At 72.8% G+C, this 57,671-nt stretch carries 46 protein-coding genes and 1 pseudogene (2 of these 47 running past the window's edge); 26 read left to right on the top strand and 21 right to left on the bottom strand.

The window, feature by feature from the left end:
- Positions 1-420: the 5' portion of an SAV_915 family protein gene (locus tag ACZ37P_RS12895; protein ID WP_467346417.1), read on the bottom strand. 84 nt of this gene lie to the left of the window's left edge; only the first 420 of its 504 coding nucleotides appear in the window; it begins with the start codon at positions 418-420; its stop codon lies beyond the left edge, outside the window.
- A 221-nt stretch (positions 421-641) separates the two neighbouring features.
- On the opposite strand from ACZ37P_RS12895, the gene ACZ37P_RS12890 reads away from it, so the two are divergent.
- A complete protein-coding gene (locus ACZ37P_RS12890; RefSeq protein ID WP_391049429.1) occupies positions 642-1,226 on the top strand; it encodes a putative glycolipid-binding domain-containing protein in 585 nt (194 codons plus the stop codon).
- 30 nt (positions 1,227-1,256) lie between these two features.
- Here ACZ37P_RS12890 and ACZ37P_RS12885 read toward each other — a convergent pair whose 3' ends face one another.
- From ACZ37P_RS12885 to ACZ37P_RS12870, 4 genes are all read right to left on the bottom strand, one after another.
- Entirely contained in the window at positions 1,257-2,498 is a 1,242-nt protein-coding gene (locus tag ACZ37P_RS12885) for an MFS transporter (RefSeq protein ID WP_467346415.1), read from the bottom strand.
- A 351-nt stretch (positions 2,499-2,849) separates the two neighbouring features.
- The gene (locus tag ACZ37P_RS12880) at positions 2,850-4,388 is read right to left on the bottom strand and encodes a DHA2 family efflux MFS transporter permease subunit (protein ID WP_467346413.1); all 1,539 of its coding nucleotides are present in this window, start codon (positions 4,386-4,388) and stop codon (positions 2,850-2,852) included.
- Positions 4,389-4,644: 256 nt separating this feature from the next.
- Positions 4,645-5,292 (bottom strand): LysE family translocator, encoded by a 648-nt coding sequence (locus ACZ37P_RS12875; RefSeq protein WP_391049584.1) that lies wholly within the window; start codon positions 5,290-5,292, stop codon positions 4,645-4,647.
- A 123-nt stretch (positions 5,293-5,415) separates the two neighbouring features.
- Positions 5,416-6,237, bottom strand: coding sequence for a helix-turn-helix transcriptional regulator (locus tag ACZ37P_RS12870; RefSeq protein ID WP_467346559.1), 822 nt, complete (start codon positions 6,235-6,237; stop codon positions 5,416-5,418).
- A 210-nt stretch (positions 6,238-6,447) separates the two neighbouring features.
- Between ACZ37P_RS12870 and ACZ37P_RS12865 the strand changes: the two genes are divergently transcribed.
- Both ACZ37P_RS12865 and ACZ37P_RS12860 read left to right on the top strand, forming a co-directional pair.
- Complete coding sequence (locus ACZ37P_RS12865; protein ID WP_391049434.1) at positions 6,448-8,124, top strand: AMP-binding protein; 1,677 nt, start codon at positions 6,448-6,450, stop codon at positions 8,122-8,124.
- Positions 8,121-9,767, top strand: coding sequence for an AMP-binding protein (locus tag ACZ37P_RS12860; protein ID WP_391163592.1), 1,647 nt, complete (start codon positions 8,121-8,123; stop codon positions 9,765-9,767). The genes ACZ37P_RS12865 and ACZ37P_RS12860 overlap by 4 nt, the downstream gene beginning before the upstream one ends.
- A gap of 87 nt (positions 9,768-9,854) precedes the next feature.
- On the opposite strand, the gene gcl is transcribed toward ACZ37P_RS12860, so the two are convergent.
- From gcl to ACZ37P_RS12840, 4 genes are all read right to left on the bottom strand, one after another.
- The gene (gene gcl / locus ACZ37P_RS12855; protein WP_401311691.1) at positions 9,855-11,642 is read right to left on the bottom strand and encodes a glyoxylate carboligase; all 1,788 of its coding nucleotides are present in this window, start codon (positions 11,640-11,642) and stop codon (positions 9,855-9,857) included.
- Positions 11,643-11,838: 196 nt separating this feature from the next.
- Positions 11,839-12,585 carry a hypothetical protein gene (locus tag ACZ37P_RS12850; RefSeq protein WP_467346411.1) on the bottom strand — a complete coding sequence of 249 codons (747 nt, stop codon included), beginning with the start codon at positions 12,583-12,585 and terminating at the stop codon, positions 11,839-11,841.
- A 246-nt stretch (positions 12,586-12,831) separates the two neighbouring features.
- The gene (locus tag ACZ37P_RS12845) at positions 12,832-13,731 is read right to left on the bottom strand and encodes a 2-hydroxy-3-oxopropionate reductase (RefSeq protein WP_355338928.1); all 900 of its coding nucleotides are present in this window, start codon (positions 13,729-13,731) and stop codon (positions 12,832-12,834) included.
- Between the two features lie 72 nt (positions 13,732-13,803).
- The gene (locus ACZ37P_RS12840) at positions 13,804-14,640 is read right to left on the bottom strand and encodes a TIM barrel protein (RefSeq protein WP_467346410.1); all 837 of its coding nucleotides are present in this window, start codon (positions 14,638-14,640) and stop codon (positions 13,804-13,806) included.
- 731 nt (positions 14,641-15,371) lie between these two features.
- Here ACZ37P_RS12840 and ACZ37P_RS12835 point away from each other — a divergent pair.
- The 9 genes and pseudogenes from ACZ37P_RS12835 to ACZ37P_RS12795 all read left to right on the top strand — a co-directional run bounded on the left by ACZ37P_RS12835 (position 15,372) and on the right by ACZ37P_RS12795 (position 32,148).
- Positions 15,372-16,418, top strand: a complete 1,047-nt coding sequence (locus ACZ37P_RS12835) for an AfsR/SARP family transcriptional regulator (protein WP_467346409.1) — start codon at positions 15,372-15,374, stop codon at positions 16,416-16,418.
- A gap of 5 nt (positions 16,419-16,423) precedes the next feature.
- Entirely contained in the window at positions 16,424-18,733 is a 2,310-nt protein-coding gene (locus tag ACZ37P_RS12830) for a TOMM precursor leader peptide-binding protein (protein ID WP_467346408.1), read from the top strand.
- The gene (locus ACZ37P_RS12825; protein ID WP_467346407.1) at positions 18,730-20,865 is read left to right on the top strand and encodes a TOMM precursor leader peptide-binding protein; all 2,136 of its coding nucleotides are present in this window, start codon (positions 18,730-18,732) and stop codon (positions 20,863-20,865) included. The genes ACZ37P_RS12830 and ACZ37P_RS12825 overlap by 4 nt, the downstream gene beginning before the upstream one ends.
- A 136-nt stretch (positions 20,866-21,001) precedes the next feature.
- Positions 21,002-22,597, top strand: a complete 1,596-nt coding sequence (locus ACZ37P_RS12820; RefSeq protein ID WP_467346405.1) for a nitroreductase family protein — start codon at positions 21,002-21,004, stop codon at positions 22,595-22,597.
- Positions 22,598-22,786: 189 nt separating this feature from the next.
- On the top strand, positions 22,787-25,612 hold the full coding sequence (locus tag ACZ37P_RS12815; RefSeq protein WP_467346403.1) for a lantibiotic dehydratase: 2,826 nt from the start codon (positions 22,787-22,789) through the stop codon (positions 25,610-25,612).
- Positions 25,609-26,778 carry a lantibiotic dehydratase C-terminal domain-containing protein gene (locus ACZ37P_RS12810; protein ID WP_467346402.1) on the top strand — a complete coding sequence of 390 codons (1,170 nt, stop codon included), beginning with the start codon at positions 25,609-25,611 and terminating at the stop codon, positions 26,776-26,778. Before ACZ37P_RS12815 ends, ACZ37P_RS12810 begins: the two co-directional genes overlap by 4 nt.
- 1,439 nt (positions 26,779-28,217) lie before the next feature.
- A pseudogene (locus ACZ37P_RS12805) lies at positions 28,218-29,132 on the top strand (ABC transporter ATP-binding protein); the annotation flags it as partial.
- A gap of 143 nt (positions 29,133-29,275) precedes the next feature.
- Entirely contained in the window at positions 29,276-30,037 is a 762-nt protein-coding gene (locus ACZ37P_RS12800; RefSeq protein ID WP_467346400.1) for an ABC transporter permease, read from the top strand.
- Complete coding sequence (locus tag ACZ37P_RS12795; protein ID WP_467346398.1) at positions 30,034-32,148, top strand: TOMM precursor leader peptide-binding protein; 2,115 nt, start codon at positions 30,034-30,036, stop codon at positions 32,146-32,148. The genes ACZ37P_RS12800 and ACZ37P_RS12795 overlap by 4 nt, the downstream gene beginning before the upstream one ends.
- Positions 32,149-32,264: 116 nt before the next feature.
- Here the strand turns inward: ACZ37P_RS12795 and ACZ37P_RS12790 are convergent, their stop codons facing one another.
- Entirely contained in the window at positions 32,265-32,453 is a 189-nt protein-coding gene (locus tag ACZ37P_RS12790; protein WP_093711265.1) for a thiazolylpeptide-type bacteriocin, read from the bottom strand.
- Positions 32,454-32,668: 215 nt separating this feature from the next.
- On the opposite strand from ACZ37P_RS12790, the gene ACZ37P_RS12785 reads away from it, so the two are divergent.
- From ACZ37P_RS12785 to ACZ37P_RS12750, 8 genes are all read left to right on the top strand, one after another.
- Positions 32,669-34,057 carry an amidohydrolase gene (locus ACZ37P_RS12785; RefSeq protein ID WP_391049458.1) on the top strand — a complete coding sequence of 463 codons (1,389 nt, stop codon included), beginning with the start codon at positions 32,669-32,671 and terminating at the stop codon, positions 34,055-34,057.
- A gap of 22 nt (positions 34,058-34,079) precedes the next feature.
- The gene (locus ACZ37P_RS12780; protein WP_355338956.1) at positions 34,080-34,349 is read left to right on the top strand and encodes a YkoF family thiamine-binding protein; all 270 of its coding nucleotides are present in this window, start codon (positions 34,080-34,082) and stop codon (positions 34,347-34,349) included.
- Positions 34,346-34,741 (top strand): helix-turn-helix domain-containing protein, encoded by a 396-nt coding sequence (locus tag ACZ37P_RS12775; RefSeq protein WP_401856066.1) that lies wholly within the window; start codon positions 34,346-34,348, stop codon positions 34,739-34,741. Before ACZ37P_RS12780 ends, ACZ37P_RS12775 begins: the two co-directional genes overlap by 4 nt.
- A gap of 102 nt (positions 34,742-34,843) precedes the next feature.
- The gene (gene uraD, locus ACZ37P_RS12770) at positions 34,844-35,437 is read left to right on the top strand and encodes a 2-oxo-4-hydroxy-4-carboxy-5-ureidoimidazoline decarboxylase (RefSeq protein WP_467346394.1); all 594 of its coding nucleotides are present in this window, start codon (positions 34,844-34,846) and stop codon (positions 35,435-35,437) included.
- Complete coding sequence (uraH, locus tag ACZ37P_RS12765; RefSeq protein WP_391049462.1) at positions 35,434-35,811, top strand: hydroxyisourate hydrolase; 378 nt, start codon at positions 35,434-35,436, stop codon at positions 35,809-35,811. The genes uraD and uraH overlap by 4 nt, the downstream gene beginning before the upstream one ends.
- 5 nt (positions 35,812-35,816) lie before the next feature.
- A complete protein-coding gene (gene pucL / locus ACZ37P_RS12760; RefSeq protein ID WP_355338965.1) occupies positions 35,817-36,755 on the top strand; it encodes a factor-independent urate hydroxylase in 939 nt (312 codons plus the stop codon).
- An 11-nt stretch (positions 36,756-36,766) separates the two neighbouring features.
- Complete coding sequence (locus ACZ37P_RS12755) at positions 36,767-38,137, top strand: 8-oxoguanine deaminase (RefSeq protein WP_401719607.1); 1,371 nt, start codon at positions 36,767-36,769, stop codon at positions 38,135-38,137.
- A 380-nt stretch (positions 38,138-38,517) separates the two neighbouring features.
- Complete coding sequence (locus tag ACZ37P_RS12750; protein ID WP_467346557.1) at positions 38,518-39,309, top strand: SDR family oxidoreductase; 792 nt, start codon at positions 38,518-38,520, stop codon at positions 39,307-39,309.
- Here the strand turns inward: ACZ37P_RS12750 and ACZ37P_RS12745 are convergent.
- From ACZ37P_RS12745 to ACZ37P_RS12735, 3 genes are all read right to left on the bottom strand, one after another.
- Complete coding sequence (locus tag ACZ37P_RS12745; RefSeq protein WP_391163609.1) at positions 39,290-39,778, bottom strand: GNAT family N-acetyltransferase; 489 nt, start codon at positions 39,776-39,778, stop codon at positions 39,290-39,292. The genes ACZ37P_RS12750 and ACZ37P_RS12745 overlap by 20 nt on opposite strands.
- A 76-nt stretch (positions 39,779-39,854) precedes the next feature.
- Complete coding sequence (gene aceB, locus ACZ37P_RS12740) at positions 39,855-41,474, bottom strand: malate synthase A (RefSeq protein ID WP_355338974.1); 1,620 nt, start codon at positions 41,472-41,474, stop codon at positions 39,855-39,857.
- A 129-nt stretch (positions 41,475-41,603) separates the two neighbouring features.
- Entirely contained in the window at positions 41,604-42,269 is a 666-nt protein-coding gene (locus tag ACZ37P_RS12735) for a nucleotidyltransferase family protein (protein ID WP_401311646.1), read from the bottom strand.
- A 118-nt stretch (positions 42,270-42,387) separates the two neighbouring features.
- Here ACZ37P_RS12735 and ACZ37P_RS12730 point away from each other — a divergent pair, with 118 nt between their 5' ends.
- The gene (locus tag ACZ37P_RS12730) at positions 42,388-44,106 is read left to right on the top strand and encodes a protein kinase domain-containing protein (protein ID WP_467346390.1); all 1,719 of its coding nucleotides are present in this window, start codon (positions 42,388-42,390) and stop codon (positions 44,104-44,106) included.
- 72 nt (positions 44,107-44,178) lie between these two features.
- A complete protein-coding gene (locus ACZ37P_RS12725; RefSeq protein WP_355338983.1) occupies positions 44,179-44,496 on the top strand; it encodes a DUF5955 family protein in 318 nt (105 codons plus the stop codon).
- Positions 44,497-44,575: 79 nt separating this feature from the next.
- Here ACZ37P_RS12725 and ACZ37P_RS12720 read toward each other — a convergent pair whose 3' ends face one another.
- On the bottom strand, positions 44,576-45,352 hold the full coding sequence (locus ACZ37P_RS12720; protein WP_391049472.1) for an IclR family transcriptional regulator: 777 nt from the start codon (positions 45,350-45,352) through the stop codon (positions 44,576-44,578).
- Between the two features lie 233 nt (positions 45,353-45,585).
- Here ACZ37P_RS12720 and allB point away from each other — a divergent pair, with 233 nt between their 5' ends.
- Complete coding sequence (allB, locus tag ACZ37P_RS12715; protein WP_467346388.1) at positions 45,586-46,947, top strand: allantoinase AllB; 1,362 nt, start codon at positions 45,586-45,588, stop codon at positions 46,945-46,947.
- A gap of 74 nt (positions 46,948-47,021) precedes the next feature.
- Here allB and ACZ37P_RS12710 read toward each other — a convergent pair whose 3' ends face one another.
- The 4 genes from ACZ37P_RS12710 to ACZ37P_RS12695 are packed head-to-tail and all read right to left on the bottom strand — an operon-like array spanning position 47,022 to position 51,609.
- Positions 47,022-48,377, bottom strand: a complete 1,356-nt coding sequence (locus ACZ37P_RS12710) for a GH1 family beta-glucosidase (RefSeq protein WP_355338992.1) — start codon at positions 48,375-48,377, stop codon at positions 47,022-47,024.
- 19 nt (positions 48,378-48,396) lie between these two features.
- Positions 48,397-49,266, bottom strand: a complete 870-nt coding sequence (locus ACZ37P_RS12705; RefSeq protein ID WP_355338995.1) for a carbohydrate ABC transporter permease — start codon at positions 49,264-49,266, stop codon at positions 48,397-48,399.
- Complete coding sequence (locus tag ACZ37P_RS12700) at positions 49,259-50,257, bottom strand: carbohydrate ABC transporter permease (protein ID WP_355338998.1); 999 nt, start codon at positions 50,255-50,257, stop codon at positions 49,259-49,261. The genes ACZ37P_RS12705 and ACZ37P_RS12700 overlap by 8 nt, the downstream gene beginning before the upstream one ends.
- Positions 50,258-50,268: 11 nt before the next feature.
- Entirely contained in the window at positions 50,269-51,609 is a 1,341-nt protein-coding gene (locus ACZ37P_RS12695) for an ABC transporter substrate-binding protein (RefSeq protein WP_391163612.1), read from the bottom strand.
- A 148-nt stretch (positions 51,610-51,757) separates the two neighbouring features.
- On the opposite strand from ACZ37P_RS12695, the gene ACZ37P_RS12690 reads away from it, so the two are divergent.
- Positions 51,758-53,065: an ROK family transcriptional regulator gene (locus tag ACZ37P_RS12690; protein WP_355339004.1), complete on the top strand. Its 1,308-nt coding sequence runs from the start codon at positions 51,758-51,760 to the stop codon at positions 53,063-53,065.
- A gap of 93 nt (positions 53,066-53,158) precedes the next feature.
- Entirely contained in the window at positions 53,159-53,983 is an 825-nt protein-coding gene (locus tag ACZ37P_RS12685; protein ID WP_467346384.1) for an AIM24 family protein, read from the top strand.
- A 50-nt stretch (positions 53,984-54,033) separates the two neighbouring features.
- Here the strand turns inward: ACZ37P_RS12685 and aroA are convergent, their stop codons facing one another.
- The 3 genes from aroA to ACZ37P_RS12670 form a co-directional block, all read right to left on the bottom strand.
- Positions 54,034-55,269 (bottom strand): 3-phosphoshikimate 1-carboxyvinyltransferase, encoded by a 1,236-nt coding sequence (gene aroA / locus ACZ37P_RS12680; RefSeq protein ID WP_467346382.1) that lies wholly within the window; start codon positions 55,267-55,269, stop codon positions 54,034-54,036.
- Between the two features lie 98 nt (positions 55,270-55,367).
- Positions 55,368-56,567, bottom strand: a complete 1,200-nt coding sequence (locus tag ACZ37P_RS12675) for a cytochrome P450 family protein (protein ID WP_391049482.1) — start codon at positions 56,565-56,567, stop codon at positions 55,368-55,370.
- Positions 56,568-56,623: 56 nt separating this feature from the next.
- The gene (locus tag ACZ37P_RS12670) at positions 56,624-57,247 is read right to left on the bottom strand and encodes a bifunctional 4-hydroxy-2-oxoglutarate aldolase/2-dehydro-3-deoxy-phosphogluconate aldolase (protein WP_355339016.1); all 624 of its coding nucleotides are present in this window, start codon (positions 57,245-57,247) and stop codon (positions 56,624-56,626) included.
- A 406-nt stretch (positions 57,248-57,653) separates the two neighbouring features.
- On the opposite strand from ACZ37P_RS12670, the gene ACZ37P_RS12665 reads away from it, so the two are divergent.
- Positions 57,654-57,671: the 5' end (the start) of a hypothetical protein gene (locus ACZ37P_RS12665; protein WP_355339019.1), read on the top strand. Its footprint extends 333 nt past the window's final position; the window shows 18 of its 351 coding nt (coding positions 1-18); it begins with the start codon at positions 57,654-57,656; its stop codon lies beyond the right edge, outside the window.

The following is a 57,671-nucleotide window of genomic DNA, read 5'->3' as shown; positions in this document are numbered from 1 at the left end:
GCCGCGCCGCGGGCAGGGGCGGCCCGCCGCCGGATCGGTCCAGGAAGCCGGGGGCCGGGCGGTCAGCAGCGGGTCGACGGTCACATGCCGGGCGCCCAGCGGCTCGGCCATCGCACGCAGCGCGCTCTCCGAGAGCTTGATCCACGGCTGGGTCGGCCCCAGCACCGAGCGCAGCCGCTGGTCACTGGTGAAGGCGACCGCCGTCCTGCTGCCGACGGGCGTACGCCACAGCCGTACGACATAGCCCGCGGGCCCCTGTCGCACCGGCACATACAGCGGCCCTTCCGGTACGGGCACGGATTCCGCGGTCGGCGAGACCGGCCCGGGGGGCGTCTCGCGGGCCGTCGCGGGGGCCGTCTGCTCGTGGGGCTGTCCTTCGGGAGTCCGGTCACCGGGTCCGTCGTGCTGGCTCACGTGCATGCAGCCACCGTAACCCGGCCGCCGGACGCGCATTCGGCGAGGTCGAGGCGTGGACACCGCGCCGACCGGGCCCGCGCGCCGCTTCCGCCGCCCGCCCGCCCCGCGCCCGGCACCCGCCGATCGAGTGACGCGTCCGCCGGTCACGGCCGCGGACCGCCGTCGTCCATGTGTCCTCGCCACGCTTATGGCGTCCGATCCGGGGCGAACGTTACGTTTGCGCCATGACAGCGCCGAACACCGTACTCACCTGGCAGGTCGAGGAGACCGGCGGATACGAGACCGCGTGGGTCGAACTGGCCGCCGGACGGCTGCGCGCGCACGGCCGCGCGGTCGGACTGAAGCCCGAACCGTACTGGCTGAGCTATGAGTTGGACACCGACGCCGGGTACGTGACCCGGCGGCTGCACGTCACCTCGCACACCGTCGACGGCACCTACGACCTCGAACTGCGCCGGGACGAGCGCAGCCGCTGGACGGCCAACGGGCAGGTCGTCCTCGCGCTCGACGGCGCGCTCGACTGCGACCTCGGCATGTCACCGCTCACCAACACGATGCCGGTGCTGCGGCACCAACTCCACCGCAACGAAGGCCATCAGGACTTCCTGATGGCCTTCGTCCCCGTCCCGACGCTCGCCGTCCGCCCCTCCATCCAGGGCTACACCCACCTGACCCCGCTGATGTCAGGGGCCCGGCTCGGCTACGCCTCCGGCACGTACCGCAGCGAGATCGACGTGGACGCCGACGGTCTGGTCGTGCACTACGAGGGCCTGGCCACGCGCCTCAACCGGGCGGCCCCCAAGCTCTGAGGGCCCGCCCACCGCCCCGCGGCCGGGCGCTCAGACGCCTCCGCCCTCCTCCGCGAGCACGGGACCCTCGGCCCCGCCCTTCGTCCGCCGCGCCCGGCCGATCGCGACGGCGGCCAGCAGGGGCGGGACCGCCGCCAGGAGGAAGCAGAGCGCCGGCGGCACGCCGGCGACCAGCAGCGCGGCCACGGCGCCACCGGCCGAAGACCCGGCGTTGACGGCCGAGTTGACCCAGGTCGTGGCGCGGGTGGTGGCGCCGTCGGGCGCCGCGCCCGCCGCCGCGAGATAGGCGGTCGAGAGGATCGGCGCGGTCAAGGTGCCCGCGGCGGCGACGCACAGGCCGAACACCGTGAGTACGGGGGCGGCGGCCGTGACCGAGACGAGCGCGGCCAGGACGAGGAGCAGGCCGGGGAGCCGGGCGGCGGCGGGCAGCCGCCAGGAGATCCGGCCGTACAGCAGACCGCCGAGCGCGCTGCCCGCCGACTGCGCGGCGAGGATCCAGCCGACCGCCGAGGGGTGGTGGTGCCGGTCGGCGAAGGCGATCACGAACAGCTCCACGCAGCCGAGGCAGCAGCCGATCCCGGCGGCGGCGTACGCGGCCCTGCGGACGCCGCCGCCCTTCTCGCCGAACAGCCGCAGCCGCTCGGTCGCCGAAGCGGTCGACGTGTGGCGCGGCGGCAGCAGCCGGGCGGCGGGGGAGGTGACCATCGCGAGCGTGCCGCAGCCGATCAGGGCGCCGGAGAGCACCAGGCCGTTCACCGGGTGCACGGCCACCACGAGCAGCGGCCCGCTGAGGAAGTTCAGCTCCTCCGCGACCGTGTCGACGCTGAACGCCCTTTGCAGCAGCGCCTCGTCGGGCGTCAGCGCGTCCCACAGCGCGCGCATCGTCGGCCCGAGCGGCGGACACAGCGCCCCCGCCGCGCCGCTGAGCCCGGCGAACGCCCACAGCGGCGTGCCGGGCTCCCGTACGGCCGCGGCCAGGACGAACAGGGTCGTGGCGAACGGCAGCGCCAGCGTGGTCAGGCCGCGCCTGGCGCCCCAGCGGTCCACGAGCGCGGCCCGCGCGGGGCCGAGCAGGACGGACACGGTCGCGAAGAGCGTGGCCAGCAGCCCGCCGCGCGACAGCGACCCGGTGGCGGAGGTCAGGGACAGGACGAGGGAGAGCGAGACGACGCCGTAGCCGAGGCGTCCGAAAAGGGCCGCACCGAAGGTGCGGCGGGCATGGGGAAGACGGAAGACGGCAGCGTAGGACGCAGCCTGGACAGGCGCGGACATGGGGGTGATCCTCGGGTTTCCGGGGGAAGGCGGGCGGTTTCGCGTATGCCGCGCAGCGCCGTCAACCCGCCGTCAGGGCGGGGCCGGTCGTCTGTGGGCGCTTACCGCTGCCTAGACACGGTGGGGGAGGATCATGCGCCGCACCCTACCCGTCGGACAGGGTGCGGGAAAAGAGAGACCGGCCGCCCGGCCTGTGCGCACGGGGGCGGCGCACTGGCCGGGCGGCCGGTCGGGGGGCCGGGGGTGCCGGGTGTCCCGTCCCCACGATGACCCGGCGGCCCGGTCCCCTTGACCCCGGCCCACTACCGCTCACTGCGGGGCCGGGGGGCTTGGGGAGCCCGGAGGCTTGGCTTACATGTGGACGGCCTGGACGGTGGTGTCGCCCTGGCTGGGACGGCCGCTGCGGTACATGAGGGCGGCGAGGACGAAGCCGACGGCGAAGAGGCCCGCCGACCACCAGTAGGCGGTGGAGTAGCTGTGGAGCTGGGCCTGCGCGGCCACGGCCGGGGACGGCTTGTGGCTGGACAGGTAGCTCGTCGCGGCGCTGGCGGCCAGCGTGTTCAGCAGCGCCGTACCGATGGAACCGCCCACCTGCTGCATGGTGTTGACGGCCGCGGAGGCCACACCGGCGTCGTCGGCGGCGATCCCCGCGGTGGCCACGCTCATGGCGGGCGGCAGGGCCAGGCCGATACCGAAGCCGATGACGAGCAACTGCGGCAGGACGTGCGCCGCGTAGGTGCTGTTGAGGTCGAGGACGGTCAGCCAGGCCATACCGGCACCGGCCATCGCCATGCCGAGCGGGACGATCGGGCGGGGCCCGAACCGCGGCATCAGGTTGTTGGTGGCGATCTGCGCGGAGACCATCAGCGCGCCGATCATCGGCAGGAACGCCAGACCGGTCTTGACCGGCGTGTAGTGCAGCGACGCCTGGAGGAAGTAGGTCAGGAAGAGGAAGACGCCGAACATCCCGGCGCCGGAGATCGCCAGCATGATGAAGGACGCGCCGCGGTCACGGTCGAGCAGGACGCGCAGCGGCAGCAGCGGGTGCGCGGCCCTGGTCTGCCACCAGGCGAAGGCGCCGACCAGCACGCCGCCCGCGACCAGGAAGCCCCAGGTCATCGGGGAGCCCCAGTGGTGGGTCTCGGCGTTCGAGAAGCCGTAGACCAGGCCGAACAGACCCGCGACGACCATGATCGTGCCGGGGACGTCGAGCTTGGGGCGGTCGGCGGGAGCGCCCTTGCGCAGGAAGGCCATACCGCCGACGAAGGCGAGGACGGCGAAGATCAGGTTCACGTACAGCGTCCAGCGCCAGCTCAGGTGCTCGGTGAGCACGCCGCCGAGCAGCAGGCCCACACCGCCGCCCGCGCCCGCGATGGCGCCGTAGATGCCGAACGCCTTGGCGCGTTCCTTGGCGTCGGTGAAGGTCGTGTTGAGCAGCGACAGCGCGGCCGGCGCGAGCAGGGCGCCGAACAGGCCCTGGAGGGCGCGGCCGGTGACCAGCACCTCGAAGTTCTGCGCGGCGCCGGCGAGGGCGGAGGCGCCCGCGAAGCCGACGACGCCGATCAGGAAGACGATCTTGCGGCCGATGAGGTCGGCCAGGCGTCCGCCGAGCAGCAGCAGGGAGCCGAAGGCGAGGGAGTACGCGGTGACGATCCACTGCCGGTTTCCGTCGCTGAAGCCGAGGGCGTTCTGGGCGGACGGCAGGGCGATGTTCACGATGGTGGCGTCGAGGACGACCATGAGCTGGGCGAGCGCGATGACGCTCAGCACCCACCAGCGGTGGTTCGCCTTCTCTGTCTTCTGCACCGGGCCCGTGGGGCCCGCGCCGAGGGGCCCTGAGGCCGCGGCGGAGTCGCCGACGTGCGCGTCGGCGGTGGACTGGGATGACATGAGGCGGGACTCCTGAGGAGGAACGGGACGGGCAGGAACCGACCGGAACCGCTGCATGAACGAAACGGTTTCGTACTCCAACGACGGTACGACCCGACCTATCGAAACGCAAACGTTTCGTTGCCGCGTGCCCTGTGCCTCTGATCACATCACCCGATCCACCCGTCCCACCAGGCACGACGGCCGGGCGGGAGGGGTGAGGGCGCTGGTCCACCGCGCGCGTACATGTCACATTCGGCGCGCCGCGGGGTCCGTCCTACTGGTCGGCGCGCCCCGTGACCGCGACCGTCACACCCAGGCCGATCATCGCCAGACCCCCGGTGCCGCCGACGGCCGCCAGCCGCCGCGGCGAGCGGGCGAACCAGGTACGGGCCGCCGACGCGGTCAGCGCCCAGACGCTGTCGCAGATCAGCGCGATCACCGTGAACACCAGCCCGAGCAGCAGCATTTGCTCGTGTACGTGCCCCGCGCCCCGGTCGACGAACTGCGGCAGCACGGCCGCGAAGAACACCATCGTCTTCGGATTCGTCACGCCGACCACGAACCCCTCCCAGAGCGTACGGAGATCCCCCCGGGCGGCCCCGGCCGGTTCGTCCGCGCTCATCGCCGCCGACAGCGCGCCCCGCTGCCGGAACGCCTTCACCCCCAGATAGACCAGATACGCGGCGCCCGCCAGCTTCAGCGCCACGAACACCGTCACCGACCGCGCGACGATCTCCCCGAGCCCCACCGACACCGCCGTCACCAGCACATACGCGCCCGTGGCGTTCCCCAGCACACTGCCCAGCGCGGTCCGCCGCCCGTGGGCCAGCGCCCGGCCGAGCACGAACAGCACGCTCGGACCCGGAATCAGCACCAGCACCAACGACATCGCCGCGAACCCGGCCAACCGGTCGACCGACATCCCGTCCCCCTCCACGCCTCGACTCCCGCCGTCCGCGCCGTCGGCGCGCCGCAGGTCCGACGAGCGTAACGGCGGGCCCCCGGCCGAGGCTCCCCAATAACGCCGCCGTTCATCCGCCCGAGGTCAGGGCAGCAGGCCCTCGCGGCGCGCCGCGACCACGGCCTCGAGGCGCGTGTGGGCACCCAGCTTCCGCATCGCGGACCGCAGATAGCTCTTCACCGTCTCGGGCCGCAGCCGAAGCCGTGTGGCAGCCGCCGCGTTGGTGGCGCCCGACGCCACCGAGGCCAGCACGTCCAGCTCGCGCGGGGTCAGCGGCGCCGGGCGCGGGACCCGCGACGCCGCGCCGGAGGGGACCGCGGCCGAGGCCAACCGGGCGCAGGCGGACAGCAGTTCCTGCCGCAGCCGCACATCGGGGATGCGGGTGGCCAGCGCGCGCAGTTCGAGATGCGCCTCGCGCACCTGCTCCCAGGCCCGGGGGTCGGCGGTCAACGGCTGCTGGCAGAAGGAGAGCAGCCGCTGGGCCTCGTCCCGTACGGCCAGCGCCTGCTCCAGTTCGCGGACCGCGTCGAGGGCGACGGACAGCGGACGGTCGCCCAGGGCGTACGGCTGCCGCAGCGCGCCGTACAGCACCCCGCGCACCCGGCGGCGGACGACGACGGGCACCGCGAGCACCGAGCGCAGCCCCTCGGCGGCGACGGGCGGGTCGTACTCGTGGCTGATCACGCGGGACGAGCCGTAGTCGGTGACCGAGCAGGGCCGGACCGTGGCGAGGGTCTTGCCGCCCAGACCGTTGCCGGTGGTGATGGCGAGGCCCCGCAGCGACTCGGTGTCGGTACCGGACATCTCGGAGATACGGAACTGCCGGGCGCCGTAGCCGCCCGCCTGGCCCGCGGCGCCGGTCACCAGCCCGCCGAAGGCCACCGGCAACAGCCCCGACCTGCGCATTCGCAGCAACGCGGCCCGTACCTCGACCGCCTCGCCCCGCTGACCGTCCACCCGATCCACCTCCTCGCCCCCGACCGTCCACCCCGGCCAGGAGCCCGTGACTCCCGGCCGGACGGAATCGGACACCGGCTCTCACCCCCGTCCGGGGGTAGTGAGACCCAGGTCACTACCGCACGATGCTACCGAGGGGTCCATCGATGAGGAGGACAGATGGCGGCAACGGACGCGACCGGTGCTTTCCGGGCCGCCCGTGACTTCCTGCTGCGGCACCGTGAGGACTACCAGGCGGCCCGCGAGGGCTTCCGGTGGCCGGAGCCCGAGGAATTCAACTGGGCGCTGGACTGGTTCGACGCCATCGCGAAGGACAACGACCGCACCGCGCTGTGGATCGTCGAGGAGGACGGCACCGAGGTCAGGATCTCCTTCGCGGAGATGGCCGAGCGGTCCGCGAAGGTGGCCAACTGGCTGCGGGCGCGCGGCGTCCGCGCGGGCGACCGGGTCCTGGTGATGCTCGGCAACCAGGCGGAGCAGTGGGAGACCGCGCTCGCCGCCATGAAGCTGCGGGCCGTCGTCATCCCCGCCACCCCGCTGCTCGGCCCCGCCGACCTGCGCGACCGTATCGACCGCGGCGCCGCCCGGCACGTCGTCGTACGCGCCGCGGACACCGGGAAATTCGCCGAAGTCCCCGGCGACTACACGCGGATCGCGGTCGGCGGCGCCCCCGACGGCTGGCTCCCCTACGAGGACGCGTACGCGGCGGACCCCGGCTTCGTACCCGAAGGGCCGACCCCCTCGGGCGACCCGCTGATGCTCTACTTCACCTCGGGCACCACCGCCAAGCCCAAGCTGGTCGAGCACAGCCACCTCTCGTACCCGGTCGGCCACCTCGCCACGATGTACTGGATCGGGCTGCGGCCCGGCGACGTCCACCTCAACATCTCGTCACCCGGATGGGCCAAGCACGCCTGGTCGAGTCTGTTCGCGCCGTGGAACGCCGAGGCGACCGTCTTCGTGCACAACTACACGCGCTTCGACGCCGCCCGGCTGATGGCCGAGATGGCACGCGCCCGGGTGACCAGTTTCTGCGCCCCGCCCACGGTCTGGCGGATGCTGATCCAGGCCGACCTCAGCGCGCTGGGCACCCCGCCGCGCGAGGCGGTCGCGGCCGGTGAACCGCTGAACCCCGAGGTCATCGAGCACGTACGGCGGGTGTGGGGCGTGCTGATCAGGGACGGCTTCGGGCAGACCGAGACCGCCGTGCAGGTCGCCAACAGCCCGGGCCAACTGGTCAAGGCCGGCTCCATGGGACGGCCGACGCCCGGCTACACGGTCGCGCTCGTCGACCCGGTGACCGGCGAGACCGGCGACGAGGGCGAGATCTGCCTCGACCTGCGCCAGGGCCGGCCGGTCGGCCTGATGACCGGGTACGCGGGCGAGCCCGAGCTGACCGCCGAGGCGATGGGCGGCGGCTTCTACCGCACCGGCGACATCGGCTCGCGCGACGCCGACGGCTACATCACGTACATCGGCCGCGCCGACGACGTCTTCAAGGCGTCCGACTACAAGATCTCGCCCTTCGAGCTGGAGAGCGCGCTGCTCGAACACGAGGCGGTCGCCGAGGCGGCGGTCGTGCCCGCGCCCGACGAACTGCGGCTGGCCGTACCGAAGGCGTACGTCGTCCTCGCCGAGGGCTGGGCCCCGGACGGCGAGACCGCCAAGGCGATCTTCGCGCACTCGCGGGCCGTCCTCGCCCCGTACAAGCGCATCAGGCGGCTGGAGTTCGCCGACCTCCCCAAGACCGTCTCCGGCAAGATCCGCCGCATCGAGCTGCGCGAACGCACGATGCACGACGGGAGCGGCGAATTCCACGAGGAGGACTACAAGTGAGCGCGGCGGGCGGCCCGGCGGCCCGGAGCGCCGAGCCCTCCTACGCGCACGGGACAGGGGAGACGCCGTTGCTCGGGGACACCATCGGGCGCAATCTCGACAGGGCGATCGCCGCGCACCCCGCACGCGAGGCCCTGGTGGACGTGGCGAGCGGGCGGCGCTGGACGTACGCCCAATTCGGCGCGGACGTCGACCGGTTGGCGCGCGGACTGCTCGGCCGCGGGGTGATCAAGGGCGACCGCGTCGGCATCTGGGCGGTCAACTGCCCCGAGTGGGTGCTGGTGCAGTACGCCACCGCGCGGATCGGCGCGGTCATGGTCAACATCAACCCGGCCTACCGCGTGCACGAACTCGACTACGTCCTGCGGCAGTCCGGCATCGAGGTGCTGATCGCCTCCACCGGCCACAAGACCAGCGACTACCGCGGGATGGTCGGCGAGGTGCGCGGCAACTGTCCGCTGCTGCGCGAGGTCGTCTTCATCGGCGACCCGACCTGGGACGCCCTGCTGGCCGCCGCCGACGGTGTGTCCGAGGATCAAGTCGCCGCCGTCGAGGCGACGTTGAGCTGCGACGACCCGATCAACATCCAGTACACCTCGGGCACCACGGGCTTCCCCAAGGGCGCCACGCTCTCGCACCACAACATCCTCAACAACGGCTATTTCGTGGGCGAGACGGTCGGCTACACGCAGGAGGACCGGGTCTGTCTGCCGGTGCCCTTCTACCACTGCTTCGGCATGGTGATGGGCAACCTCGGCATCACCACGCACAGCGCGTGCATCGTCATCCCGGCCCCCTCCTTCGACCCGGCCGCGACCCTGCGCGCCGTCCAGGAGGAGCGCTGCACCTCGCTCTACGGCGTCCCCACGATGTTCATAGCCGAGCTGGGACTGCCCGACTTCGCCGACTACGACCTGTCGTCGCTGCGGACCGGCATCATGGCCGGATCGCCGTGCCCGGTCGAGGTGATGAAGCGGGTGATGGCCGAGATGCACATGGCCGAGGTGTCCATCTGCTACGGGATGACCGAGACCTCGCCGGTCTCCACCCAGACCCGGATGGACGACGCCCTCGAACACCGCACCGCCACCGTCGGCCGGGTCCTGCCGCACCTGGAGGTCAAGGTCGTCGACCCGGTCAGCGGCGTCACCGTGCCGCGCGGCGAGCCCGGCGAACTGTGCACCCGCGGCTACTCGGTGATGCTCGGCTACTGGGAGGAGCCGGAGCGCACGGCCGAGGCGGTGGACGCCGGGCGCTGGATGCACACCGGCGACCTCGCGACGATGCGGGACGACGGCTATCTCGCCATCGTCGGCCGGATCAAGGACATGATCATCCGCGGCGGGGAGAACGTGTACCCGCGGGAGATCGAGGAGTTCCTGTACACCCACCCGAAGATCTCCGACGTGCAGGTGGTCGGGGTGCCCGACGAGCGGTACGGCGAGGAGATCCTGGCCTGCGTGATCCCGCGCGACCCGGCCGACCCGCCGACCCTCGCCGAGATCAAGGACTTCTGCGCCGACCGGCTCGCGCACTTCAAGGTGCCGCGCCACCTGCGGATCATGGACGCGTTCCCGATGACGGTCAGCGGCAAGATCCGCAAGGTGGAGCTGCGGGAGGACTTCAAGCCCGAAGGAGCGTGACCGCCGGGCCCGAAGCCGCGTGACGGCCGGGCCGTGACTGCTGGGCCCGCCGGCCCGTGGACCTCAGACCCGCCGGGCCCGTGGAACTCAGACCCGCAGCGGCACGACCGCCGTGGGCGCGTGGCCCGGCTCGGTGGCCAGCTCCTCGAATTCCACGACGTTGCTGATGTCGGCCGTCGTGCTCATCGAGATGTTGGTGATCCGCTCCAGGATCGCCTCGACCACCACCGGCACCCGGTACTCGGCCGCCAGCTTCTTGGCCTGCTCGAACGCCGCGCCCAGCTCGGCCGGGTCGGTGACCCGGATCGCCTTGCAGCCCAGGCCCTCGACCACTTTGACGTGGTCGACGCCGTAGACGCCCAGCTCGGGGGAGTTGACGTTCTCGAACTCCAGATTGACCTGGAAATCGATGTCGAGACCGATCTGCGCCTGCCGGATCAGCCCCAGGTACGAGTTGTTCACCAGCACGTGCACATACGGGATCCGGTGCTGCGCGCCGACCGCCAGCTCCTCCAGCATGAACTGGAAGTCGTAGTCGCCTGACAGGGCGACGACCTGCGCGTCCGGGTCCGCGGTGGCGACACCGAGGGCGGCCGGGATGGTCCAGCCCAGCGGGCCCGCCTGGCCGCAGTTGATCCAGTGCCGGGGGCGGTAGACGTGCAGCATCTGCGCGCCCGCGATCTGCGAGAGGCCGATGGTGGTGACGTACCGCGTCTCGGGGCCGAAGGCCCGGTTCATCTCCTCGTAGACGCGCTGCGGCTTGATCGGGATGTCGTCGAAGTGCGTACGCCGCTGCAAGGTCGCCTTGCGCTCCAGCGTGGAGTCGATCCAGGCGCGGCGGTCGGGCAGCCTGCCCTCGGCCTTCAGCTCGCGGGCGGCCTCGACGAAGAGCGCGAGCGCGGCCTTGGCGTCCGAGGCGATGCCGTAGTCGGGGGCGAAGATCTTGCCGATCTGGGTGGGCTCGATGTCGACGTGCACGAAGGTGCGGCCCGCGGTGTAGACGTCGAGCTTGTAGCCGGTGTGGCGGTTGGCCCAGCGGTTGCCGATGCCGAGGACGAAGTCCGACTCCAGGAACGTGGCGTTGCCGTACCGGTGCGAGGTCTGGAGGCCGACCATGCCCGCGTTCAGCTCGTGGTCGTCGGGGATGGCGCCCCAGCCCATCAGGGTCGGGATGACCGGGGTGCCGGTCAGCTCGGCGAATTCGACCAGCAGGTCGCTGGCGTCGGCGTTGAGGATGCCGCCGCCCGCGACGATCAGCGGGCGCCGCGAGGCCAGCAGCATCGCGAGCGCCTTGTCGATCTGGGCGCGGGACGCGGCGGGCTTGTAGACCGGCAGCGGCTGGTACGTCTCCGGGTCGAACTCGATCTCGGTGAGCTGGACGTCGATCGGCAGGTCGATCAGCACGGGTCCCGGACGGCCCGAGCGCATCAGGTGGAACGCCTGCTGGAAGACGCCGGGGACCTGCGCGGCCTCCAGCACGGTGGTCGCCGCCTTGGTGACCGGCGCGGCGATCGAGGCGATGTCGACCGCCTGGAAGTCCTCCTTGTGGATCACGGAGGTCGGGGCCTGGCCGGTGATGCACAGGATCGGGACGGAGTCGCCGGTCGCCGAGTACAGGCCGGTGATCATGTCGGTGCCCGCGGGGCCCGAGGTGCCGACGCACACCCCGATGTTGCCGGGGCTGGTGCGGGTGTAGCCCTCGGCCATGTGCGAGGCGCCCTCGACGTGCCTGGCCAGCGTGTGGCGGATGCCGCCGGACGCCTTGAGCGCCGCGTAGAAGGGGTTGATCGCGGCCCCGGGCACACCGAAGGCGACGTCGACGCCCTCCAGCTTGAGGATCTCCACGGCCGCGCGGGCGGCGGTCATACGAGGCATGAGGTCCCTCTCCTGCTTCTGTCGGCGACTACTTCCCTCCACGCTTTCCGCTATGTGGAAAAGTAGTTCTGCGATATGGAATGAACGTAAGCCGTGCCGGTGCGCGCGTCAAGAGGCGTCCCGGGCAGCGAAAAGGCGCCCGGCGCGCGGGAATTCGCGCTGCCGGGCGCCTCGGGGCACCGTGAAGGGGGGCGGGTCAGCCGGGGGTGCCGGGGCCCGTCCTGATCAAATCGTCCGCCGCGTCGTTCACCGGCTGCGGGGTGCCGGTCAGGTCCATCACGAACAGCGGTACGCCGAGCTGGTCGGCGCGCAGCCGCGCGTCGTGCGCGTAACCGGCCAGCGAGAAGAAGGCCCCGACCGCGTCCTCGTTGGCGCAGTTCAGCCAGAGGCACTCCACGTCACGGGCCGCGGTGGGCTGCGTGGTCGGGTCGACCTGGGCGACCAGTCCGTCCCCGCGCAGGTCGATGCCGTTGGCCGTACGGTCCCCGGCCAGCCGTATCCCGCCGAAGCCCAGCCACTTCAGGAACTGCGCGGCGGCGGTCAGCGCGTCCCTGCCGGTCCTGATCGTGACCGGCCGGAACGGCGGCCGGTCCGTCGGCGGCGGCGGAACCTGCCCGGTGGGCTCGGGCGGCGAATCCGCCTGATGCGCCCCCGCGGGCACGGCCCCGGCCTCCTGCGCGGCCTCGCCCGCCAACGGCAGCCGGATCAGGGCGCCGCAGGCGCAGTCGAACTCCGGCTTCGGCCACTCGTCGGTCCGGCCGCAGTCGGGACACCGCAGCCGTACCCACGAGTCGTCCCATGTCTTGTGCCCGATCTGCTCGGGCGCGCCCCCGGACAGCACCGGGAGCGCGAGCGGCGCACCGCACGCGCACGGGAAGGTGGGCGCGGTGTACGTGTGCTCACGGTCGCAGGCCGGACAGCGCACGAGCACCCTCTCTGCCATGTGGACAACTCCCGGTCTGCGGCGGCGGAATGTGCCTATGACAACGTGCACATCCCATAGTGCAGGAGTTTGCCGCACCTGGACCACGGCCGGGAGCACTCCCCGTACGCCAGGGCATGACGGCCTTCCGTGACGAGCGGGCCCGAAGAGAGCAAGAGGGTGGTACCGCCCGGTGGTGCGTTTGGGCGCGACAGGACAAGTCACGCACCACCGGGCGGAGTTCATGGGGTCAGGACATCGGGTGTGTCAGTCCTCGACCGGGAGGCCGGACAGCCGCTCCACGCCGCGCAGCAGCGCGGAGTGGTCGAGGCCGCCGTCGCCCTGGGCGCGCAGCGAGGCCACGAGGTTGGCCACCACGGAGCCGACCGGGAGCGCGGCGCCGACGGTACGGGCGGCGTCGGTGACGATGCCCATGTCCTTGTGGTGCAGGTCGATCCGGAAGCCGGGCGCGAATTCGCGCGCGAGGAAGTTGTCCTTCTTACGGGTCAGCACGGTGGAGCCGGCCAGACCGCCGTTGAGCACCTCAAGGGCGGCGTTCAGGTCGACGCCGGACTTCTCCAGGAAGACCACGGCCTCGGCGCACGCCTGGATGTTGACCGCGACGATCAACTGGTTGGCGGCCTTCACGGTCTGCCCCGCGCCGTGCGGGCCGCACAGGATCACCGTCTTGCCGAGCGCGTCCAGCAGCGGCTTGGCCTCGTCGAAGTCGGCCCGCTCACCGCCGACCATGATCGACAGTACGGCCTCGACCGCGCCCGCCTCGCCGCCGGACACCGGCGCGTCCAGCACGCGGATGCCCTTGTCCGCGGCGGCCTTCGCCAGGTCCACCGAGGTCTGCGGGGTGATGGAGGAGGTGTCGATGAGCAGCGCTCCCGACCGCGCGTGCGCCAGGATGCCGTCCTCGCCGTACGCGATGGCCTCGACCTGCGGCGACGCCGGGACCATCGTGACGATCACATCGGCGTCCCGTACGGCCTCGGCGATCGACCCGGCGGCCGTGCCGCCGTTGGCCGCCAGCCGCTCCAGCTTCGCGGCCTCCAGCGTGTAGCCGGTGACGTCGTATCCGGCCTTGATCAGATTCTCGGCCATGGGGGAGCCCATGATGCCGAGTCCGATCCAGGCGACCTTGGGAAGGTGGGTGCTCATGGGGTCCTCTCAGGGGATGGTGGGGTACGGGAGTGCGGCCCGCGTGTCGGGGGCGCGCCGCTCCTCGCGCGTCTACGGGCGCGGCTGCCTGCCGGGAATCCAGCCGAAGGCGTTGCCCGAGCCGTCGGCGCCCGGCTTGTACTCCAGACCGGTCCAGCCGGTGTAGCCCGCCTTCCGCAAGCGGCCGAGCAGCTCCTCCAGCGGGAGGGTGCCGGTGCCGGGGGCGCCGCGGCCCGGATTGTCGGCGATCTGGACGTGCCCGGTCCTGTCGGCGTAGCGGTCGATGACCTCGGGCAGGTCCTCGCCGTTCATCGACAGGTGGTACAGGTCCAGCAGGAAGCGCGTGTTGTCCAGGCCGGTGGCGGCGTTGACCCGGTCGACGACCGCGACCGCGGACGGGGCGCTGACCAGCGGACAGCGCGGTGACTCGGGTGCGTTCAGCGCCTCGATGAGCAAGGTGGCGCCGACCCGGTGGGCGGCGCGCGCGGCCAGCACCAGGTTCTCCAGCGCCAGCTCGTCCTGGACCGCCGGGTCGACGCCGTCGACCCGGTTGCCGTACAGCGCGTTCAGCGCGGTGCAGCCGACGGACGCGGCGAAGTCCGCGGCGACGTCGATGTTGGCGCGGAAGCGGTCCGACTCGGCGCCGGGCACCGACAGCGCGCCGCGGTCGGGCCCCGGCAGCTCGCCCGCGTAGAAGTTCAGGCCCACGAGCCGGGTCCCGGCCGCTTCGAGCGCGGACCGCAGCCCGTCGAGCCGGGCCTGGTCCGGCGTGGGGTCGTCGGTCCACGGCCACCACAGCTCGACCGCGTCGAAGCCCGCCGCGGCGGCGGCCGCGGGCCGCTCCAGCAGCGGGAGTTCGGTGAACAGGATCGAGAGGTTCACATCGAAGCGCGCGTCGGTGAAGCTCACTAGTGTGCGCCCCTTCCGTATTGCGGAAGTTGTTTTCTGTCTTGTGGAACATTGAATCAGCCCTTCGGCGGCTGTCAAGTCTCCGCGGCCCCGTCCGCCGCGGTCCGCGCCCGGCCGCCCGTCCGAGCCTTCTCCCGTGCGCGCGTCCGCGCGCGATCCGGTCGGCGGCGACCCTGCGCAGCTCAGGCCGGGCGCGGGTGTCACGGAATGGCGCTGGTCTATTCCTCTGGCGAGCACGCCCGGTCAAAATCCGACAGAAACTTGACACGTAAATCAAAGTCGACCTCGGGGTGACGGGCATAAAGCCGCCCGGTGAGGGGTAAGAAGAATGCCGCTTTACGCTCCCGCAATACTGCGAAGTATGTCCGATTGCTCGCATCCGTACCGGAGGGATACGGTCCGGTGTGTCCCGATTCCGGGAGCGAGTTCACATTTTGGGTACACCGACCCCATCTAACAGACCGGTAACCCGGTGTCACGTGATTTTTCCCTGGACAAGGCAAAGAGTGCTGCCGTACTGTCCTCGGTGACCGCCAATAGGTATGACCCTCAGGGGATTCTGCCTCACTCCGGCCCACTCCCGCCGGGTGTGACAGCGGTCGTAACGGGGCAACGGGGATGGTGGATTGGTGGTCTGGTCCAACGCGCTCGAAAATAGTGCTGGATTACCAACGGCAAAAGGCGATACGCCGCCGCAGGTAGTCCCGCAGACGCGATTCACGGTACTCGGAATGCTGGCCGTCACCGACGGCAGCGAATCCGCGGTGCTTCAGCCGTCGCGGCCCGCTGCACTCCTGGCCGCATTGCTGCTGAATGCCAATTCCGTCGTCTCCGCCGACTTCCTGCAACGCGTCATCTGGGGCGAGGAGACTCCTGCCCAGGCCAAGTCCGCCCTGCACAGTTGCGTCCTGCGATTGCGCCGGCTGTTCGGCAAATACGGGATCGCGGGCAACACCATCGAAGCCGTACCCGGCGGATACCGGCTCACGGCGGACGCCGCGACCCTCGACCTGGTGCAGTTCCGCGAACTCCTCGACCAGGCGTACGCCACCGAGGAGCCCGACGCCGAATTGCGTCTGCTGCGCTCCGCGCTCGCCCTGTGGCAGCCGCCGCTGCTGGCCAACGTCCCCTCCGACCTGCTGCACCGCGACGAACTGCCCCGGCTGCACGAGGAATGGCTGCGCGCGATCGAGCGCGTCTTCGACCTCGAACTGGCATGCGGGCGGCACCGGGAGGCGGTGGCCGAGATCTGGCCGACGGCCCGCGCCCACCCGCTGCACGAGCGGTTCACCGAGCAGTTGATGGAAGCGCTGTACCGCGTCGGCCGCCGCGCCGAAGCGCTCGCCGAGTACCGGCGGGTCAAGAACCACCTCGCCCAGGCCCTCGGCGTGGACCCCGGACCCGGGCTGCAACGCCTCGAACTGGCCATCCTGCGCGGTGAATCCGAGCAGAGCCCGCCGCCGCAGGGCCGGCCGGTGACCCGCGGCGACCCGCGCCCGGCGGCATCCGGAGGCCCGGCGGCGGTCCGTGACGCGGGCGCCGACCCGGTCGCGGGCGAACCCGTCGAGGGCGGTCGCGTCCTGGACAGCCTGGTCGGCGCGGGACTGCTCGAAGAGGGTCCGCGCGGTCTCTACCGGATGCACGAACTCCTGCGGGTGTTCACCCGCGCAGCGGCGGCCGACGGGGTCGGCGGCGCCGCGCCCCCCGGACGCACCGGGCACACCCCCACCCCATCGCAGCGGCCGAGCGCCGTGGAACTGCATCCTACGGAGGCGTGACTGACATGGTGTCACCGTATGACGAGATCGCCGACACCCGGCCGCGGATCCGCCGGGACGTGCTCTACACGCAGACCCCGACCGGCGTGCACTTCCACAACGCGCGCGGCGGCTTCAGCGTCGTCATGCCCTCCGCCTACCGCTTCGCGACGCTGATCGTCCCGCACCTGACCGGCGACCACACCGTGGCCGCGCTCTGCCAGGGCCTCGGCGACAAGCAGCGCGAGATGGTGGTACGGCTGGTAGGCACGCTCTACGCGCGTGGTTTCGCCCGCGACGCCGTCCCCGCGCCGAGCGACACCGAACCGCTCGACCCCGCCGTCACCGAGCGCTTCGCCGCGCAGATCGACTACGTCGACCACTACACCGACGGCGCCGCCGACCGCTTCCGGCGCTTCCGGCAGGCCCGCGTGGCCGTACTCGGCGACGACGCCCTCGCCCGCTGGGCCGTCCTCGGCCTCGTCCGCAACGGCTGCGCCGCCGTCGCCGTGCCGCGCGCCGTCGACAGCCCCGGCAACCGCTTCGCCGAAGTCCTCGACGAGGCACGGGCGTTGCGCGCCGAGAACTGCCCGGTCGAACTGGACCGGCTGGACGACCCGGCCGACGCGGAGGGCGCGCCCGGCACATACGGCTGGGAACACCTCGACGGCTACGACACGGTCCTGGTCACCGGCGAACGCGGCCCCCGGCAGATCGCCCGGCTCCTCGACGCGGGCCTGCCCGCCGGCCGACTGCTGCTCCCCGCCTGGACGTTCGGCGAGTCCGTCGTCATCGGCCCGCTCATGGCGACCGGCACCGCCGGCTGCTGGACCTGCGCCGCGCTGCGGCTCGGCGCCAACGGCGAGGCGGGCGCCGCGGCCGACCTGTGGAGCGCGGTCGCCCCCGCGGGGCCCCGCGACAGCGCCGCCCCCGTCGTCGGCGGACCGCTCGCCGCGATGATCGGCAACCTCCTGGCGTACGAGGTCTTCCGCCGCACCACCGGCGTCCTCCCGGCCGAGACGGAGAACCAACTCCTCGTCCAGGACATCGACTCGCTCGACACCGTCGCCGAACCGCTGCTCCCGCACCCGCGCTGCCCGCACTGCGGTACGGCGGCGGCCTCGGAGTCGGCCACGGCCTCGGACGCGGCTTCCGCGGACGCCCCGCTCGAACTGGCCGCCCTGGACAGCGAGTCGGCGGCCGAGGTCGGGGCCGCCGCGTCGCCGCTCGGCGGACCCGTCTCGGACGGCGGGGGCGAGGAGGACGCCGCGCAGGCCGCCCTCGCCGAGATCACCGGCCGGTCCGTCCTCGTCCAGCGCAGGACCGGCGTCTTCCAGGCGTACGCCGACGAGGAGTGGGCGCAGACACCGCTGAAGGTCAGCACCGTCGTACTCGGCACCGGACACCGCGCCCGGCGGGAGATCACCGCCTTCGACGTCCACCATGTCGCGGGTGCCCGGCTGCGCGCGCTGTACCGGGCGGCCGAGGTCTACGCGGAGCACGTCGTGCCCGTCCAACAAGCCCTGTCCGGCGCGGAGTTGGAGGCGGCGCGCGGGAAGTGGCGGTCCGTCGACCCGGCCGCGCTGAGCATCACCAGCGGACTCGGCACCGCGGCCGGGCTGGTCCCGCGCTGGTGCGCGGCCACCTCGCTGCTCAGCGGCGAGACGCTGCTGGTGCCCGCGGCGGCGCTGCGGCCGTTCGGCCCGGACAACCGCGAGCGGATCGTGGAGGCCACCTGCGCGGGCACCGGCGCGGGCGGCACCGCGGCCGAGGCCGCCACCCGAGGTGTGCTCACGGCGCTCGCCCACGACGCGCTGCGCCGTGCTGTCGGCGGATCGCTCGCCGTACAGCACGTCCCCACCGCCGAGTTGGAGGGCGCGGACGCCGAACTCACCTTCCTCGCCCGCTCGGCCGCCGGGCTCGGCGTCGACCTGGAGATCCTCGACCTCGGCGCCCATGAGGAGCGCGTCCTGCCGGTCGTGCTGGCGCGCGCCGCCGATCCGGCGACCGGACAGGCCCGTTGGGCGGTGGCGGCCGGAGTGCGCTGGCGCGACGCGGCGCTCGACGCCGTACGCGACCTGCTCGGCGCCGTGCAGGTCGGCGGCGCGCCCGACGCGGGCGACCCGCTGCTGGCCGACCTCGCCCCCGGCGCCGTCGCGGTGACCGCCGAGACCCGCGCCGACCTGGCCGCCGCCACCGACTGGCCCACGGTCGCCGACCGCCTCCGCGCCACCGGCCGCGACCTGCTGACCGCCCCCACCCACGCCCCCGACCTGGCCGCGGGCCGCGTCCACACCACCCGCGTCCTGCTCACCACCGCCCCGGACCGGCCATGACCGCGGATCTCCTCGCGGACGCGTGCACGGCCCTGGCCGATCGCCTCACCGCCGGCCTGGCGGCCCACGCGCCAGTCGCCGACCCAGCCGCCGGGCCCGCCGGGACCGGTACGCCGGTGGCGGTCGGTGCTCGTGGTCAGGCGGTTGGCGTCGGCGTCGGCGTCGCGGAAGACCGTGGCTCGGCGCGAGACCTAAGGGCTGTGGACATCGGCGCGCCCGGTGCGCGCGGTCAGGCCGGTGGCGTGGCCGGTCCGGCCCCGGCGCGGGCCGTACCGGCCGTGGCGGTCAGCGCGCTCGGTGTCCGCGACGAACTGACGCTGCCCGCGAGCGACTTCGACGGTCCGTCGACCGAGACCGTCGGCGTACGCGTCTACGGGCACCACACCGTCGTCGGTCCCTTCGCGCCCGGCGGCCGGGCCGGGTGCGGGCGGTGTCTGGCGCGGCGCTGGCAGAGCGTGCGGGCGCGGGCGCTGCGGGAGGCGCTGGAGACGGGTACGGGCACGCGCGCCGCGGGACGGCCGCCGCGGGCCACGGCCTTCGGGGTCGACGGCCTCGCCGCGCTCATCGCGGCCCACCACCAGCGGGGCGGGGCAGGAGGCGGGAAGACCGGCGGCGACAGCCGTCTGCCGTACGCGTTCCTGGTCGACATGGAGACCCTGCGCGTCACCCGCTTCGCCTTCGTGCCGGACGCCGAGTGCCCCCAGTGCGGGGAACGCGCCGCCGATACGGCCGAAGGCGCGCGGATCGGCTTCGCGCCGTCGCCGAAGCCCGCGCCGGACGTGTTCAGGGCGCGGCCCGCGGACGACTACGACGTGCCGTTCGAGGCGTTCGTGAACCCGGCGGCGGGCATGCTCGGCCCCTCGGTCGTGCCCGATCTGATCTCGGCGTCCACGTCCTCGACGGTCGGCTCCTTCCTCCTGCGGTCCGGCGACTATCTGCGCGAGTGCTTCTGGGGCGGCCACACCCCGCGCTACCGCTCCAGCGAACGCGTCGGCATGCTCGAAGGACTTGAGCGCTTCGCCGGGATGCGCCCGCGCGGCAAACGGACGGATGTCACCGCCGCGTACAGCGAACTCGCCAGCGGCGAAGCCGTGTTGGACCCGCGCACCTGCGGCCTGTACACCGACGACTTCCACCGCGCCGAGCCCGGCGTACGCCCCTTCGACCCCGAGCGGCCGATCCCGTGGGTGTGGGGCTGGTCGCTCCGCGACCAACGGCCGGTGCTCGTACCGGAGATCCTGGCGTACTACCACGCGCCCGGCGGCCTGGAGAACCGCTTCGTGCAGGAGAGCTCCAACGGCTGCGCGTCCGGCGGGAGTCTGGCCGAGGCCGTGTACTTCGGGCTGATGGAGGTCGTCGAGCGCGACGCGTTCCTGCTCGGCTGGTACGCGAAGGCGCCGCTGCCCGAGATCGACGCGAGCGGCAGCGGCAGCCCCGAGACCCGCGCGATGATCGACCGGCTCGCGATGTACGGCTACCGGGCCCGCTTCTTCGACACCCGCGTCACCTTCCCGATCCCGGTCGTCACGGCCGTCGCGGAACGGATCGACGGCGGCCTCGGCCGGCTCTGCTTCGGCGCGGGCGCGGGCCTCGACCCGGAGGCGGCGCTCGCGGCCGGACTGTGCGAGATCGCCACCGACGCGGTCAACCTGCGCCGCAGGACCGCCCGCGACGAACCGCGACTGCGCGCCCTGGCCGCCGACTTCGGCCGCGTCCAGGTGCTGCACGACCACCCGCTGCTCTACGGGCTGCCCGAGATGGCCGTCCACGCCGACTTCCTGCTGCGCGGCGACGACCGGCCGCGCGTGGCGCTGGGCGACCTCACCACGACCGGGGTCGGCGCCGTACCGCCCGCCGACGACCTCGCCGACGACGTCACCGCCTGCGTCGAGGCGGTCGCCAAGGCCGGGTTCGACGTCATCGCCGTCGACCAGACCATGCCGGAACAGCGCGCCCTCGGCTTCCACACGGCCGGAGTCATCGTGCCGGGTCTGCTGCCCATCGACTTCGGCTGGCGCCGCCAACGCGCACGCCATATGAGCAGGACGCGGACCGCGCTGCGGGAAGCGGGCCTGCGCGAGCGGGACTTGACGGCCGACGAACTCAACCAGGCCCCGCATCCGTTCCCTTGAGCCGCCCGCCGTCCCCGCGGCGTCACGGAGACCGAGACCGAGACCGAAACAGAGCACCGAGCCCCGACCCGAGACCCCGACCGAGCCCCGAGCCCCGAGACCTGAGCCCCGACCGTCGACCGAGAGAGGAACGCCCGTGGGATTCGCCCATGAGTACGCGACCGCCATCGTCCGGCGGGGCCGGTATCCCATGGAACCCGCCGACTTCGTGCCCGACTGGGCGGACCGGCCGAGGAAGGGCAAGCACTTCCCCGGCGCGGAGAGCTTCCCGCTCCCGCGCGACGAGGCACCGGCCGAAGCCACCGTCCAGCAGGGCCTGTTCGGCCCGCGCGGCACCGGCGCCTTCACCCTGCCGCTGCTCGCGGGGATGCTCCAGGAGTCCTACGGCCTGGTCGGCAGGCGTCTTGCCGTACAGGCCAACTCCGACCTCGGCACCCTGCCGATGTACACCCAGGCCAACTGGTCGCGCGGCACCGCCTCGGGCGGCGGCCTCTACCCGATCGGCGTGCACTGGGTCAGCGGCCCCTCGGGCCCGCTCACACCCGGCGTGTACTACTACTCGACGCCCCACCACCACATGCGGCGGCTGCTCGCCGGGGACGCCACGGCGGAGGTCCGGGCCGCGCTCGGCGGCCGACTCGGCGCGGACTGCGACCAGTTCCTCGTCCTCGGCGTGCGCTTCTGGCAGAACGCCTTCAAGTACAACAGCTTCAGCTACCACGTCGTCACGATGGACATCGGCGCGCTGCTCCAGACCTGGCGGATCTGGGCGCGGGCCCGCGGACTGCACATCGGCGCCGCGCTGTGGTTCGACGAGGCCCGGCTCGGACGGCTGCTCGGCCTCGGCCAGGACGAGGAGGGCGTCTTCGCCGTCGTACCGCTGACCTGGGACGGCGCCCCGTCGGCGGCCCCGGCGCTGCCGGCCGGCGACCCGCCGACCGCGCCACGGGTCCGCCACGCCGATCAGGAGCGCTCCCGCACCACCATGACGTTCGAGACCGTACGCCGGATGCACGCGGCGACCCTCGACGGCGCCGCGGACCGACCGGCCCCCGGAACGCTGGACACCGCGCTCGCGCTGCCCGTGCCCGAGGGCGGCGAGCGGACCGCGCTGCCTGCCCCCCGGCCCCTGGACACCCCCGTCGGGCAGGCGCTGCGGGCCCGGCGCAGCAGCTTCGGCCGCTTCCAGGCCGTCCGCCCGCTGCCCGCCGACGCGCTGTCGACCGTACTGGCCGCGGTCGACGCGGCGAGCAGCCTCGACACCGACACCGAGACCCCCGGCGCCCCACCCCTCAGCCGCGCCTACGTCTTCGTCAACCATGTGGCGGGCATCGCGCAGGGCAGTTACCTCTACGACCGGGAGGACCGTTCGCTGCGGCTGGTCAAGGCCGGTGCGCCGGGCGAATTCCTCCAGCGCAACTACTTCCTCGCCAACTACAACCTGGAGCAGGCGGGGGCGGTGATCGTGCCCGTCGCCCGCACCACCGCCGTGCTCGACGCGGTCGGCGACCGCGGCTACCGGCTGGTCAACGCCGTGATCGGCGCCGTCTCGCAGGCCGTCTACACCGCGTCCGCCGCGGCCGGGCTCTCCTGCGGCGTCGCGCTCGGCTTCGACGCGATCTCCTTCACCGAGGAGCTGGCGCTCGACCGGACCGGTGAAGTGCCGCTGCTGATCATGATGATCGGCCACGAACGGCCCCGCCCGGCCGACTTCCGCTACGAGATCGCCTGACCGGGCGGCAACGGCCGCCGACGGCAGCCGAGTCCAGAACCCCGCACGACCCCGCACGACCTCACACGGCCCCAGAGCCCGAGGGACCGCAGAACCATACGACCGCAGAACCATACGACCGCAGGGCCTTATGACCGCAGAGCCCGAGGACCGCAGGGGCCTTACGACCGCAGGACGGAAAGGAGCGGCATGAGCGTCATCGCCGACGCGCAGGACACCGAGGCGCCACGGAGCTGGCTGCTGCACCGCCGCTTCATGCTGCGGGTGGCGGGACTGCCGGTCGAGGCCGTCCACCGGCTGCGCTGCCCCGACACCCGGCGCTGGGCCGACCGCGTGCTCGCCGCCGAGGAGCGACTGGCCGCGCTCGCGGCCGAGTTGAGCGACCCGCTGACCGTCCTGGTGAAGGCCACCGAGGACGACACCGAGCGGCGCGCCGTGCTCGCGCTGCGCCGCCAGGTCTTCAACGACCGGCTGCCGCGCGACCCGGACGCCGTACGGGACCTCGCCGCCGCGCTCGGCGGCCCGACCGGCGAACTCCTCACCGACTGGCTGGAGTCCCGGCTCGGGCTTGAGCAACTGCGCGGCGACGGTGGCCCGTTGCTCGACCGGGACCTGGCCGCGAGCCGCGCGGAGCTGCGCGGCCTCGCGGGCGAGGAGCGGCTGCGGCTCGCCCTCGCCCTGGCCTCGCCGACGCTGGACGGCCAGCTCGACGCGTTCATCGCCGACCGCGCCGCCGTACCGGACAAGCGGACCAGGAAGAAGGAGCGCTCGCTGCTGGCGTACCTCTACAGGACCGCCTGCAAGACCAGCCCGTTCAGCACCTTCACCGCCGTCGCCGAGGGCCGGTTCCGCGAGGTCGGGCCCGAGGTGCGGACCGGCGGCGACTGGACCAGCCACCCCCGGCTGAACGTCGTGGTGCTCGCCAGGCTCGCCGAGCTGATCGGCGCCGACGACACGCGGCGCGGCGACCTCCCCGTCGCCCTGTCGGCGGGCTGGGAACTGGACGAGAACCGGATCCGCTACGTACGCCGCTCGGTCACCGCGGGCGACGACAGCGCCGCCGTCAGCTTCGACGCGGCCCACGACCGGCTCTTCTTCCTGCGCCACAGCGACATCCTGGAGCGGATGATCGCCCTCTTCCACGGCGAAAAGCCCGTCAGATACGCCGAGTTGACGGCCTGGCTGGCGGCGGAGACCGGAGCGAGCCAGGACGAGGCGGCGCACTACGCCGCGACCCTGCTCGACCTCGGCATCCTCCAGATGACCGGCCTCGCCACCGATGTGCACGCCCCCGACCCGCTGCGGTCCTTCCAGAGCGCGCTGCGCGGCCTCGGCCGCGACTGGGCCGACGCCGTCGCCGACCGGCTCGACGCCCCGGCCGCCCGCGTCGACGCCTGGGCCACCGCCGACGTACCCACCCGGCGCGCGCTGCTCGCCGGGCTGCGCCGCGACCTGACCGCGCTCCAGACCGAACTGGGCGCCGCCGCGCCGTCGTTGCCGCAGACCCTGCTCTACGAGGACGTCCGCGAGGACGCGGTCGAGGCCGACGTCACGCAGTGGACCGAGCTGGCCGCCGCGCCGCTGCACGCCCTGACCGGCATGCTGCCCGCCTTCGACGTGGCCCTCCCGCAGCGCCTGGTCCTCAAGGGCTTCTTCCTGGCCCGCTACGGCCGCGGCGGCCGGTGCGACGACCTGCTGCGGCTCGTCCACGACTTCCACGAGGACATCTTCACGCAGTACCTCCAGTTCACCTCGATGAAGTCGCCCTGGGCGGCCGACGGCGGCCACGCGCCGGAGGAGAACTGGCTCGGCATGCCCGAGGTCACCGCGGTGGACCGGGCCCGCGCCGAGTTCACCCGCCGGATGCGCGACGCCTGGGCCGCGTACGCGGGGGCACCCGGCGGCGAACTGCGCCTGGACGAGGACACGGTGGCCGCCGTCACCGCCGAACTCGCCCCGCTGGGCACGTCCTTCGCCCCGCACAGCCACTTCCTGCAACTCGCCCGCCGCGCCGAGGACCCGCTGGTGGTGCTCAACAACTCCTACGGCGGCCTGTCCTTCCCCTTCACCCGCTTCACGCACTGCTTCGACGCGGCACCTGAGAGCGGCGGCGCGGCGGCACCCGGCGGCGCGGCGGCGGACGGCGGCGACCCCGCACCCGGCGGCCTCACCGACCGGCTGCGCGAGACCCTGCGCGAATGGCAGCCGCCCGGCGCGGTGTTCGCCGAGATCACCGCCGGGTCCGCCACCACCAATCTCAACCTGCACGGACGGCTCACCGACCACGAGATCGTCTGCCCCGGCGAGAGCAGCACGGTGCCCGCCACCGGCCGGATCGACCTGGACGACCTGTACGCGGAACACGACCCGGTGGACGACCGGCTGGTGCTGCGGTCCCGGCGGCTCGGCCGCGAGGTCGTCCCGCTCTACCTCGGCTACCTCGTCCCGATGGTGCTGCCCGAGGTGCCGCGCACGCTGCTGCTCTTCTCGCCGACCTCCCGCGCGGCGGTCGACGTGTGGCGCGGCGTACCCGCGGGCCCCGAGCGCGACGGCGTCACCGCGCGGCCCCGGGTCCGCTTCCGGAGCCTGGTGCTGCACCGCAGGTCGTGGACGGCGGCGCCCGGCGCGCTGCCCGCCCGTGAACCGGGCCTGGACGAGGCCGGGTTCTATCTGCGCTGGCAGCGATGGCGGCGCGACCACGGTCTGCCCGACCGGGTGTTCGCCACCGTCCACGAGGAGAAGGCCGACGACGCGAGCGGCTTCGGCGCGGTCTTCGGCGGCTCCAAGCCGCAATTCGTCGACTTCGACAGCCCGTTGTCACTGATCGCGCTCGACGGGCTGACCGGCGGCGGCCGTACCAGGACCGTCTTCGAGGAAATGCTGCCGGGCGAGCAGGAGTTGCACGTCCGCTCCCCGCGCGGCCACCACGTGGCGGAACTGGCCGTCGAAATCGTCCCCCGCGCGGCGGAACCGGCCGCGGCGGGCCACCACGGAAGGCAGGACAGCTCCGTATGACCACCTCCGGGGCGCGATCCGCCCCCGTCACCGGCCCGCGCCCGACACCGCGGTCCGCGCCCGATTCCGCGGCCGTGCCCGCACCGGCAGGCGCTTCGGGGCGCGGCGACTGGCAGGCGTTCCACGTCTTCTACGCCGCCAGCCCCCGCCCCTTCCTGCTCCAGTGCGTGCGCCCGCTGGTCGAAGGGCTCACCCGCGACGGCCTGTTGAGCGGCTACTTCTTCATCAACTACTGGCTGGAGGGCCCGCACATCAGGGTGCGGCTGCGCCCCTCGTCACCGCAGGCCGCACCCGTGGTCACCGCGCGCGCCACCGCCGCCGTCGACGCCTTCCTGCGCAAGCGCCCCGCGCTCTACGAGGTCAAGGGCGGCTTCCTCGCCGACCTGTACAACACCCTCTTCGAGCTGGAGTTCCCCGGCGGCGAGCGCAACGGCCTGGTCGACGAGGAGGGCCGCATGCGCCTGCGGCCCAACAACTCCTTCAGCCCCGAGCCCTACGAGCCCGAGTACGGGAAGTACGGCGGCCCGGCCGGGGTCGAACTGGCCGAGTGGCACTTCCAGCGCTCCAGCGACCTGGTCATCGACGCGCTCGCCACCATGAACCTGCACCTGCGGACCGTACTGCTGGGCGTATCGGCCCAGTTGATGATGACCATGTCCGGGTGCCTGCTGCGCGACGACACCGCGCTGCTGGAATTCCTCGACCGCTACCACGAGTTCTGGAACTCCGCGTTCTCCGGCACCAACTACACCGCCCAGGACGGCTACGACCGCGCCTACGGCACGATGGAGGCCCTGCCCCAGCGCTTTCAGGAGATCCGCGCGGCGGTCGCGGAACCCGCGCCCGAGCGGCTGCCGACATTCCTCGCCGGGTGGGCCGAGCACTGCCTGGAGCTGCGCGAACGCGTCGTGGCCCTGGCGGACGGCGGCGACCTGGTCTTCCGCTCCTGGGACGGCACCCGCGACCTGCCGGTCACCGACCCCGGACAGGCGCTGCCGATGCTGCTGTCGCCGTACATGCACATGACCAACAACCGGCTGTCGGTCACCGTCCGCGACGAGGCGTTCTTGTCGTACGTCCTGGCCCGCGCGCTGCGCGAGCCCCGGACGCCGCCCGGCGCCGACTCCGACGGCCGGTCCGAGCCGCAGCCCTCGGCGGCGCCATGACCACCGGCGGCCTGCTCGAACTGCGGCCCGCGCTGCGCCCCGGCATCCTGGTCGGCCCCGCCCTGATGCGCGGCCCCGCCCTCGTCCACCTGCTCAAGGACCCGGTCACCGGGGTACGGCTCGAAGTCGGCGCCAAAGAGCACTTCATCATCGCCCGGCTCGACGGCAGCCGGTCGCTTGCCGAGATCGGCGCGGAGTACGCGGACCGGTTCGGCGCGCGGCTCGGCGACGCGCAGTGGCAGCAGATGCTGCGCCTGCTGTCGACCCGTCAGCTCCTCGACGGCGGCGGCCGGCCGGTCGTCGTGCCCGTCGCCAGTGCCGAACCGGCCTTCACGTCAACGCTGTTGAGCGGGAAGACGCGCATGGTCGCGGACGCCCCCGCGCTCATGGACACCCTGCACGGCGCCACCGCCTTCGCCCGCAGGCGCGCCGTCCTGTTCCCGCTGCTCGCGCTGGCCGTCGCCGTCCTCGCCCTCGTCGGCCTCCGCTTCGGCCAACTGGCCGACCAGACCGGGCGCCTGTACGACCAGCCGGTCGCGCTCGCCGCCGTCGGCTGTGTGCTGTGGGTCAGCCTCGGCCTGCACGAACTGGCCCACGGGCTGGTCGCGCGGGCGTACGGGCTGCGGGTCGGGGAGATCGGGCTCCGCCGGGTCTGGGGCTTCATGACGTACCTCTACTGCGAGGTGCACGACGTCCAGTTCCTCGACCGGCGCGGCCGTCAGGTCGCCGTCGCGGCGGCGGGCGCCGTCATGAACCTCCTCTTCCTCGCGCCCTTCTGGCTCGTCTGGGCCCTCCTGCCGGAACACGCCCAGGCCCTCCCCTTCTTCGGCGGCCTCATCCTCCTCGGCACCGCCATGGCCCTGCTCAATTTTCTGCCGCTCCCGCCGCTCGACGGCTACAAAGCCCTCGGTTACACCCTGGGCACGCTCCAACTGGCCACCGAGAGCCGCCAGTTCCTGGGCGTGGCCGCGCGTGCCCCGCTCGGGCGGAGGGCCGACTCCGGCCGGGACGGCGCGGCTGCCGCCGTGACGACTGGCCGAGTGCCCGGCTCCGGCCGGAACGCCCGCGCGCGGCTCGCCGCCTACCCCACGCGGCTGCGCGTCATCTACGGCGGATACGCCGCCTGTTGCGCGGTGCTGGCCCTGGCGGCGCTCGCCGTGGCCGGACTGCTGTGCCGCGCGGCGCTGCCGGACGACTGGCGCACCTGGACCCCGTACCTCCCGGTGGCCCTGGTCGCCGCGGCCCTCCTCCTGCGCCTGCTCGGCCTGCGCGCCGCGGCCATGCGCGAGGCGGCGCTCGCGCGCCGGACGCCGGGTGAGACGGCCGACCTCCGGCCGGACGCCGGCTCCGCGACGACCGCCTCGGGTGCCGCAGCGGGCGCGAAGGACTCTGAACGGCCCGCGTCAGCGGGGACACCTCAGGAGCGGGAGAAAGGCGACATGAAACGAACCGCACGTCCGACGGGGCCGGCGATCGAACTGGTCGGGGTCAGCAAGCGGTACGGCGAGGTGCACGCGCTCGACGGGGTGTCGCTGACGGTCGAGCAGGGCGAGTTCTTCGGCGTTCTCGGGCCCAACGGGGCCGGAAAGACCACGCTCGTGGAGATCGTGGAGGGGATGCGGAAGGCGGACGCGGGCAAGGTCGCCGTGTTCGGCCAGAGCCCGTGGCCGCGGAACATCGCGCTGCTGCGGCGGATCGGGGTGCAGACCCAGGCGTCGGCCTTCTTCACGCGGCTGACCGCGTGGGAGCACCTGGAGACGGTCGCCGCGCTCCAGGGCGTGGACCGCGCCGCCGCGCGGCACGCGATGGACCTGGTCGGGCTGCGGGACAAGGAGCGCAGCCGGGTCGACGACCTGTCGGGCGGCCAGCGGCAGCGCCTGGCGCTGGCCACCGCGCTGGTCCACGAGCCCGACCTGATCTTCCTCGACGAGCCGACCGCCGCGCTCGACCCCGAGGCGCGCCGCGCCCTGTGGTCGGTGCTGCGGGACCTGCGCGGCGAGGGCCGCACCATCGTCTACACCACGCACTACCTGGACGAGGCGGAGGCGCTGTGCGACCGGGTGGCGATCATCGCCGACGGCCGCGTCGTGGCGCTCGACAGCCCCGGCTCGCTGATCAGGTCGATGGCCGCGCCCGCGCGACTGCTGATCCCCGCCGGCCGGATCACGCTCGACCAGGCGCGCGCCGTCGAGGGCGTCGACCGGGCGTTCCTTGAGGGCGCCGAGGTCGTCGTCGAGACCCGGCACGCCAACCGGGTGCTGGTCGCGCTCGGCGAGTTCGTCGACATGGACGCGATCCAGACCAGGACCGCGACCCTGGAGGACGCGTATCTGCGGCTGACGGGACCGGGCGCCGGGGGAGCCGGAAAGGCGGAAGCCTCGGGCCCCGACACCGGGACCGGCCCCGACACCGGCCCCGATCCCGACACCGGCCCCGATCCCGACCTCGACACCGGGACCGCCACCACGACGGCCGCCGTCGGAACGGAGCACCGTCCATGACCACCACCACCGCCTACTCCGCGCTGACCAGGGCCACATACCTGGCGTCGATACGCGACCGCACCACCGTCTTCTTCACCTTCGCCTTCCCGCTGGTCTTCCTGGTCGTCTTCGGTCTGCTCTTCCGCGGCCAGTCGGTCGACGGGGGCCTGGCGTACATCAACTACGTGGCACCCGGCGTGCTCTCGTGGGGCGTCGGCAACGCGGCGCTGTTCGGCCCGGCCTTCGCGCTGATGCACTGGCGGCGCGACGACATCCTGCGGCTGATCTGGCGTACGCCCACGCCGCTGCCCACCGTCCTCGCCTCGCGCTTCGTGGTCGCCGTCGTGGTCGGTCTGTCGCAGGCGGTGCTGTTCACGGCGGTCGCGCTGCTGCCCTTCTTCGGCCTTCACCTGGACGGGAGTTGGCCGCTCGCGCTGCCGCTGCTGGTCTTCGGCGTCGCCGCCTTCCTGGCGATGGGCCTGGTCGTCGGCAGCCTCGCCGACACCCCGGAGGCGGTCGCCGCCATCGCCAACTGCGTGATGGTCCCGATGGCGTTCCTGTCCGGCTCCTTCTACCCGGCGGACCTGCTGCCCGGCTGGATCCAGACCTTGTCGTGGGTGCTGCCGCTGCGTTACCTCGACCACGGCCTCACCGATGTGCTGGCGGGGCGCGCCGACTTCGCCTCGCTCGCCGTCGACTGCGGCGGCCTGGCCGCCTTCACCGTCGTCTTCGGGCTGATCGCCGCCCGCACCTTCCGCTGGAGCAACCGGACATGAGCCTCGACACCGCGGTACGGCCCGCTCACGTGCCCGAGGTCCCCGGGCAGACGCCGCTGGAGTCCGCGGGCCGCGACCTGGAACGGCGGCTGGCCGCGCGAGCCGCCCGCGCCGCCGCGCCCGCGCCCGGGACCGCCGTCGTCGGCGGCACCGATGTGCTGCGCCCGGAACCGGCCGAGACCGCGGGGCGGCGCGCCCGTGCCACCGTGCACCTGACCGCCGACGCCGTGCTCCTCGGCCCCTGGGGCGGCTCGCCCGCCGAGGCCGCCTGCGGCACCTGCCTGGCCATCCGCTGGCAGCGGCTGCGCACCCGTACCGAACGCGAGGCGCTGGAGACGGGCCTCGCCCGTACCGCCGCCGGGCGCTGGCCCGTGCTGCCCGACTTCACGGTCGACGCGGTCTGGGCCCTCTACGAACTGACCCTCGGGCGGAAGGCGGGGACCGGTTCGGAGACCGGGGCGGAGACGGGGGCCGGGACCGGCGGCCACGACCTGCCCCGGGTCACCCGGTACGACCTGGAGACCGGCCTCGTCCAGACCGTGCCGCTGCTCGCCGATCCGCTGTGCCCGCACCCGCACGGCGCCGCGCCCGCGACGACCGCACCGACCGGCCCCGACCTGCCAGCACCCGACGCGGCGGGCCTCGACGTATCCGCCGCCGACGTATCCGGTACCGGCCCGTCCGGGCCCCACTCGTCCGGGCCCGGGCACTTCCTCGCCACCGGGCCCGAGGCCGAGCCCTTTCCCGTCTCGCGGCCCAAGCCCACCCCCGACAGCTACCGGCTGCGGTCGCCCGGCGCGTACGCCCTGCCGACCGCCGCGCTCGCCAACCCCGTGTGCGGGGTGCTCGGCGCGGGCACCTGGAGCGATGTCACCTCGCCGACCACCGCGCCTGTCGCGGGCAGCGTCTTCATGCGCGGTTACGCGGGCCTGACCGACGTCACGTGGAGCGGCCAGGCCAACTCCTTCGCGCACAGCAGGGACTTGGCGTTCCTCGAAGGGCTGGAGCGGTACGCGGGCACCCACCGCAGGGAGACCGGCGGCATCGTCACCGACTCGTACGACAACCTCGGCGACGCGGCCCTCGACCCGCGCGACTGCGGGCTCTACACGCCGGAGACCTACGCCGCCGACCCGATGATCGCGCCCTTCGACCCCGCGCGGCCGATCCCGTGGGTGCGCGGCTGGTCGCTGCGCGACGAGAGGGAGGTGCTGGTGCCGGCCCGGCTGGTCTACTACAGCGCGGGCACCGCCGCCGACCACTTCGTCTTCGAGTGCTCCAACGGCTGCGCGATCGGCAGTTGCCTGGAGGAGGCCGTGCTGTTCGGCCTGCTCGAACTCATCGAACGCGACGCGTTCCTGCTCGGCTGGTACGGCAACGCCCGGCTCACCGAGATCGACCTCGGCTCCTGCCGCAGCCCGGTGGTGCGCGCCATGACCGACCGGGCGGCGCTGTGCGGCTACGACGTGCACGCCTTCGACAACCGCATCGACCTCGCCGTGCCGGTCGTCACCGGCCTCGCCGTCCGCCGCGACGGAGGCCCCGGCACGCTCGCCTTCGCCGCGGGCGCCGCCTTCGACCCGGAGACCGCGGTGGAGTCGGCGGTCTCCGAGATCCTGACGTATCTCCCGCACCTGCCACGGCAGGTGACGGAGCGTCCGGCCGAACTGGAGGCGATGGCCGAGGACTTCGACCTCGTCCGCCGACTCCCCGACCACGCGGCCCTGTTCGGCCTGCCGCGGATGAGGGAGCACGTCGGCAGCTACCTGGAGCCGCCCGCCGTAAGGCCGTTGGACGAGGTCTACGCGCGGTGGGAGCGGGACCGGCCGCGCGGGCTCGACCTGCGCGACGACGTCCTGTGGTGCCGGGACGAACTGGCGCGCGCCGGATGCGATGTCGTCGTGGTCGACCAGACCACCCCGGAGCAGCGACGGATGGGCCTGCGGACGGTCTGCACGATCGCGCCAGGTCTGCTGCCGATCGACTTCGGCTGGCCGCGGCAGCGCGCGCTGGCCATGCCCCGGCTGCGTACCGCACAGCGCCGCGGCGGCCTGCGCCCCGACGACCTGCGCGACGACGAGGTGCGCCGCGTGCCGCACCCGTTCCCGTAGGAACCCGCAGGAACCCTGAGGAATCTCCGAGGAAACCGACGATGACGACGCCGCGACATGACTACTCCGCGGACCGGGGAGGCCGGTCCGCGGAGCGTGAAGCGGGTGGTGGCTCGTCAGGCGGTGCAGCTCGTGGTGCTGGTGGTGCTGGAGCAGGTGCTGGTGCTGGAGCAGCTCGTCGACGAGCCGAGCATGACCTCGCTGGCGTCCGAGTAGTCGGTGATCTCGAAGGTCTCCGACTCGAGCTCCAGGATCTCCTGGGCCAGAGAGGCGAGCGGCGTGTCCAGCTTGGAGATGTCAGCCATGATGACTCCTTCTCAGCAGGGAGCGCGGCCCGCGACGGGCCGGCCCCATCTTTCTACGCGCGTCCACTGGCGAATCACCCTGCCGCCCGCTGTCATCCCGCTTGCACCGCCCGCCGCCCCTGTCACGTGACCCGCATTCCGGCACCCCCGCCCCCGACCCCCGCCCGGAGCGCCCGATGAACCCGCCGACCGGACCCACACCCGTATCCGGACCCATGTCCGGGCCCCCGCCCGTCTCAGGAACCGTCTCCGACGCCGTCCTGACCCGCGCCGCCGAGCTGTATCTGGACCTGCACCGGCACCCCGAGCTGTCCGGGGCCGAGGAGCGCACCGCCGCCCGCTTCGCCGCCGCGCTCAGGGCCGCGGGACTGCGCGTCGAACGCGGCGTCGGCGGCCACGGCGTGGTCGGGGTGCTGGCCAACGGCCCCGGTCCCGTCGTCATGCTCCGCGCGGAGCTGGACGCCCTCCCCGTACGCGAGAACACCGGCCTGGCGTACGCCAGTTCCGCCACCGCCGCGGGACCCGACGGCGCCCCCGTCCCCGTCATGCACGCCTGCGGCCACGACATGCACCTGGCGTGCGCGGCGGGCGCGGCGGCGTCGCTCGCGGGGGCCGCCGACCGGTGGCAGGGCACGCTCGTCGTCGTCGGCCAGCCGGCCGAGGAGACGCTCAGCGGCGCCGCCGCCATGCTCGCCGACGGCCTCTACCGGCGCTTCCCCGTGCCCGACGACGTCCTCGCGCAGCATGTGGTGCCGCTGCCCGCGGGCATGGTCGCGCACGCGCAGGGCCCGCTGCTCGCGGGCAGCGTCACCCTGGAGATCGTGCTGTACGGCCGCGGCGGCCACGCGTCCACACCGCAGTTCGCCGCCGACCCGGTGATCACGGCCGCGGCGGTCGTCCTGCGCCTCCAGACCGTCGTGTCGCGCGAGACGGGTCCCGGCGAGCCGCTGGTGCTCACGGTCGGCTCGGTACGGGCGGGCACGCCCGGCGCGGGGAACGTCATCGCGGACTCCGCGACCCTCCAGGTGACCGTGCGGGCCTTCTCCGACGCCGCGCTCGACCGGGCCGTGGCCGCCGTCCACCGGATCGCGCGCGCCGAGTCCGCCGCCTCGCCCGACCCGCAGCCGCCCGCTCCCGACCTGCGCGTCCTGTCCCGTTCCTGCCCCACCGTGCCCGACGCCGAGCTGACCACCGCCGTGCGCCGCGCCCACGAGGCCGCCTTCGGTCCGCAGCGCGTCACCCGCTGGCAGCCGTCGACGGCCACGGAGGACTTCGCGCTGTACGGCGACGCGGGCCGCGCGCTGCACGGCGTGCCGGGGATACGGACCGGCTACTGGATGCTCGGCGCGGTCGGCCCCCGGCAGTGGGTCGAGGCGGGCCGCGGCGACACGGACACGGCCGGGCGGCTGGCGGCACTGCCGCCGAACCACTCCTCGCGGTTCGCCCCGCACCCCCGCCTCACCCTCGAAGCGGGTATCGCGGCGATGACTGTGGCGGTACAGGCCCGTATGCCGTCGGTTAAGGTCGCATCGACCGCGTCGAGCGTATCGACGACGCCGTCCCGGCAGGACCGTCCGGCAGGGCGGGGGACGGCGGGCACGTAGCGCAGCCACCCGAGGGGCCCTGGTGAGACTGAGGCTGGAATTCACGACCGAGCCGTTCGACCTGGACGAGCCGCCCGAGCACGCGGTGGTGGCCCGCGAGGTGGTCGAGGGCGCGTCGCTCGACGCGGTGGACGTCGGCCCGTTCGGCAACACCGCCGAGGGCGAGGCCGACGCGGTCGTCGCGTCCGTCGCGGAGCTGCTGCGGCGCACGCTGGCGGCGGGCGCCACCCGGGTGTCGCTCCAGGTCAACGTGGTCGCGGCGGCCGGGCGGGCGCAGGAGGACGGCAAGTGACGGGCACCGGGGGGCACCCCTTCGCCGCGGCGGTGAAGCCGTTGGTGGACGCGATGGGCGCGGAGATGGTCGCGCCGCACGAGGCGCGCGGCGACGACGTGGTGCTGAGCTGGGAGGGCGAGGAGGTGGTGGCCGTCCGGCTGCCCCATCTGGCCGACTCCCTCGACCACCTGCTGGCCGACCTCGAACGCCGGCACGGCTCGCTGCCCGCCCTGGGCCGCAAGGACAAGCAGACCGTCGTCCGCATCCTGGAGGAGCGCGGCGCCTTCTCCGTGCGGCACGGCGTGGAGACCGTCGCGTCCGCGCTCGGCGTCAGCCGCTTCACCGTCTACAACTACCTGAACAGGGAGAACGCCCTGAACAGCGAGAAGAGTGCCCGCGAGAGCGAGTGACCGGCCGTTGTTTCCTCTTCCGTCCGCTCCCGGACGGCTTTGTTACCGGAAGTTTTCAACAAACTGTTGACGTCGTACGGCGGCGGCTCTTAGCTTGCGACTGTGACTTCCAGCGCATCGCCGGGTCTTTCCCGGCTCAATGAGGCCACCTCGTCAGCGGCGTCCGCGCTGCTCCACGAGGTGTGCGCCAGTACGGCGTGGGACGCCGCGCTGGCCGCCGGACGGCCGTACGACCGCCTCGACGACCTGCTCGCGGCGAGCGACACCGCCATGGCGGCGCTCACCGCGGACGACCTCGCGCAGGCGATGGCCGGACACCCGCCGATCGGCCGCCCGACCCCGGGCGACGCCACGTCGGCGCGGGAGCAGAGCGGGGTCGGCGCGGCCGAGCGCGAGGAACTGCTCGCGCTCAACCTGGCCTACCAGGACGCGCACGGCCATGTCTTCCTGATCTGCGCCACCGGCAGGACCGGTGAGCAGATGCTGGCCGCCCTCAAGGAGCGGATCGGCAACGACACGGACACCGAACGCGAGATCGTCCGCGCCGAACTGGGAAAGATCAACCGCATCCGGCTCACCCGCCTCGCCGGAGCCGGAGCCGGAGCCGGAGCCGGAGCCGATACCGGGACCGGCACCGGTGCCACCGCCGGAGCCGGAGCCGCACGCGAGGCCGCGTCCGAAGGAGATCCCTCATGACCGACACGTCGGTGTCCACGCACATCCTGGACACGAGCGTCGGCCGCCCGGCGGAAGGCGTGCCCGTCCATCTGTCGGTGCGCGCCTCGGCCGGCGGGATCTGGTCGCCGCACGGGTCGTCGAAGACCGACGGCGACGGCCGCTGCAAGGATCTCCCGGCCCTGCCGGAAGGCACCACCCACGTACGGCTGCACTTCGACGTGGAGCCGTACCTCACCCGCCAAGCCAACGCACAGCAGGACGCCCCCCGCGCAAGGGACAGCGGAGCTTTCTTCCCGGAGGTGGCGATCGTCTTCGCCGTCAGGCCGGGCGAGCACTATCACGTACCGCTGCTGCTCAATCCGTTCGGCTACTCCGTATACCGAGGGAGCTAGCACCGATGACCGCCACTTCCCGCCCGTCCCACCCGGTTTTTCTCGGCCAGAACCAGTACGGCAAGGCAGAGAACCGTGTCGTCAGGATCACCCGCGAGGGCGGCACGCACCACATCAAGGACCTGAACGTCTCCGTCGCGCTCTCCGGCGACATGGACGACGTGCACCTGTCCGGCTCCAACGCCAACGTGCTGCCGACCGACACCACCAAGAACACGGTGTTCGCCTTCGCCAAGGAACACGGCATCGAATCCGCCGAGCAGTTCGGCATCCACCTCGCCCGGCACTTCGTCACCAGCCAGGAGCCGATCAAGCGGGCGCGGATACGGATAGAGGAGTACTCCTGGGAGCGGATCGCCGCCTCCGAGGCGGGCTCCCGCTTCATCGGCGCCGACGAGATCCAGCACTCCTTCGTCCGCAAGGGCCAGGAGACCCGCACCACCGAGGTCGGCTACGACGGCGAGAACTGGCAGGTCGTCTCCGGCCTGAAGGACCTGGTGGTCATGAACTCCACCAACTCCGAGTTCTGGGGCTTCGTCAAGGACGAGTACACGACCCTCAAAGAGGCGTACGACCGCATCCTCGCCACCGAGGTCACCGCCCGCTGGCGGTTCAACTGGACCAGCGACGAGCGGCGCGCCCCGCAGTGGGAGAAGGCGTACGGGCAGGTCCGCACGGACCTGCTGGAGGCGTTCGCCGAGACGTACTCGCTCTCGCTCCAGCAGACCCTCTACGCGATGGGCTCGCGGGTCATCACCAGCCGCTCCTACGTGGACGAGGTCCGGCTCTCACTGCCCAACAAGCACCACTTCCTGGTCGACCTGGAGCCGTTCGGCCTCAAGAACGACAACGAGGTCTATCTCGCGGCCGACCGTCCGTACGGCCTCATCGAGGGCACCGTGCTGCGTGACGGCGCCGAGCCCCGCATCCCGGTGACGGACTGAGAGGCACCACCATGAGCAACCGCATCGTCATCGAGAACTGCGGCGTCGCGACCGTCGACGCCGACGACACCGAGTACGCCACCGGGCACGTCGTCGTCGCGGACAATCTGATCGAGTCCGTCGGAGCGGGCCCCGCACCGGCCGGTCTGGAGAACGTCACCCGCCGGATCGACGGCACCGGACACCTCGTCACCCCCGGCCTGGTCAACACCCACCACCACTTCTACCAGTGGATCACCCGCGGCCTCGCCCAGAACAGCAACCTCTTCAACTGGCTGGTCGAGCTGTACCCGACCTGGGCGCGGATCGACGAGCGGATGGTCTACGCGGCCGCCTCCGGCTCGCTCGGCGTGATGGCCCGCGGCGGCGTCACCACCGCGATGGACCACCACTACGTCTTCCCGCGCGGCGCGGGCGACCTGCTCGGCGCCGAGATCCGCGCCGCCGCCGAACTGGGCGTGCGCTTCACCGCCGCCCGCGGCTCGATGGACCGCGGCAAGAGCGACGGCGGACTGCCGCCGGACTTCGCCGTGGAGACCACCGAGGGCGCGCTGCTCGCGACCGAGGAGGCCATCGACACCCACCACGACGCCTCCTTCGGCTCGATGCTGCACATCGCCGCCGCGCCCTGCTCGCCCTTCTCGGTCTCCACCGAACTGCTGCGCGAGGCCGCGGTGCTGGCCCGCCGCAAGGGCGTCCGGCTGCACACGCACGGCAGTGAGACGGTGGAGGAGGAGAAGTTCTGCCACGAGCTGTTCGGCATGGGCCCGACGGACTACTTCGAGTCCACCGGCTGGCTCGGCGACGACGTGTGGATGGCGCACTGCGTCCACATGAACGACTCCGACATCGCCGCCTTCGCCCGGACCGGGACCGGCGTCGCGCACTGCCCGTCGTCCAACGCCCGGCTCGCCGCGGGCATCGCGCGGGTGCCCGACATGCTCGCCGCCGGGGTCCCGGTCGGCCTCGGCGTGGACGGCACCGCGTCCAACGAGTCCGGTGAACTCCACACCGAACTGCGCAACGCCCTGCTCATCAACCGCCTCGGCGGCGGCGAGAAGGCGCTGAACGCCCGTCAGGCCCTGCGCCTGGGCACGTACGGCGGCGCGCGCGTGCTCGGCCGTACCGCCGAGATCGGTTCCCTGGAGGCCGGGAAGCTCGCCGACCTCGTGCTGTGGAAGCTGGACGGCATCGCGCACGCCTCGATCGCCGACCCCGTCGCCGCGCTGGTCTTCGGAGCGGCGGCCCCGGTCACCCTGTCGCTGGTCAACGGTGTGCCGGTGGTCGAGAACAACCGGCTCACCCGCGCCGACGAGGACGCCATCGCGCGGCTGACCAGGACCGAGGCGCAGCGCCTCGCGCGGATCGCGGGCCTGGCGTAACACCGTAGGCACCGCCGCGAAAGCGACCGGTCGGGGAGGGACGGCCCCCGACCGGTAGCCGGACCCTGTCCTGACACGGGTCCGGCGACACCGCCCCCGGACCGTGGGACCACGGTCGGCCCCGCGGCTCCGGGGGCGGTGCCTCCCCGAAACCACGGCCCGCACTCCGGCGCGCGCACCGGGCCGGGTGCCACGGCGGGTACGCGACGACCTCCCGCTCCGCGCCGTTTACTATGCGTTCAGCCGGACGTCCGCACCCCGCCGGGTGCGGGGCGCGGCAGGCAGGATCCCGCCACAGCCAGAGGTGAGCGCCCGTGAGCCCGACCGAGCCCGTACCCGCCGAAGGCTCCGCCGCCGAGCCCGCCACGGGGGCCGTCACCCTGGTCACCGGCGGCACCGGCACCCTCGGCCGCGCGCTGGTCGACCGGCTGCTCGCCGCCGGCCGCCCGGTACGCGTGCTCAGCCGCGGCCCGCGCGGGGCCGACGACGCGCGGCCGTACGAGTGGGCGGTCGGCGACCTGCGGACCGGCGTCGGCATCGACGGCGCGCTCTTCGACGGGGTCGGCACGATCGCGCACTGCGCGACCACCAACGGCCGCGGCGACGTCGAGGCCACCGAGCGGCTGACCGGAGCGGCGGTGCGCGCGGGCGGCGACCCGCACCTGGTGTACATCTCGATCGTCGGCGTCGACCGCGTCCCGCTCGGCTACTACCGCGCCAAACTCGCCGCGGAGACCGTCGTGGAGCAGTGCGGGCTGCCGTGGACGGTGCTGCGCACCACGCAGTTCCACGACCTGGTGGCCCGGCTCACCGTCGCGCAGCGGCGGCTGCCCGCGATCCTGACGCTGTCGGGAGTGAGCTTCCAGCCGGTCGACGTCACCGAGGTCGCGGACCGGCTCGCGGAGCTGGCCGGAGGCGAACCCGTGGGCCACGCACCGGACTTGGGCGGTCCGCAGATCCGCAGCGCCGCCGATCTGACCCGCGCGACCCTGCGCGCGGCGGGCCGCCGCAGGCTCGTCGTACCGCTGCGGCTGCCCGGCGCCCTGGCGGGCGCGCTGCGCGCGGGCGGCAATCTGACCCCCGATCACGCCGACGGCCGGATCACCTACGACTCCTGGCTCGCCGCCCGCACCCCGCCGAGGAAGCCGGGGATCACAGCGCCCGGTGCATGATGTGCAGGCCGACGTAGCCCAGACGCGGATGCCGGAACCCCTCGGGGACCGTACCGATCACCCGGAAGCCCAGTGACTCGTACAGCTTCACCGCGTACGTGTTGGACTCCACCACGGCGTTGAACTGCATGGCGCGGAAGCCCTCGCGCTCCGCCCAGCGCAGCGCCTCCTCGCACAGCGCGCGGCCCGCACCGCGGCCGCGGTGCGCGGGGTCGACCATGAAGCTGGCGCTGGAGACATGGGCGGCGTTGCCGCCCTGGTTGGCGTTCATCTTGGCGGTGCCGAGCACCGTGCCGTCGTCGCCGACGGCCACGACCGTCCGCGCGGGCGGCGCGAGCAGCCAGTAGTCCCTGGCCGTCGCCTCCGGGATGTCCGTCGGATAGCTGAAGGTCTCGCCGTCCGCGCAGATCCGCCGCAGGAACGGCCAGATCAGCGGCCAGTCGGCCTCGGTCACATCACGGATGAGCATGCGGAGCAGCATGAACGGCCGCCGGCGCCGGGTGCAAGCGCGTTTCGGCGCGGCGGCCGTTCCCGGGCGCCGGGGCTCAGTCCGCCAGCAACTCGTAGGCGGGCAGCGTCAGGAAGTCGACGTACTCCGCGTCGAGCGCCGTGCGCAGCAGCAGCTCATGGGCCTCGGTCCACTTGCCCGCCGCGAACGCCTCCTCGCCGATCTCCTCGCGGATCGCGGCGAGTTCGTCGGCGGCCACCCGCAGCACGAGGTCGTGGGTCGCTTTCTCGCCGTTCTCGAAGACGACCCCCGCGTTGATCCACTGCCAGATCTGCGAGCGGGAGATCTCGGCGGTGGCGGCGTCCTCCATCAGGTTGAAGATCGCCACCGCGCCGAGGCCGCGCAGCCACGCCTCGATGTAACGGGTGCCGACCTGCACCGCGTTGCGCAGCCCGTCGAAGGTCGGCTTCGCGTCCAGCGAGGCGATGTCGATCAGCTCGGCCGCGGTGACGTGCACGTCCTCGCGCAGCCGGTCCTTCTGGTTCGGCCGGTCGCCGAGGACCGCGTCGAAGGAGGCGCGGGCGATCGGCACCAGGTCGGGGTGCGCGACCCACGAGCCGTCGAAACCGTCCCCGGCCTCACGGTCCTTGTCCGCCCTGACCTTCTCGAACGCGACCTTGTTGACCTCCGCGTCGCGCCGGGACGGGATGAAGGCGGCCATCCCGCCGATCGCGTGCGCGCCGCGCTTGTGGCAGGTGCGCACCAGCAGTTCGGTGTACGCACGCATGAACGGGGCCGTCATCGTCACCGCGTTGCGGTCCGGGAGCACGAAACGGGCGCCGCCGTCACGGAAGTTCTTGACGATGGAGAAGAGGTAGTCCCAGCGGCCCGCGTTCAACCCCGAAGCGTGGTCGCGCAGTTCGTACAGGATCTCGTCCATCTCGTACGCGGCGGTGATCGTCTCGATCAGCACGGTCGCACGCACGGTGCCCTGCGGGACGCCCACGTAGTCCTGCGCGAAGACGAACACGTCGTTCCACAGCCGGGCTTCGAGGTGCGACTCGGTCTTGGGCAGGTAGAAGTACGGGCCCTTGCCGAGGTCGATCAGCCGCTGGGCATTGTGGAAGAAGTACAGGCCGAAGTCGACCAGGCCGCCGGGGATCTGCTCGCCGTCCACGGTGAGGTGGCGTTCCGGCAGGTGCCAGCCGCGCGGGCGCATCACGACGGTGGCCAGGTCCGCCGGGTCGCCGAGCGCGTACGACTTGCCCTCGGGGGAGGTGAAGTCGATCCTGCGCTCGTAGGCGTCGATCATGTTGACCTGGCCGCCGATGACGTTCTCCCAGGTGGGGGCGGAGGCGTCCTCGAAGTCGGCGAGCCAGATCCGCGCACCGGAGTTCAGCGCGTTGATGGTCATCTTGCGGTCGGTGGGGCCGGTGATCTCCACCCGGCGGTCGTCGAGCGCGGCGGGCGCGGGGGCGACCCGCCAGTCGCCGTCCCGGATGTGCGCGGTCTCCGGGAGGAAGTCGAGGGTGCCGGTGCGGGCGATCCCGGCGCGCCGCTCCTGGCGGCGGGCCAGCAACTCGGCGCGGCGGGGCGCGAAACGGCGGTGCAGCTCGGCGAGGAACACCAGCGCCTCGGGGGTCAGCACCTCCTCCGCGCGGGGGACGGGCCCGGCGGCCTCGGAGACGACGGCCGGAGACGGCGCTGATGCGGACATGCTGTCACTGCTCCAGAGTGCGAGTGTGTCTGGCGCCCGCCGGGGTGCGGGACTGGCACCGGGTGCCAGGGCCGGTCCGAGGTACGGGCGGTTCTGCAAGGTGGAGTATAGATTTCACAGTGCGGAAGTTCAACGCTTTGTGGCACGGGGTGCAGCCGCAGGCTCCGCCGGGTCCGGGGCGGGCCGGAGAAGCCCCAGGTCGGCGGGGGTGTCGATATCGGCCGGGTCGCCGATGTCCCCGCACTCCACGAGCACGGTGTGGTCGGCGTGCTCGCGCAGATACGTACGCGCCCCGCGGTCCCCGGTGGCGCTGCCCGCGACCCCGGCCCAGCGGGCGCCCCCGATCAGCACCGGGTGGCCGCGCCTGCCGTCGTACACCGCGCAGGCCAGGGCCGATGCCAGGGCCTCGCCTCCACCGGCCGCCGCCAGCACGCGGGCGACGGCAGCCGCGCCCACGCCGGGCTGGTCCACCAGGCCGATCAGCGCCGCGGCCGGGGCGTCGGCCGACGCCGCGAGCGAGGCGAGCCCGGCCCGCAGCGAGGAGCCCATGCCCTCCTCCCAGCGCGGATTGCGCACCACCACGCAGCCGGAGAGGTCGGCGCGCTCCACCACCTCGTCGGCCGCCGCGCCCAGCACCACGTGCACCGGGCCGCAGCCGCCCGCGCGCAGCACCCGTACCGCGTGCTCCACCAACGGCCGCCCCTCGTACGGCAGCAGCGCCTTCGGCCGCCCGCCCAGCCGCCGCCCGCCACCGGCCGCCAGCAGCAGTCCGGCTACCTCGCCCTTTGTGTGCATAACTCCTGCATACCGTGACGGGACCATGGCCGAACAGGCCGCGGTCGGCGTGGCGTGTTCCGGTATCGTCGGCGTGAGGGCCGGAAGGGGCGGTGACCGGCCGAGGGAACGGGGACTGATGGGCGCTCAGCACTTCCAGCCGCTGACGGCCGAGGATCCGACCGGCGTCCCGGGCTACCGGATCAGCGCGCGGCTCGGCGGGCGCGTCTACCTCGCGCACGCGCCGGGCGGCATACCGGTCGCGCTCCGCCTGATCGACCGGCTCCCGCCCGACGTCCACGCCCTGCGGCAGGTGCACGGGCCCTACGTCGTCCCCTTCGTCGACGGCGGCGCCGACGACTCCGGCGCGGGCCCCTGGCTCGCCACCGCCTACGTCCCCGGCCTCTCGCTGCGCACCGCCGTCACCACCACAGGGCCGCTCCCCGTCCCCAGCGTGCTGCGGCTCGTCGCCGGAATCGCCGAAGCGCTGCGCACCATCCACCACCGCGGCCTCACCCACGCCGCCCTCACCCCCGCCCACGTCCTCCTCGCCGCCGACGGCCCGCGCGTCAAGGACTTCGCCCTGACGGGCGCGGCCGCGTCCGATACGTCAGCCGCCGCGTCGTCGGCGAGCCGGACGGCGCCCGCGGGCGCCGCGGAGGGCTCGCCCGCCCAGGGACCGGCGCCCGTCTCGCTCATGGGGGAACCCGTCGCCGACGAGCCGCCCGCCGCGGCGGCGTTCCTGGCGCCCGAGCAGGTGGCGGGGAAGGCCGGGGGGCCCGCGGCCGATGTGTTCTCGCTGGGGCTGATCGCCGCGTACGCGGCCGTCGGAGGGGCGGCCGTCGGGGGCGGGGAGGCGGATCTCAACGAGCTGCCGGGGGAGCTGCGGGAGATCGTGACGCGGTGCCTGATCAAGGACCCCGCGCTACGGCCGTCGCCCGCGCAGATCATCGCGATGTGCGCGCAGGCGGCGCCCGACGCGTCGCGGCGGCGGGCGGACCGGTGGCTGCCGCCCGCGCTGCTGGCGGCGATCGTTCCGGCGATGCCGCCGCCCGCGCCGCCGATACCGGTGGCGCCGCCGACCGGGCATCCGGGATCGCTGCACTACGGGTGGGCGCGGCCGAGCGCCGGGCACGTACCGTACCGCCCCCACCTGCCGCACTTGCCGCACCTCCCGCGCCCGCCCGCCCGGCGCCGGGGCGGCACCGTCCTGGCGGCGGTCGCCGCCCTGGCGGTCGTGGCCGCAGTCGGGGCCGTCCTCCTCGACCGCTCCGACGACGACCACCGCGCGAGCGGCGCGTCCACCGCCTCCACCGCGCCCGCCGCGGCGCCCACCACCGCGCCGCCGGACTCCGGCGCAGGAGGCGGGGACGCGACCGGCGCACCCGAGCAGCCGAGCGGCATCCCTTACGCGGGCATACGGCTCCCGGCGGGCTCGGGCCTGTCGCTGACCCAGGACCCGCCCGTGGTGCTCCCCGGCCCCTTCACCGGGGACATCGGCTTCACCCCGGAGCCCGAGGCGTTCGGCACCGACCCCGCCCACGGCACCGTCGCCCTGCTGGACCCGGCCGCGCCCGACACCCTCGCGGGCTGCCGCGGCGCCGCCGCCGCAAGCCCTTCCATCCCGCGGGACTCGGTGAGCGCGGGCTCGCGCGTCTGCGTACAGTCCGCCGACGGCACGGTCGCGCTGGTCGTCTTCCGGACGCTGACGCCGAAGGGCGCTCCGGCACCCAGTGCCAGTCTGGACGTCACCGTGTGGCGGACCGAGGGGCGCAGCGCCGAGGCCAACCAGGACGGCATTCCAAACCCACAAGCGCTCGGCACAGTGAATTTGGCGCATTTTTCGAAGACCGTATAGCGCGACCGGCTTCGCTTCGCGTTAACTGATCGGCCCCGGAGGCCACGTCGGAGAACCGGGGGCGGAGTGGGTGTGAGGCAGAAGTACGCGCTGGGGGAGACACAGGTGGTCAGTGCGCCGGGGGCGGCGGAATTACGGGCGGCGGTGGCTCGCGTTCAACGGGAACTCGCGGCGTATCGCCCGGCGTTGCCGGACCGCGCCGTCGCGGAGGACGAGCTGGCCGTCCTGGCCAGGCTCGCCGCGCAGCCGGCGCCGGCCGCGATACGCGACGCCGAGGCCGTTCGGCACTCTCTTTTACTCGTCGCCGCCGCTCTCGGTTCGGTCAGCGCCCTGACCGAACCGCTCGCGGAGCTGCACGAAACGGTGGAGCGCGCGACGCCGACGTGCTGACCGTGCGGGTGCCGTTCTTCGCGGGCGCCGCCCGTGCGTGGGCCGGTCCCGGTCCATGGACGGGCGGAGGCCGTGCGCCTCAGGAGGACGGCGACGGCGCCGTGGTGGTGGCCAGGGCGAGCGACAGGGCCTGGGCCACCTCGTGGAGGACAGGGATGATCTTGTCGGTGGCGGATTCGGTGACGCGGCCGGCCGGGCCGGAGATGGAGATGGCGGCGGCGGTGGGGGAGTCGGGGACGGTGACGGCGAGGCAGCGGACGCCGACCTCTTGTTCGTTGTCGTCCACGGCGTAGCCCATCGCACGGATGCGGCCGAGTTCGGTGAGGAAGTCGTCCGGGTCGGTGATGGTGCGGTCGGTGGCGGCGGGCATGCCGGTCCGGGCGAGCAGGGCGCGTACCTCCTCCGGGGGAACGTCGGCGAGCAGGGCCTTGCCGACGCCGGTGGAGTGGGGGAGGACGCGGCGGCCGACCTCGGTGAACATCCGCATGGAGTGGCGGGAGGGGACCTGGGCCACGTAGACGACCTCGTCGCCGTCGAGCAGCGCCATGTTGGCGGTCTCGCCGGTGGCCTCGACCAGTTCGGCGAGGTAGGGGCGGGCCCAGGTGCCGAGCAGGCGGGAGGCGGTCTCGCCGAGGCGGATCAGGCGGGGGCCGAGCGCGTAGCGGCGGTTCGGCTGCTGGCGGACGTATCCGCAGCTCACGAGGGTGCGCATCAGGCGGTGGATGGTCGGCAGCGGGAGCCCGCTGCTGGAGGACAGCTCGCTGAGCCCCACCTCGCCGCCCGCGTCCGCCATGCGCTCCAGCAGGTCAAAGGCCCGTTCGAGGGACTGGACGCCCCCGGCGCGGTCAGCAGACACGTGCGATCCCCTCGGCAAGGTCGGCGTTCGTCGGCAATCATGGCGGTGCGGTGGTACGGCGGTGCGGCGGTACGGCAGTGCGCGAAGGCGTCGGCGGCCAGGTCACCAGCCGTGCCGACGGTGTTGCGAAATGCGGTTTCCGCTCTGCGGAAGCTTACACGCCCTTGACGGTGTGCGGGATCTTCCTGCACATTGCGTTTCAACGAATTGTTGAAGGCGTGGTGGGAGGGTACGTGAAGGACGCGGAGGAACTGATCCTGCGCTCGCGGCGCGTCGTGACACCGGAGGGCGAACGGCCCGCGGCGGTCGCCGTCAGCGGCGGAGTGATCAGCGCGGTGCGGCCCTACGAGACCCCCGACCCGGCCGGTGCGCGCGTGGTCGACCTCGGCGACGACGTCCTGCTGCCCGGCCTGGTCGACACCCACGTGCACATCAACGACCCCGGCCGCACGGAGTGGGAAGGCTTCGCGACGGCCACCGCGGCGGCTGCGGCGGGCGGCATCACGACGCTGATCGACATGCCGCTCAACAGCGTCCCGCCGACCACCACCACCGCGCATCTGACGGTCAAGCGGGACACCGCGCGCGGCCGGGTGCACACCGACGTCGGCTTCTGGGGCGGCGCCGTCCCCGGCAACGTCAAGGACCTCCAACCCCTGCACGACGCGGGCGTCTTCGGCTTCAAGTGCTTCCTGCTGCACTCCGGCGTCGACGAGTTCCCGCAGCTCGACCCGGCCGAACTGGAGGAAGCCCTCACCGAGTTGACCCGGTTCGACGCCCTGCTCATCGTGCACGCCGAGGACCCGGGGCTGATCGACGGCGCCCCGCGGCGCGGCGGCCCGCACTACGCCGACTTCCTCGCCTCCCGGCCGCGCGCCGCGGAGGACACCGCCGTCGCCGGTCTGATCGCGCTGGCCGAGCGGCTCGGCGCCCGCGTCCATGTGCTGCACCTGTCCTCCTCCGGGGCGCTGCCGCTGATCGCCGCGGCCAAGCGCGAGGGCGTCCGCGTCACCGTGGAGACCTGCCCGCACTTCCTCACCCTGACCGCGGAGGAAGTCCCGGACGGGGCAACGGAGTTCAAGTGCTGCCCGCCGATCCGCGAGGCCGCCAACCAGGACGCGCTCTGGCGGGCGCTGGCCGACGGCACCATCGACTGCGTGGTCTCCGACCACTCGCCGTCCACCGTCGACCTCAAGCGCAAGGACACCGGCGACTTCGCCGCCGCCTGGGGAGGCATCTCCTCGCTGCAACTCGGCCTGCCCGCGGTCTGGACCGAGGCCCGGCGCCGCGGCCACACCGTCGCCGACGTCGCCCGCTGGATGTCCGCGGGACCCGCCCGGCTCGCCGGACTCACCGCCAAGGGCGCCATCGCCGCGGGCTACGACGCCGACTTCGCGGTCCTCGCCCCCGAGGAGACCTTCACCGTCGACCCGGCCCGTCTGCACCACCGCAACCCGATCACCGCCTACGCGGGCAGGACCCTGCACGGTGTCGTACGCGGCACCTGGCTGCGCGGCGAGCGGATCGCCGACCACGGCGCGGTGACCGGCGAGCCCGTCGGCCGGCTCATCGAACGGCCGGCCGACGGGAGTTGAGACCCCGTCAGGGGCGGGCGCGCGGAAGGGGTGCCGCATCCCCGGGACGGCACCCCTCATCCGCGACCGCGATCTCAGGCCGCGCGCCGCACCCGGCGCCGGTGGGCGGCGATGATGTCCGCGTAGCGGCGACCGCTGCCCTTGATCGTGCGCTTCTGCGTCGGATAGTCGACGTGCACCAGACCGAAGCGCTTGTCGTAGCCGTACGCCCACTCGAAGTTGTCCAGCAGCGACCAGGCGTAGTAACCGGCCAGCGGCACCCCGCGGCGGACCGCCCTGGCGCAGGCGGCCAGGTGCTCCTCCAGGTAGGTGGCCCGCTCCGGGTCGTCGACCTGTCCGTCGGGACCGACGGTGTCGTGGTAGGCGGAACCGTTCTCCGTCACGAAGATCCGGCTCGCGCCGTACTCCTCGGAGAGCCGGACCAGAAGCTGCTCCAGGCCGTCGGCGTTGACCTCCCAGTCCATCGCGGTCCGCCGGACGCCCGGCAGGTACACCGACTTGGCGTACGGCGCGGGGCCCGTCGGGTCGTCCGTGATGACATTGCGGAAGTAGTAGTTCAGACCCAGCCAGTCCAGCGGAGCGGCGATCGACTCCAGGTCGCCGTCCTTGATCGGCAGGTCCACGCCGTACAGCTCCACCATGTCCTGCGGGTAGCCGCGGCCGTGGATCGGGTCCAGCCACCAGCGGTTGGTGTGTCCGTCCGCGCGCCGGGCGGCGGCCACGTCGGCGTCGCGGTCGGTGGCGGGCTCGCACGGGCTGAGGTTGTTCACGATGCCGATCCGCAGATCGGAGTGGGCCGCGCGCAGCGCCTGCACGGCCAGGCCGTGGCCGACGTGCAGGTGGTACGAGGCGCGGACCGCCGCCGTCAGGTCCGTCCAGCCGGGGGCCATGGTGCCCTCCAGGTGGCCGATCCACGCCGAGCACAGCGGCTCGTTGAGCGTCGCCCAGTCCTTGACACGGTCGCCGAGCGCCTGCCCGACGACGGCCGCGTACTCGCCGTACCGCTCGGCGGTCTCCCGCTCTGGCCAGCCGCCCCTGTCCTGCTGCGCCTGCGGCAGGTCCCAGTGGTACAGCGTGGCGTTGGGCGTGATGCCCGCTTCGAGCAGGGCGTCGACCAGCCGGTCGTAGAAGGCGAGTCCGGCGGCGTTGACGGCGCCGGAACCCTGCGGGATCACCCGCGGCCACGCGATCGAGAAGCGGTAGGAGTCGAGGTCCAGGGCGCGCATCAGCTCCAGGTCCTCGGGCCAGCGGTGGTAGTGGTCACAGGCGACGTCGCCGGTGTCGCCGCCCGCGACCTTGCCGGGGGTTCGGGAGAAGGTGTCCCAGATGGACGGGGCCCGGCCGTCCTCGTCCACCCCGCCCTCGATCTGGTAGGCGGCGGTGGCCGCGCCCCAGACGAAATCGGCGGGAAGAGAGCTGAGGTCGTTCACAAGCAGCCTTTCGGTGGGGTCACTTGACGGCGCCGGCGGTGAGCCCGGCGACGAGGTAACGCTGGAGGAGGAGGAATCCGGCGACCACCGGCACACTCACCACGAGCGACGCGGCCATGACCTGGTTCCAGTACACGTCGTTCTGGCTGGCGTATCCGCGCAGACCCACGGCGAGTGTCCTGGTCGAGTCATTGGTCATGACGGACGCGAAGAGCACTTCGCCCCACGCCGTCATGAACGCGTAGACGCACACGGCGACGATGCCGGGGATGGCGGCCGGCACGACGACCCGGAACAGCGCGCCGAGCGGGCCGCAGCCGTCCACCTTCGCGGCCTCGTCGAGGTCGCGCGGGATGGAGTCGAAGTACCCGACCAGCATCCAGATGGAGAAGGGGAGGGAGAAGGTCAGATACGTGATGATCAGGCCGAGCCTGCTGCCGTAGAGCTGGATGCCCGTGCTGTTCCCGATGTTGACGAAGATCAGGAACAGCGGCAGCAGGAACAGGATGCCGGGGAACATCTGCGTCGACAGCACCGTGACGGTGAAGAACTGGCGGCCGGGGAAGCGGTAGCGGCTCACGCCGTACGCCGCGAAGATCGCGATGACCACCGAGAAGAGGGTGGCGCTCACCGACACGATCAGCGAGTTCATGAAGTAGTGCCCGAGCGGCACGGTCTTCCAGATGTCGACGTACGGCCGCAGGGTGAGGCCGTTCGGTATCCAGTGGAACGTGCCCTGCACGTCCTGCAACCGCTTCAGCGACGAACTGAGCATCACGTACACGGGAGTGAGCACGAAGAGCAGCAGCAGGGTCAGAACGACCCGGCGGGTCCACAGGAAGGACTTCGGGGAGGCCATCGGCGACGGCTGCACGGGGATCCTAGGCATCGACTTCCCGCTTCCGTGTGAACAGCAGGTAGAACGCGGTCACCACGAGCAGGAAGAGCAGCAGGAGCACGGACATCGCCGAGCCCGAGCCGAAGTTCCAGGTGATGAACGACGACTGGTAGATGTGGATGGAGATCAGGTCGGCCGCGTGCGGTGCGGAGTTGCCGAAGAGCACGAACGGCGTGTTGAAGTCGTTGAACGTCCACAGGAAGAGCACCAGGACCAGTACCTGGTTCACCGGCCGCAGCGACGGCAGGGTGATCTTGCGGATCTGCTGCCAGATGCCCGCGCCGTCCATCGCCGCGGCCTCGTACAGCTCGCGCGGGATGTTCTGGAGACCGGCCATCAGGCACAGGAACGCGAACGGCCAGGACTTCCACACCGACACGATGACCAGCGCCCAGAAGCTGTTGTCACCGATCAGCCAGAACGGCTTGTTGGAGGTGAGGTGCAACTGGTCGTGCAGTACGTGGTTCACCAGGCCGGTGTCCTGCTGGAACATGAACGCCCAGGTGATGACGGCCGCGTAGACCGGCAGCGCGTACGGCACCAGGAAGATCGCGCGCATGATCGCCCGGCCGCGGAAGGCGTCCTGCATGAGGATCGCCGCCGCGGTGCCGATCAGCCAGGACAGGCCGACCGACAGGACGGTGAACATGACGGTCACCCAGAACGAGTGCAGCAGCGCCTCGCCGACGGGCTGGTCGAACTTGACCGCCACGCGGTAGTTGTCGAGACCGGTCCAGGGCGCGCTGCCCCAGTCGCGGATGAAGAACTGCGTGAGCCCTTTGAAGCTGATCACGATGCCGACGACCATCGGCACCAGGTGGATCAGCAGTTCCAGGATCAGTGCGGGGAAGAGCATGAGGTACGGCACGCCGACGCGGCGCAGCCGAGCGGGAATACGCGGCCGGAGCCGGCCCCTTCCGACGGGCTTGCCGTCGGAGGGGCCGGCCTCGGGAGCGCTCCGAGGAGGGGCAGTGGCAGTCATGGAGCCGATCCTTAGGAAGCGGGCATCTGCTGCTGCGCCTTGGTCAGCGCGGCCTTGACGGAGTCGGTCGAGACGTCCTTGCCGGCCGCGGCGTCCGCGAACAGGTCCTTGACCGCGGTACCGACCAGGGTCTCGAACTGGGCCTCGTTGGCGACCTGCGGCAGCGGGGCGGCGGAGCTGCCCAGCACGCTCGCGAGGGTCTTCAGGTCCGGGGTCTGGAAGGCGGGGTCGCTCTGCGCGGCCTTGACCGGCGGCAGCGAACCGTACGTCGAGTTGAGGGTCTTCTGCTCGGCGTCGCTGGTCATGAAGTTGACGAACTTCAGGGCGCCGTCGATGTTCTTGGAGTTCTTGAAGACCGCCATGTTGATACCGGCGACCATCGAGGTCACACCGGCGTCGCCGGTCGCGCCCGCCTGGAGGGTCGGGACGGGAACCACGCCGTACTGGTCGGGGTTCATGCCGTGCGACTTGATCGAGGTGGCGGCGGACTGCCACATCATCATCGCGGCCTTGCCGGTGGCGAAGTCGGTGATGGTCTGGTTCTGCGCGTACTCCGCGTTGCCCTTCGCGGCGATCTTGTCCTTGGCGATGAAGTCGACGTACTGCTTCACCGCGGCGACGTTGTTCGGGGTGTCGAAGGTCGCCTTGCCGGACGCGTCGAACCAGTCGGAGCCCCGCTGCTTGGCCAGCACGAAGGCGTGGTGGATGTTCTCGGAACCGTTGCCGCCCTCGACCGCGAGGCCGTAGTGGCCGTCCTTGGTGAGCTTCTTGCCGTCGGCGACCAGTTCGTCCCAGGTCTTGGGCGGGTTGGCTATGCCGGCGTCGGCGAACATCTTCTTGTTGTAGTACAGGCCGTACGCCATCGAGTACAGCGGCACCGCGGCCGGGTCCTTGCCGGCCGCGCCGGCGGCGGCGATCGACGCGGGCGCGAACTTGTCCTTGCCGCCGATCTTCGCGAAGGTCGCGTCGTCGAAGGGCAGCAGGGCGCCGGTGGCCTGGAGGGAGGCGGACCAGGTGTTGCCGATGTTCAGCACGTCGGGACCCTGGCCGGAAGTGGCCGCCGCGAGGATCCGGTTGAGCAGGTCGGACCACGGGATGACCTCCAGCTTGACCTTGATGCCGGTCTGCTGGGTGAACTTGGCGAGTTCGGGGGTGAGCACCTGCTTGTCGTTGTCCAGGCTGGTGCCCTGGTTGCTGGCCCAGTACGTCAGCGTCTTGCCGCCGCCGCCACTGGTGCTCTTGCCGCCGCTGCTGCTGTCGTCCGAGCCGCCACAGGCGGAGACGGTGAGACCGAGCGCGGCCACGAGGGCAGTGGCCGCGAGGAGTCTGCTGGAGGTGCTGGAGGTGCGCATAACGGGTCCCTCTCAGAGGTGGGTTCGCTTCAGGAAGTGAACAGCGCCTGTGCCTTAATTCAGGCCGTGATTTAACTTGTGAGAAAAGGTGGCGTCAAGACCCTGTGCAGCGATAGATTCACGCCGGACGAGACGGGAGGGCGACAAAGTGGCTGAACGCGGCAAGCGAACAGTGCGTGACCTGCGGCGGGGCAACCGTGCATCGCTTCTGCGTCATTTGTATTTCGAGGGACCCCTCAGCCGCCAGGAGTTGGGCCGGGACACCGGCCTCAGCGCCGGGTCGATCAGCAACGTCGTCGGCGAGCTGATCGCCGACGGCATGGTCGAGGAGGCGGGTGCCGTCGAGTCCGACGGCGGCCGGCCGCGCATCCTGCTCCAGGTCTCCGCCGGATACGGATACGTGGTCGGCGTGGACGTCGGCGAGACCCGCGTCAGGGTCGAGCTGTTCGACCTCGCGCTGACCGAACGGGCCGCGGCCGACCTGCCGTTGTCCGACAGCGGCCACGACGTCGACCACGTCGTACGGCTCGCGCTCGAAGGCATCGAGTCCGTGGTCCGCGAGGCCGGGATCGACGACAGCGAGGTGCTCGGCGTCGGCATCGGCGTCCCCGGCATCGTCGAGCAGGGCGACAACGCGCCCGGCGAGGGCGACGGCGTCGTCGTGCACGGCCAGACCATCGGCTGGGAAGCCGTCCCCTTCGGCCGCCTGCTGCGCGCCGGGACCGCCCTTCCGCTCTACATCGACAACGGTGCCAAGACCCTCGGCCAGGCCGAGATGTGGTTCGGCGGCGGACGCGGCTCCGGCAACGTCGTCATCGCCCTCATCGGCTCCGGCGTCGGCGCGGCCGTGGTCGCCGACGGCACCCCGTACCGCGGCGCGAGCAGCAGCGCGGGGGAGTGGGGCCACACCACGCTGCGGGTCGGCGGGCGCACCTGCCGCTGCGGCTCACGCGGCTGCCTGGAGGCGTACGTCGGCGCCGAGGCACTGCTCGGCCGCTGGCCGTCGGCGCCCACGGGGGTCAGCGAGGAGACCGGCCTGGCCGCTCTCATCGCCGCCGCCGACCACGACCCCGAGGCCGGGGGACTGCTCGCCGAGGCCGCCGAATACCTCGGCGCCGGGATCGCCGACCTGATCAACCTCTTCAACCCGCAGCGCATCGTCATCGGCGGCTGGGCGGGACTGCTGCTCGGCCCCCGGCTGCTGCCCACCGTCCGCGAGGTCGCCGCCGCGTACTCCCTGCACCACCCCTGCGCGCAGACCTCCATCGAACTGGGCAGGCTCGGCGCCGACGCGGTCACCGTGGGCGCCGCGACACTGCCGCTGGCCCGTTTCCTCGACGCGGGCGGCGAGCGGACCGTACGGCTGCCCGCGCAGCCCGCAGGGCCCGACGGCGGCGGCCCGGCACACGGCGGCCCGGGTCCGGCGCGGAACCGGATCGCGCGGGCGATACGTTGACGGTGAGGCTGGTGGTGTGCCGCGCCGGGGCTACGCTCGGGCCGGCGGCCACCCGCCCGCCGCGCCTTTGCCCGTCGTCCTAGGAGTACCGCTGTGACCCTCCAGCAGCAGATCGTCGGCAACGCCATGCAGATGGCCGTCTGCACCCTCAGCCCGGGCCAGACGGTGTACTGCGAGGCGGGGAAGTTCCTGTTCAAGACGGCCAACGTGTCGATGGAGACGCGGCTGGGCGGCCCCGGCTCGGGCGGTTCAGGTTCAGGTTCCGGGTCCGGCTCCGGCGGCTCCGGTGTGGGCGGCATGCTCCGGCAGGCCATGGGCACCGCCATGCAGGTCGGCCAGCGCGCCCTGGCCGGGGAGTCGCTGGCCTTCCAGTACTTCACCGCCTCGGGCGGCGAGGGCACCGTCGGCTTCGCCGGTGTGCTCCCCGGCGAGATGCGCGCCCTCGAACTGACCGGCTCACGCGCCTGGTTCGCCGAGAAGGACGCCTTCGTCGCCGCCGAGTCCACCGTCCAGTTCGGCATCGCCTTCGCGGGCGGGCGCCAGGGCATGAGCGGCGGCGAGGGCTTCGTCCTGGAGAAGTTCACCGGCACCGGCACCGTGATCATCGCGGGCGCGGGCAACTTCATCGACCTCAACCCCGCCGAGTTCGGCGGCCGGATCGAGGTCGACACCGGCTGCATCGTCGCCTTCGAGGAGGGCATCCAGTACGGCGTCCAGCGCATCGGCGGCCTCAACCGCCAGGGCGTCATGAACGCCGTCTTCGGCGGCGAGGGCCTGTCCCTGGCCACCCTCGAAGGCAACGGCCGGGTCATCCTCCAGTCCATGACGATCGAAGGACTCGCCAACGCCCTCAAGAAGTCCCAGGGCGGCGACAAGCAGGGGCCCACCGGAGGTCTGTTCTCCACGCACGCGGGCTGACCCCGGCCGCCGCCGTTCCGGCCGGGGCGGGGTCCGGCACGGAGTGTCGGTCACACGCCCCAGTCGGCGCGCACCGAGGCGAAGAAGGAGTGGAAGTCGGGGAAGGTCTTCTTGACGCAGCCCGGCTCGTCGAAGGTGGTGCCCGGCGTGCGCAGCCCGGCGACCGCGAAGCTCATCGCGATGCGGTGGTCCCCGTGGCAGGCGATCTCGACCGGCGCGGGGGCCCCCGGCGCGATCTCGATCCAGTCGCGTCCCGTGGTGACCGTGATGCCCTGGCGCCGCAGATTCTCCGCGCACGCCTCCAGCCGGTCGCACTCCTTGACGCGGGTGTTGTAGACGTCCTCGATACGGACCGGCCCGTCGGCGAAGGGCGCGATGGCCGCGAGCGTCGGCATCGTGTCCGAGATGTCCCGCATGTTGACGGTGAGACCGCTCAGGCGGCCCGTGCCGGTGACGGTGGTGGCGTCCGGGCCGATCTCGACGTCGGCGCCCATCGACCGCAGGACGTCCACGAAGCGCAGGTCGCCCTGGAGGGCGTCCGCGCCGAGCCCCGGCACGGTCACGGTGCGGCCGGACAGCGCGGCGGCGGCGAAGAAGTAGCTGGCCGTGGAGGCGTCGGGCTCGATCGGGTAGTCGACGGCGCGGTAGCCGCCCGGCGGTACCACGAAGGTCGCGCCCTCGCGCGCCACCTCGACGCCGAAGCGCCGCATCATCGCCAGCGTGATCTCCACATAGGGCGCGGAGACCAGGTCCGTGACGTGGATCCGCAGCCCCTCGGCCATCAGCGGCCCCGCGAGCAGCAGCGCCGTCAGGAACTGCGACGACAGCCCCGCGTCCAGGTCGATCGCCCCGCCCTTGAGACCGTCCGCGACCACCGTCAGCGGCAGATGCCCCTCGGCCTCCTCGTGCGTCAGGTCCACGCCCAGCGAGCGCAGCGCCGTCGTGAGCGGCGCGACCGGGCGGCGGCGCATCTGCGCGGACGCGTCGAAACGGTACGTGCCGTGGCCCGCGGCGGCCAGCGCGGGCAGGAAGCGGGCGGCGGTGGCGGCGTCGCGGCAGTACACGTCGGCCTCCGGCACGGCGGGCCCCGACGGGCGGCCGGTGATCCGCCACGCCTGCGGATCGCGCTCGACGCGGTACCCGAGCCGGGTCAGGCCCTCCGCGAACCCGTCGGTGTCGTCCGACAGCAGCGGCCGGCGCAGCACAGTGGTGCCCTCGGCGGCGGCGGCGAGAAAGAGCGCCCGGGCGGTCACCGACTTGGAACCGGGGACGGCGACGACTGACACGGGGTGCCTCCTGGCAGGTAAGGGGCGCGCGCGTACGGCTCGGCCGCCGCCGTGATTCTAGAGCCTGCCCCCGCACGGGCCCTGGCCGGGGAGAGCGGTCAGAAGGTCACCGGGAGGCGGTGCACACCGCGGATGAGGAGGCCGGGGCGCCAGGTCAGGGCGGCCGGGTCGGCGGCGAGCGCCAGGCCGGGGCAGCGGTCCAGCAGGGTCCTGACGGCGATCCGGCCTTCGAGCCGGGCCAGCGGCGCGCCGAGGCAGTAGTGGATGCCGTGGCCGAAGGCGAGGTGCCCCTGCGGGGAGCGGCGGATGTCGAACGTGTCGGGCGCCGGATAGCGGCCGGGGTCGCGGTCGGCGGACGCGAGGGCGATCAGGACGGAGTCGCCCGAGGGCACGCGTACGCCGCCGATCTCCAGGGTCTCGCGGGCGAACCGCCAGGTCGTGGTCTCCACCGGACCGTCGTAGCGCAGCATCTCCTCGACGGCGCCGTCGAGCAGTCCGGGGTCGGCGCGCAGGGCGGCGAGCTGGTCGGGGTGCCGGAGCAGGGCGAGGACGCCGTTGGCGATGAGGTTGACGGTCGTCTCGTGCCCGGCGACCAGCAGCAGGAAGGCCATGCCCACCAGTTCGTCGGACGAGAGCCGGTCGCCGTCCTCGTACCGCGTACGGATCAGCGCGCTCAGCAGGTCGTCGCGCGGCGCGGTGCACCGCTTGTCCTCGATCAGCTCGACCAGGTACTCCGACATGGCCTGGACCGCGTCGGCCTCGGCCTCGGGGCCGGTGGGGCCGACGATCTCGTTGGACCAGCCGCGGAACGCCTCGCGGTCCAGGTCGGGCACGCCGAGCAGTTCGCAGATGACGGTCATCGGCAGCGGGAAGGCGAGGGCGTCGACGAGGTCGGCGCTCCCGCCGGGCAGCATCGCCTCGACGAGGTCGTCGGTGATCGCCTGGACGCGCGGGCGCAGCGCCTCGACGCGGCGCGGGGTGAACTCCCGTGACACCAGCTTGCGCAGCCGGGTGTGCCGGGGCGGGTCGGCGTCCAGCATGTGGCTGGCGAAGCCGCCCGAGACGTCGCCGTCGGGCAGCAGCGACTGCCAGTTCTTGCTCAGCCGGCTGTCGGCGAGCGCGGCGCGCGCCTCGTCGTGCCCGACGACCAGCCACATCGCGCCGGTGTCCGCCGTCCGGACGTGGTGGACGGGGCCGCGCTCGCGCAGCCGCGCGTAGACGGGGTACGGGTCGGCGGTGAAGTCCTCGCCGTACGCGCGGGCGTAGACATGCAGATCCACCGTCTCCGGTGTGCTCACAGCTCCCCCTCGGGTCCGCGTCCCCCACGGACCAGCCTAACCAGGGGGCACGGCGTTCAGACGGTGTCCGCCAGCCGTTCCAGGAGCTCGGTCAGCCGTTTCGTCACGGTCTCGCGGTCGCCCGACGTCAGCGCCGAGCCCATGCCGACCGCGACGGCGCCCGACGCGACCCACGAGGGCGCGTCGGCCACGGTGATGCCGCCGCAGGGCAGCAGGGCCGCCTGCGGCATGATCGCCAGCACGTCGGTGACCCACGCGGGGGTGAACGAGGTGGCCGGATAGAGCGTCAGCGCGTCCGCGCCCAGCTCCATCGCCCGCACCACCTCGCCGGGCGTGGCGACCCCGGGGAACACCGGTACGCCGTACCGGTGGCCGGTCTTCAGCACGTCCTCGTCCAGGCTCGGCGACAGCAGGAACCGCGCGCCCGCGTCGATCGCCATCCGCGCCGACACCGCGTCCAGTACGGTCCCCGCGCCGATCACCGCGTCGTCCCCGACCTCGCGCACCAGCGTCGTCACCGCCTCCAGCGCGAAGGGCGTCGTCAGCGAGATCTCCAGCGTCGTCAGCCCCGCGGACAGCAGCGTGTCCGCCGTCGCCGCCGCCTGGTCGTAACTCTCGCTACGGATCGTGGCGAACACCCGCTGCGCCAGTGCGGCTCGCGTGGTTTCCCAGCGGTACACGGCGTATCGCCGTCCTTCCTGAGGCTGCGGGCTGCTGCGCGGGCGCACCGAAGCGCGCGGGCGCGAACGGACCGTGCGCCGGTGGGGCGGTGCACGCGATCAGCACGGTACCGGCAGCCGCCTCGCCTTTCGCCGGGGGTGGGGGCAGCTGTCACCGCAACGTGACATGAGAGGAGCATGAGACCTGCGGTAAGCCTGCCCCCTGTTCCGCCCCGCACCCATCCTTCGGCGCGGGCGCTGGCGGGTTCGTTGCCGTGGGCGGTGAGCTGATCTTTTCAGGGGCGCGGGGAACGCACCTTCCTGTGTCCCAGATGGCGGCGGCTCGCCGGGGGGAACGGTTTTGCGGGGAGAGGACGGCGTCAGCCGTAGCTTCGGGGGCGGAGAAGCCGACCTTGGGAGGGGCCGCATGCGCACGCGTACCGCC

The organism is Streptomyces sp. NPDC024632 (assembly GCF_055559175.1).
The sequence above is the reverse complement of the archived record's forward strand: the minus strand, read 5'-3'. Positions and strand labels throughout refer to the sequence as shown.

Bases quoted from the DNA above. Each gene is read 5' to 3' on its own strand.
- ACZ37P_RS12890 (WP_391049429.1), top strand. From the start codon at position 642: ATGACAGCGCCGAACACCGTACTCACCTGGCAGGTCGAGGAGACCGGC.
- ACZ37P_RS12885 (WP_467346415.1), bottom strand. From the start codon at position 2,498: ATGTCCGCGCCTGTCCAGGCTGCGTCCTACGCTGCCGTCTTCCGTCTT.
- ACZ37P_RS12880 (WP_467346413.1), bottom strand. From the start codon at position 4,388: ATGTCATCCCAGTCCACCGCCGACGCGCACGTCGGCGACTCCGCCGCG.
- ACZ37P_RS12875 (WP_391049584.1), bottom strand. From the start codon at position 5,292: ATGTCGGTCGACCGGTTGGCCGGGTTCGCGGCGATGTCGTTGGTGCTG.
- ACZ37P_RS12870 (WP_467346559.1), bottom strand. From the start codon at position 6,237: ATGCGCAGGTCGGGGCTGTTGCCGGTGGCCTTCGGCGGGCTGGTGACC.
- ACZ37P_RS12865 (WP_391049434.1), top strand. From the start codon at position 6,448: ATGGCGGCAACGGACGCGACCGGTGCTTTCCGGGCCGCCCGTGACTTC.
- gcl (WP_401311691.1), bottom strand. From the start codon at position 11,642: ATGCCTCGTATGACCGCCGCCCGCGCGGCCGTGGAGATCCTCAAGCTG.
- ACZ37P_RS12850 (WP_467346411.1), bottom strand. From the start codon at position 12,585: ATGGCAGAGAGGGTGCTCGTGCGCTGTCCGGCCTGCGACCGTGAGCAC.
- ACZ37P_RS12845 (WP_355338928.1), bottom strand. From the start codon at position 13,731: ATGAGCACCCACCTTCCCAAGGTCGCCTGGATCGGACTCGGCATCATG.
- ACZ37P_RS12835 (WP_467346409.1), top strand. From the start codon at position 15,372: ATGCTGGCCGTCACCGACGGCAGCGAATCCGCGGTGCTTCAGCCGTCG.
- ACZ37P_RS12830 (WP_467346408.1), top strand. From the start codon at position 16,424: ATGGTGTCACCGTATGACGAGATCGCCGACACCCGGCCGCGGATCCGC.
- ACZ37P_RS12825 (WP_467346407.1), top strand. From the start codon at position 18,730: ATGACCGCGGATCTCCTCGCGGACGCGTGCACGGCCCTGGCCGATCGC.
- ACZ37P_RS12815 (WP_467346403.1), top strand. From the start codon at position 22,787: ATGAGCGTCATCGCCGACGCGCAGGACACCGAGGCGCCACGGAGCTGG.
- ACZ37P_RS12810 (WP_467346402.1), top strand. From the start codon at position 25,609: ATGACCACCTCCGGGGCGCGATCCGCCCCCGTCACCGGCCCGCGCCCG.
- ACZ37P_RS12800 (WP_467346400.1), top strand. From the start codon at position 29,276: ATGACCACCACCACCGCCTACTCCGCGCTGACCAGGGCCACATACCTG.
- ACZ37P_RS12795 (WP_467346398.1), top strand. From the start codon at position 30,034: ATGAGCCTCGACACCGCGGTACGGCCCGCTCACGTGCCCGAGGTCCCC.
- ACZ37P_RS12790 (WP_093711265.1), bottom strand. From the start codon at position 32,453: ATGGCTGACATCTCCAAGCTGGACACGCCGCTCGCCTCTCTGGCCCAG.
- ACZ37P_RS12785 (WP_391049458.1), top strand. From the start codon at position 32,669: ATGTCCGGGCCCCCGCCCGTCTCAGGAACCGTCTCCGACGCCGTCCTG.
- uraH (WP_391049462.1), top strand. From the start codon at position 35,434: ATGACCGACACGTCGGTGTCCACGCACATCCTGGACACGAGCGTCGGC.
- pucL (WP_355338965.1), top strand. From the start codon at position 35,817: ATGACCGCCACTTCCCGCCCGTCCCACCCGGTTTTTCTCGGCCAGAAC.
- ACZ37P_RS12755 (WP_401719607.1), top strand. From the start codon at position 36,767: ATGAGCAACCGCATCGTCATCGAGAACTGCGGCGTCGCGACCGTCGAC.
- ACZ37P_RS12745 (WP_391163609.1), bottom strand. From the start codon at position 39,778: ATGCTCATCCGTGATGTGACCGAGGCCGACTGGCCGCTGATCTGGCCG.
- aceB (WP_355338974.1), bottom strand. From the start codon at position 41,474: ATGTCCGCATCAGCGCCGTCTCCGGCCGTCGTCTCCGAGGCCGCCGGG.
- ACZ37P_RS12735 (WP_401311646.1), bottom strand. From the start codon at position 42,269: ATGCACACAAAGGGCGAGGTAGCCGGACTGCTGCTGGCGGCCGGTGGC.
- ACZ37P_RS12730 (WP_467346390.1), top strand. From the start codon at position 42,388: ATGGGCGCTCAGCACTTCCAGCCGCTGACGGCCGAGGATCCGACCGGC.
- ACZ37P_RS12705 (WP_355338995.1), bottom strand. From the start codon at position 49,266: ATGCCTAGGATCCCCGTGCAGCCGTCGCCGATGGCCTCCCCGAAGTCC.
- ACZ37P_RS12700 (WP_355338998.1), bottom strand. From the start codon at position 50,257: ATGACTGCCACTGCCCCTCCTCGGAGCGCTCCCGAGGCCGGCCCCTCC.
- ACZ37P_RS12695 (WP_391163612.1), bottom strand. From the start codon at position 51,609: ATGCGCACCTCCAGCACCTCCAGCAGACTCCTCGCGGCCACTGCCCTC.